Genomic DNA, 43,722 nt, shown 5'->3' with positions numbered 1-43,722 from the left:
AGCCCGCCGTGCGATCTTGAACCATGACAGATAACTCTACTTAGCCGTGAAAACCCGTATTTTTGTAGGGGCTTCCTTTAGGGACGAAAACTAACTTAATTAACAGTATTACAGTTGTTACCCGTAACAGCTAATATTGCTATGTATATCATTGAGGCGGTTCAGGGGCTATGCATGAATTGTATTCATCCTCCTCCACACCAGCAGAACGGTTTCGGCGGCTTCAGAGCCAGTTGCGCGATCGCTGGTCTAGTATTGAGCTATTTGACCAGGATGATCGCGACATCTTGGTGGTGCCCTCTGTATCCGTTGATCAGCGAGAACTAGCCTTGATTCCGGGTTTTCTGCACTATGAGGAACGGCTGTTATTTTCCCTGATTCGCTTACGCAATCCCCGCACCCGCCGGAGTTACATAACGGCGGTACCGCTCTCGCACCCCCTGGTCCCCCCCGTGCAAAAAAAGCTCGCGCACCCCCTGGTCCCCCCCTTTTTACGGGGGACGGAAGGGGGAGCTATTGGGGGGCTAGGGGGGATGGAGAGGGGTTGAGCTTAAGTTGACACCAATGTTCCCAAGTCCCTACAGTGTTAGAGTTCCCGATAAAACCGATAAAATGAATAATCATCTTGAAAGGGATAATCATCAAGAACATGATGAATAATACCGCTATCAATCAGCATTTGTCCAATGCCAATCGCCTCTTGTCGAGACCCCTGAATCCGTTGCGCTAGCCATTCCACGGCTTCTGCACCAATGAAGCATTGCGGATAAAGATTTCCGCGATCGCGGCGGTCTTTTATTTCTACCCCATCTGCACCCCGCATCGCTGCAACTAAAGCCTCAAGTTCTGTCTCGGTTAGGGTTTTGGCTGGAGTAATTGTCTGAGAAACTGCTCCGGATATCTCAGTCGCTACAGTGAGAGAGTCTTGCGGTTGAGAAATGGGAGTATGATTAGATTGATCACCATTAGTTGGCTCAATTGATCGAGGAGAAGATGTCGATGCATCCCGATATAATAACAGATTAAATATTTCTTCAAGTTGAGGCGATCGCAGATGTAAATCCCGCTGCGGAAAGGGAATCTCAATCCTATGATGGCGCAGACATGCCTCAATCCGGTAGTTAAGATCACTTTTGACTTTAAACTGTTTCTTGGGTTCTCCTGTCCACACCAGTAAATCAAAGTCAAGGGAACTCTCACCAAACCCCTGAAACCATACCTGAGGCGGCGGTTGCAGCAGCACTTCGGGATGATTTTTAACGGCTTCGAGTAACGCGGTTTGGACTTTATCGATATCTGAGCCATACGCCACACCCACAGGAATCCGCAGCCGAGAAATCGGGTTCCCATGACTCCAGTTAATCACCTCAGTCTCTAAAAAGCGGGAGTTGGGTACGATAATCGTAACTTGATCTAAGGTACAAATCTCCGTACTACGTGCACCGATGCGTTCTACGGTTCCCAGTAAATCACCCACCTTGACAAAATCACCGATTTGGATGGGGCGTTCAAAGGTAATAATAATACCGCTAATAAAGTTATTGGCAATATTCTGAACGCCAAAACCAATCCCCACACCGAGGACACTGGCAATAATGGTTAAAGACCCAACATCTAAACCCCAAATTTGTAACAGGACAATCAGCCCGAGAAAGGTGAGAACATACTGGGTGAGGATAGTAATCACATCTTGCAATCTGGGTTCAGCCCCGGTGTGGGCTAAGACGTAGGATTTAAACAACTTGGTGAGAAAACTAACCGCAAACCACAATCCAATGGTTAAGCCCAAAAGCAACAGCAATTCTAGGGCAGAATATTTACTACTGCCTAAGCTAATCACTGGCGCATTGAGAATGCCAAAAACCTGACTGAGAAAATTGAATAACTCATAGCGCCAGATCCGACTGGCGGGAAACAAATCAGTCACATAATAAGCGATCGCGAGCCATAAACCGCCCTGTAACCCCAGTCGGGCAAGGCGTACCATGAATTGAGCCGGATCTTCCCAGGCGTGAAAGGAGGATGTAGGTTGTCCCAGCAACAGCCTCAAGGGATGAGACGCCCATTTTCCTAGAAACAGTAAAGCAAGATGAATCGCGATCGCAATCAGTATTGCCCCCAAGACAAAGCCTAACGCCTGACGGACATAGGCGGGCGATCGCTCAAATTGCGCTTGTACTAATGCCCTCTCCAGAATATCCTGCCAAATCTGGGCTTGCCGATAAGCGGTAAGTTCTGGTAGCAAATCTTCCTCTGTCACGGTTAGCAGATGGCGTGAACCGGGCTGGGAACGAATCGTCGTCCGTCCCTCCTCCTGATTCACTTCAATGCTGACAGGGTTAGGCGAAGACACCGCTTGCGCCAACGCTTCGTTGATCTGCCTAGCACGATTTTCTGCTGTATAGTTCTTATTTAAACTTCTCACCTGTAATAAAACGCGACCGTCTAGCACCACAGGCGCTTTGTCATTGCGATTCGTTGAGGAAGTCTGAGCAAAGGTGGGAACTGGGTTGAGTGTCAGCAGCAGCGTCAGTAACGCCAACAGGATAAACCGCCAACGTTTTAGAGGCAGCTGGGGGAGCAATGTAGAGACGTAGCATGCTACGTCTCTTAGCCGGGGGAGCCGGGGGAGCATCTTGCTCACTACATTGAGCATCTTACTCGCTACTAATACCCAATTTAAATGCATGACAGTTTAGCACCGGATAGTAGACATTACTAATTGAATAAATTTAATGCTTCGCCCCTACGAATGGGGATTGGGCGAAGCATTTGCGTTGGGTTCTTGGCATAAAACCGAGACATCTGGGCGCAAATGCTTCGCCCCTACGAATGCCCTGCTAGACGGCGATGTGGGCGAAGGTTGAGGACGCGATCGCTCTAAAATAGTGCTAGCCATCGCCCAAGCCCCAAACGCAGTCAAAAGTAGAACTCCCACCCCAATCGACCAAACCACCACTTTTTGTTGGGGGATAGACTTCATCGACGGCGTAAAGCTGGATACGTTGGGACTCTGGGCGGTGGCGTTCAGGTCATTGGTGTGGAGTAATGTTGCCGTCATCTTATAAGGACCCATCCGTAGGGTATCCTTAAACGAAATGGGTTGATTGGCTTGACGCAGCGGTCGCCCATTCAGAAAGGTACCGTTAGCACTGCGTTGATCGGTAATATAGATCTGGTTATTTTCCACCGTCATCAGGACGTGAAACCGCGAGATCTCTGGGTGGGCAAGTTCCAACCGAGACACCGACTCTCCCCCCCAATACTCTGGCATCTGGTCAAATTCTCGACCGATCGCGATCGGTGCGGTTAGTAGCGATCGCTTGACTTCTCCCATTTCTGGGTCTTCCCAGGTTAATTGAATATACATAGACTTGGTAGACCTCGAACACCTGCTATAGTAATGGTTCCCGTTTTTTTATAGATATTTTGGGCGAAACCGAAACCGCAACGCCTGCTGTCACGTCAAACGCTTTGGGTATTGGATTTAACGATTCGGCAAAAAATCTGGACAAAGGTAACTATGATTGGGTCACTATCCAAATCATATCTTTAAAAATAATTACGATAATAGGTCAAGGATTCATTTTTCCTGTAAAGAGCGGTAGGGCATGATCTTCAATCTTTTCCGTCGATTTCAATCCACGAATACGGATCAACCCCTCGGTGGACGCTATAAAATCGAGAGTCAACTGGGAATAGGCGGATTTGGTCAAACCTTTCTGGCGCAAGACCTACATTTACCCGGTCACCCCCAATGCGTGATTAAACAGCTTAAACCCAAAACCACTGACGCCGCCAGCCTAGAAACCGCTAGACGCTTATTTGACACCGAAGCTCAAGTCCTCTATCAACTGGGTCATCATGACCAAATCCCCCGGCTGCTGGCACATTTTGAAGAAAATCAGGAATTTTATTTAGCACAAGAATTGATTCTTGGCAATCCCCTAACCCAGGAATTCAAAAAAGGTCAGCAATGGTTAGAATCTCAAACGATAGCCCTGTTGCAGGATATTCTCCACGTTTTAGCTTATGTGCATGAGCAAAATGTGATTCATCGCGATATTAAACCCTCTAACCTGATTCGCCGCCAACAGGATGGCAAAATTGTCTTGATTGACTTTGGTGCGGTTAAACAAGTCACCACCCAATTTAGCCATCCCCAATCTGGACAAACTAATTTAACCATTTCCATTGGTACCCAAGGCTATGTTCCCAAAGAACAGTTAGGTGGACAACCCCGGTTTAGTAGTGATGTGTATGCAGTGGGGATATTAGGGATTCAAGCCTTAACCGGAACCCATCCCAGAGTGCTGCGGGAAAATCCGGAGACGGGAGAAATTCAGTGGCGTGATTTAGCTCCTCATGTTAATCTCAACTTGGCAGAGATTCTGGATCAGATGATCCGGTATGACTTCCGCGATCGCTATCAAACCGCCACCGAAGCTCTGTGCGCCCTGCAAAGTCTATCCAGCGATATCTCACCCTCCGATACGACGCAACGATTACCCGATTCCTCAGACACCACAGCATCGGTTCAGGGACAAACCTCAACCCAGATTTGGATACCAACCGATTCTCCAGCCACATCCTCATCAGACACAAGTAGCACCCAGTTACCCGAAACCTGGCGTAATTCCCAACCCTCATCAGGGAGTTCGGTTCCCACAATCGTTACACCGGGTTCAAACCCGAAACGAGGGCTGAATCTTTGGTTGGTTGTGGCAATTTTAGGCGTTATCGGGGGAACTGCTGGAGTTGCGACAACGCTGCTGATTCCCCAGCTTACCAGCCAAACGACGAATCAGACTCAGGAGTTAACCTCCAAGTCGGCGAACCCGGCGACTCAACCATCGCCAGCATCATCCCCTGAACCTTCCCCCACAGATGAGACACCCAGGAATCCTAGTTCAGACTCAGACTCACCCACGTCTAAAAAGACTACCCCGGATACAGCAAAACCAGGTGAACCACCCTCTCCAGCTCGTTCACCGGAAACAACTCCCACCCCTTCTCCTCAAAAGTCACCGATAGTTACTCAAAATTCGGCTACCCCAAAACCACCAACGCCGACGCCAAATCCGGTGGCGCAAAAGCCGACAAAAGTTCAGCCAACACCATCCCCTGTTCCATCGGCTTCTCCTGCGCCAAAACCTCAAGTGGAGACGGTAACTGCACAAACCCATTGGCAACGCTGCTATGATTTAAACACCCAGCAGCGTCCAACCGAAGCGATTCAGGCGTGCGATCGCGCCTTGGCAATTAACCCGGATTATCCAGAAGCCTTGTGGAGTAAAGGCGCAGCGTTGGATCAATTAAGAAAACACCAAGAAGCGCTAAACCTTTACGAAAAAGCCACAACCCTGAAGCCAGATTTTGCCGAAGCCTGGATCAATCAAGGTGTTGCTTTGATTTTATTAGGTCAATCGGAGAAAGCGATTCCGGTTCTTGATCGCGCCATTCAGCTTAAACCTAATTCTGCCAACGCCTGGATCAACAAAGCCGAAGCCTATATGGAATTGGAACGGTTTGATGACGCGATCGCATCTCTGAAAAAAGCGCTAGAAATTCAACCCAATAACGAATATGCTGCAACCATGTTAATCGCAGCCGAGGCGAAAAAATGAAACCTCTATCTCAACGGGGAAGAAGAAGCCCGGAACTAAAGTTCGGGCTAAAAGCTAAAACCCGTTAAAACGGGTTAATATTATGTCCGCTTAAACAGTCATTATTCCCTTGTGCCTTTCAACCTTCCTCTTTTGCTTGGAGCCTTCTGCTTCTCAAGAAAATTGGTCGGGATCAGGGTTTTTAATTGGGGCGAATTTGCTGTTGACGAATCATCATGTTCTCCCCAGTGCTGATTTGTTGCCTCACACGATTTTTCGGTTTAACTATGAGGAAAATTTCCAGGGAGAGGCACAGCAACCGGAAGAATATCGCGCTCAGGTTGATGGGATTTTTCAGACGAACTCGGCTTTAGATTATACCGTGGTTCAATTGGTTGGAGAACCGGGGAACAAGTGGGGATGGTTATCGTTGGTGGAGACAACAATTCGGCAGGGGGAACGGGTTAATATTATTCAGCATCCATCCACTCAAACCGTGAGAGAACGTGAAGCACTCTTGGCTTACTTGGGGTTTGAACGCCTAAGCAGCAAAATTAAGTGGGACAATAGCAATAATGTCTTTTTTGCGGAACTGGTCAAGCTGCTGACTTCGGAAGGAAAGACTGAGTTGCTTTCATTTCTGAATAACTTGGTGGAAAATCCGGTGGACGGTATAAATCCGTGGATTGGTATCGAGGATCAAGAAAAACTTAGGTCTTTAATTGCCAATATTAGCGCTTTGGATGATCAGGGATGGGAGTACGAGTGTGGAGGTGGGAGAAAATCGCTTTGTCTTTCACCCCCTGATTCGCTTATTTGCTCAGGAATTGGCAGAAACGCGGCAGTTGCAAGCGACGGCGGCGGAACGACATACTCAGTTTTTTATCGAGTTGGTGAAGTCCAATGAGGTCACTAATCGGGCGATCGCAAATGAAAAAATTAACTCCAAGTTTAGAGTTTGTAGTCAGCGATGCCAGCGCTGATGGTACTAAAGTACCAACTACGAACCCAGTTTGATAACCTGCTTCTCACCGAGGACTTGGGTTCAGGGCTTCAGTTCATGACGCAAACGAACATAATAGTATAGTTAGCTCTATCACTGTCGCTCATCCCCAGTCACCATCGTGTCCCAGGTTGTTCTCGAAAACGTCTACAAAAGCTTTCCTAGTCGCAAGGAGGGGTCAACTGTCGCGCCTGTGACGACAGAACCCTTGCTCACACCTAGCGATGAAGCGCCACTGGTAGCCGTTGATTCATCCCCTCCCTCATCGGGAACCGCGAATGTTTTACGGCGAATTAATCTGAGAGTCCATGATGGCGAGTTTATGGTATTGGTAGGTCCTTCGGGTTGTGGCAAAAGTACCCTGCTGCGGGTGATTGCGGGATTAGAGGAATTAACCGGGGGGAAAATTTGGGTGGGCGATCGCATGGTGAATGATTTGCCGCCAAAAGCCCGCAATATCGCCATGGTGTTTCAAAATTATGCCCTCTATCCGCACCTGAATGTCTATGATAATATCGCCTTTGGCTTACGGCGGACAACCCTGGGATTAGCCTACGAAAAGCCTACCACCGAGATGCCGCTTTGGGTCGAGAATGCCTTAATCGGGATGACGCGATCGCTCCCTAAAGGATGGCGTTATTTCTGCGATCGCGAACGGGCGATTGATGACCAAGTTCACTATGTCGCCAAACTCCTGCAAATTGAACCCCTGCTGCATCGACTCCCCAAACAGCTATCTGGGGGACAAAAGCAACGAGTCGCCCTAGGGCGTGCGATCGCCCGGAATCCCCAAGTCTTTCTCATGGATGAACCCCTCTCCAATCTAGACGCCAAACTCCGAGCCCAAACCCGCAGTCAAATCGTGCGCTTACAACGCCAATTAGGCACCACCACCCTTTATGTCACCCACGATCAAACCGAAGCCATGACCATGGGCGATCGCATCGCCGTAATGAATCAGGGAGAAATCCAGCAAATTGCCCCTCCCCTAGAACTCTATAACCACCCCGCCAATCAGTTTGTCGCCGAATTTATCGGTTCACCCCCGATGAACTTTATTCCCGTTCAAATTAAAGCCCCCCTCCTAATTCAGCATCGCCAATTTCGGCTCACGCTTCCAGATATTTGGCAACCCTTTCTGCAAGAGTATGATGGACGTTCTTTAATCCTGGGAATTCGTCCCGAACATTTAACCATAAGTGTTCCCGCCCCCAAAAACTTATCGGTAAACGTTGAACAAGTAGAAGCCTTGGGAAATGACACCTATTTATTAGCTAAACTCGATCGAAAAACCAGGTTACAAGCCAGAATTCCCGCCGATCATCTCGTCAAAGTTGGCGATCAACTGTGGTTATCCATTAACGCCGATAAAGTTCATTTCTTTGACGATAGAACAGGTAAAGCCATTCGGTCTAATTAGCTGGCTTTTGACGGTATGTGGCACGTCTGTAGGGGCGGGTTTCACTATTATCTTTTCGGTTGCACCCATAAGTAACTAAACCCGCCCAGACTCAGGTTTATTTCTCCTGGATAAAACTTAACCATTTGATATCTAAAAACTCAGAGCAAAAACCTGATGTGGGGAGAAGTTAAACAGGGGAAAAGTTGGGGAAACAATTTGATTGTTTTCCGTAAATGGAGTCATCAGATATTCTGCCTCAACCAAAGTATTAACAAAAAATGTAGGTTGTTTGGGGGCACCAATAAACTTTCTTGGTCCTAATGCGGCATAATCGACAATCCAATATTCCTCAATACCCATTTCCTCATAATCTCGAAGTTTATTATAGTAATCATCACGCCAATTTGTTGAAACAACCTCGACAATTAATTTAACTGAATCAGGATTTTGAATAATCGATTCACTTTCCCACCGGGGTTCTGCACCAAGAACGTCTTGATTCAAAACGATGATATCGGGTTCATAACCTGATTTTTCCCGTTTAGGTTTAACAATTGATTCTCTAGGAATCGTCCAAATGCTACCTTTCCCCATGTGCCGAATAATTATCAAGAGTTGTTCGATAATAGAACCTGTTAGAGTTGAATGTTTTCCCTTGGGTTTGGGCATTTCGATAATTACTCCATCATGCAGTTCGTACCGAACTTCTGAATTTTCGGGATACCAGTTAATAAATTCATCAAAGCTGTATAGTTGAGGTTGAGTTTGAGATTGAGTCATAGTTGATATCAGGTGTTGGCTGTTATACCAAAGTAGGCTTAGCTGTTACCGTTGTCATCACGTATCCTCTCCCGATCCGTAAGCCCTATTGTAGATAAAGATAGAGTGCGATCGCAGACATTAATACAATCAGAGAAACAATAAATAGCCCCAATCTACTAACCCCCTCTGCTACCTGGAGCGCTTCCCTCTGCGTTCCTCTGCGTTAAATAAACTCCCAAATTTTCTCATCAACCCCTCAATAATCATAAACTCAATTCAAACGCAGCCGAAAATATTGACAATACAAATCGCACCGAGGCGTCACCTCATTCCCTTGCAGATTAACCAATCCCATACTATGCAACTTAAATCCTTGCATCGGTTCTAACTGTATCGGATAATCAGCCGTAACCACCTTCTTCAACGCCGTAGCCAACTCAGGATGTTGGGATAAATTCCACATAAGTCGCCGCAAATGATCACCATACAATCCAGCATCCGTTGGTGCTGTAGCCAACAGTTGAGCTAAAGTAATCTCTTGACGTGCGATCGCGTACAGCGCCAATCTGACTAAATAGGGATGACCCCCAACCATTGCCATTAATTCTTCCACCTGATTCGATTCCCAAGCTAATCCGTGACGGTGGGCTAAATCTTGAACTTGTTCGGCTGCAAATTCCGGTAAATCAATCGGTAATCCTACATTAAACGGAGACTGATTAATATCCATAGGAATATAGGCTTCCGTCGAATGCACCACAACTAATCGCAGTTTACGCCATATTTCCCGATTTTTCGCCTCTTCATGCCACGATCGCAATAAGCCAAAAAAATCAGCCGTGAGTTCAGGATAATGAAACACCCGATCCACTTCATCTAACCCTAACACCAACGGTGTGGCAATCGTTGCTAATAAATACCGCTCAAAATAGGACTTACAACTCACCTTACTCCCAAAGGTTTTACTCCAATACTTATCCAAGCGATCGGGTAATTGCAGTTCTAGAGTAATCACCGCACAAAACCACTGCAAGAAACGATCTAAATCACTAAAAACACTACTATCCGCTAATTGAAAACTTAAAGGAACTGTGGCATAATTAAGCTGAGTTCCCCGATGTAAAATTCGTGCCATCAACGAAGTTTTACCCATTTGTCGCGGCGCTTTAATCCGGATTAAGGAACCCGGTTTAGCCACCGCTTCATAGCAGCGCTTTTCAACACCTGGGCGTTCCACATAAAACGCCGAGGCTAATTCCACTTGTCCCCGTGGTAATTCCGGTTCAGCGACGGGTTGAGGGGGATGATTGGGGGTGAGGGAATAGGGACTGGGAAACGTCGAGGATGTTTGATCGCCCTGTGTCGTGACGGTTGGTTGATCACTACAGAGCCAATCCTGAACTGAGTTTAACACAACAGGCGTATCCTGATGCGATCGCCACTCCACCTGGGACACTCCTTTGAGATAACCGCGTAAGTCATGGTTGAGTAACGTCCAAGGGCAATTAATCCGAATGGCTAAAATAGCAGGCTTCCCCTCCGGATGTTGATCCCGCCGCCGTTTTACCCACTGCACCTCTTCCGTCATCATCTCACTAGACGCGGCTAGAGGGGACAATAAAAACACCACGCGATCGCAACGGTTTAATTCGGCGTAAATTTGCTGCAATCCCTGAGTTGCCATGCGGCGACTAGCATTGGCAATGAAAACTTGACACCCTTGGGCAGTTAACGCCGTTTCTAATTGTATAGCAAGGCTTTTATCGGGGTCATTTCCACAATGATAACTCAGGATAACCTGAGGCTGATTCGTCGCCGCCAGTGTATCCCCTGGGATTAAATTGGGTAAATTGTGAGCAATGGCAGTAATTAACTTAGAACGGTGAGATGATCCTTTATCTTCGTCATTGTTTAGGGCAAATATCTCACAAATATTCTGGATATGTTTCCGCACTGTTCCTTGAGAAATACAGAGTTCCGCCGCAATTTCACCATCATTTTTCCCGGCGACAAATTGCTGTAAAACTTCCTTTTGTCGCGGTGTAAGTTTGGTAAATGCGTTGGTGAACTCTTGCTGATCCATTATCCTGAGAAACAGTCATAAATAAATTGTAACGGCAGAATTATAACTCCTCACCCTTGAGGCTTTTCTTTTGTTGAACGTAGCTCTGAAAATCAGCGAGGGTCAATTCATCCAACCACTGGTGTCGCTCGACCGTGTAATCTCCATAGCCGACTTCCAATTGTTGCAGGAAGCGGAGCATTCCTACCACCCCTAAAGAGTCAACTAAAGCTTGATATCCTTGTTTTCTCAATTCAGCTAATTTCATTACTATCCTCCTGTAAAGTTGCCATCAACCAAATCACGGGATTCTCTACCGTTACGTTGATTGAATCTCTATAGTGTTGAGCTTTTCGCAGCAGCCTGTCATCGGTAGTCAGAAAAACATTAGCGCCCCCCGCTTCAGCAAAAGCCAGATGTAAGGCATCATAGAACTTAAAACCCAGTTCCATCAAGGTGGTGGCTCTCAATTCAATTGCCTCGCTGGAAGGAAGTAGGCGGGTAGCAACGGATAAGATGGAGTCCAGTTGCTCTTTTTTGAAAGGGTCTGGATTCCTACTGATTTCATAAGCAATGGCATCGCTGTTGAGTAACACCCATTTCTCCTCCCGACATTTTTGCAGGAGAGAAATCATCGCTTCCGCTTCTAGGCGAATTCTAGATTGTTGCAGGTCGTCAAGGGGTCGGTTGAGACAACAAACGTCGGCATAAATGACAGGTAGTTGCACCATGAGCAAGTTTTCGGTAACAGCATGGCTCCAAATACTGACCCTCTCAAATCTTCTCACCCGCCCTTATTCATAAGTAGTCAGACAGTAGTCAGACAAAATTAAAGTTAACGGTTGAGATTAGGTAACTTTTAACAGGGAAAAGTAAAGATTTGAGACTCCTTAGCATTTCTTAGTACAGTGTACAGAATTTATGTCCAGTTACTTAATTGTAGTTGTCTTTGTCGGCAGAGGACGGAGGAACAAAAGATTCCTCAAAGTCCCCCTTAAAAAGGGGGAGCTCTTATTTAGTCAGGGTTTTAACCTTAAGTGGAAACTAATGCCCGCCCCATCTTCCAGAGGCGCCATGACTCGTCTGGAACCTTTTAGCATTAAGCAGGCAAATCTGTACTCCCCATCAAATAGCGATCGCACTCACGGGCAGCACCTCGACCTTCGTTGAATGCCCAAACCACTAAACTCTGACCTCGGCGACAGTCTCCGGCGGCAAAGACACCGGGAATACTGGTGGCATACTTCCCATAATCGGCTTTTACATTACTACGAGCATCGCGTTCTAAACCCAAGGCATCCAGCAGAGGTTGTTCGGGTCCGAGGAACCCCATCGCTAAGAGGACAAGCTGGGCGGGAATCACTTTTTCTGTACCTGGAACCGGACTGGGAATAAATCGACCTTGCTCATTTTTCTGCCACTCGATTGTCACTGTATGCACTGCTTTCAGATGTCCTTCCTCATCCCCCTCAAACTTGGTGGCGGTGGTGAGATAGAAACGGGGATCAGCGCCAAACTTCGCCGCCGCTTCTTCTTGCCCGTAATCCAGGCGATAAATCTTGGGCCACTCGGGCCAGGGGTTGTCGGAGGCGCGTTCTAGGGGCGGTTGGGGCATGATTTCCAGTTGCGCCAGACTCTTACACCCATGACGCAGGGAAGTGCCAACGCAGTCGGTACCCGTGTCACCCCCGCCGATAATCACCACATCTTTGCCTTCTGCGGAGATAAAGTTGCCGTTTTTGCTGTTATCTAAAAGCGCTTTGGTATTGGCAGTCAGGAAATCCATGGCGAAGTGGATACCCTTTAACTCCCGTCCTTCGATGGGTAAATCCCGTGGTTTGGTCGCGCCCGTGCAGAGTACCACCGCGTCAAATTCTTTGAGTAGATTCTCGGTGGGGAAGTCTTTACCTACCTCGGTGTTGCAGATAAACTTAACCCCTTCTTGTTCAAGCTGGTCAAGGCGACGCTGGACGACTTGCTTTTTGTCCAGTTTCATGTTAGGGATGCCATACATGAGTAAGCCGCCGGGACGATCTTCCCGTTCAAATACGGTGATCCAATGACCAGCTTTATTAAGCTGAGCAGCCGCACAGAGTCCAGCCGGTCCAGAACCGATGATTGCGACTTTTTTCCCGGTGCGCTTGGTTGGGGGTTCGGGTTCGACCCAACCTTCGTCCCAGCCTTTGTCAATAATCGAACATTCGATATTTTTTATGGTCACGGGGGGGTTATGGATACCCAGGACACAAGACCCCTCACAGGGTGCAGGACAGACACGACCGGTGAATTCTGGGAAGTTGTTGGTTTTGTGCAAGCGATCGAGTGCTTCGCGCCATCGACCTCGATAAATTAGGTCGTTCCACTCTGGGATCAGGTTGTTGATTGGGCAACCGCTTGCCATGCCCTTGATCAGGGTTCCGGTATGGCAAAAGGGTGTGCCGCAGTCCATACACCGCGCCGCTTGAGTTTGGAGTTTTTCCTCCGGCATGGGCAGATGGAACTCGTCCCAGTTGCCAATGCGACTGTCGGGTTGCAGTTCAGAGGGTAATTCGCGCAGATATTCGATAAAGCCGGTTGGTTTTCCCATAGTGATGTCTCAAGTTTAGAGTAGGGTATAGTTGTGGCTAAGGTGTCATTCGGTAAATTGGCGATGGTGATGCAGTCCCTAGACTATTTTGGCGGCAAATCCTCACCAATCAGTTGTTGACGGTGGCTTGTGACCAACTAAGCGGATGGAAGACTGTCTAGAGACGTTAAAAGCAACATCTGTACCAAGTCAAAAGTCAAAATCAGAGATATTTTGTAGTCTTTGTTACGGTTTGTCAATCATTTTGGCGTTTAAATGCCAGGTTGAGTTTAATAAAAGGTTAGATTTGCTGCGGTTCAGTGGCTAGGATTCATTAAGGTTTAGGTTCTCATTGAAGACGGCTAGAGATAGGATACAAAATAATTGCTTCTAGGGTTTCATATTTTCACATTTTTTTATAAAGTAACCCCCGTTTCGTTGGTGTCGTTTGGGTTGGGTTTTCCTTGGTTTAACTGCTGGGCAGTTAATTTTTGTTGTCGGCAAAGTTTCCCTCTGTTCGACTTGAAAACTTTTTAGGGGTTTTGCAGAAATTGTCAGTGTGCTCAGGGAGTCTTCGCGATCGCACTCCCTCCTCAAAAAGCCTGTAACTCTTGCTGGCGGCTGACTCCTCACATTATTCAGGCGGGTTAAGTTGGGGAATTGTCCCTGATGGACGCTTACATAACTAAAACTTTTAAATTTAAGCTTTATGATTTAATTTTCCAAAGATAAGCGGACTTGGGGCTTGATTGATGCAGTCGCTGGCAAAGCCTAATTTGACGTTGGGTTTGGGGTGTAGTATACTTTATGAAGTTTTGTGTTTTAGGATACGTTGGGTTATTGTGAGCATTTTTATGGCAAAAACGCTTTAAAGCCTTAATAAGGCGTTATTTATTCTCTCTCGCGTTGCCAAAACTTAAATAATACAAGCATACCCCAACGACTCAATTTTCAGGACTTGTTCAGGGGCTGATTTGACAAAAAAGCTGGTTTATGTATAGAAGAATTAGCCCTGAATTAAAATTCGGGCTAAGAGCTAAAACCCGTTAAAACGGGTTAATAACTTTATACTAATTAGTCGGACCGGCATAAAACGGCACGCTCCGACAAGTTTTATACCCTTACTGTTCCCTGTGACACAACGAGCGCAGCCGAGGTGTTCGCTGTTAAGAGTTTCCTAATCTCAACAGTTAACTTTAATTGTGTCCACCTACTTATGACAAAGGACAAATGACTTATGCCACAATCAAGGCAGTATTTGAGATAATCGGCAATGGCTTGGTCGGCGGGACAGCAGTTGCAACGTGGCAAATATACGATTGAGAAAGAGTTAGGATCAGGACGGTTTGGGATAACCTATTTAGCACGCGATCGCACGTCCCAACGATGTGTGATTAAAACCTATGGATTTACACCCCTAGAGTTATATCATGTTGATGCCGAACGCGGCGCTTATACGGATGTGTATTCTTTAGCCGCCACATTGTATCAATTATTAACTGGAGAAAAACCGCCCAGTGTCCGCGATCGCAGTTTGGCAAGGGCTAAATTAAAGCCACCTCAAGAAGTGAATCCCCAAATGAGCGATCGCACGAATCAGGCGATTCTCCGAGGGATGGCATTAGCCCCCGAAGAACGCCCCCAAACGATGCAGAAATGGTTGAATTTATTGGGGGTTGCGGCTCAAATTCCCCAACCGTGGCGCAATTGGGATTTGACGATTTGGTTAACGATTATTGGTACAATTGCTGGGGTTTTGAGTATGATTGCTGGGTTTTTAGCGCTTAAGCCGCCCTCAACACCACTGCCAGAACCCACACCGGAAATGACGCCAACGTCACAACAGATTCAACCAGAAACATGTTCCCTTGATCTGACCCCTCCCTAACCCTCCCCTTGCCAAGGGGAAGGAACAAGGAACGCGGTTATGGCATGATCAAACTATACGGTAATCTCAAAACAAAAAACGAATGGAGACACTAGAACTTAAACTCGATAAAAAGACCCTCGAACTGGCGCGATGGTTAGCCGAATCGCGCCGTTGTAATCTATCTGAACTGATTACAGAAGCCATCAACAAGCTGGCTGTTAAAGAATCGGCACAAGACCGGATAATGGGAATGTTTGCTGATGAACCTGACGTTGTTGATGAGATACTAGAAGAGATTATGCGCGATCGCGCTGCACATCCTCTCAATCAGAACTGTGAACAAAGCACTCCTTGACACTGATATTTTTTCCGAAGTGCAAAAAGGCATAAATTCCAATATTGTCACCAGAGCTAGGGCGTATCGCGATACCTTCGGTTCCTACACAATTTCCGTTATTACAGTTCTCGAAATTATCAAAGGCTGGCATAAGCGTCAACGGCAAGACCGCATTCAACAGTTTCTTAATGTTATCACTGATGTTGAAGTGTTAAATCTGGATTTGTCCAGTGCTGAACTAGCAGGGCGAATCTACGCCGACTTAGAACGTACAGGGCAACCCATTGGTCTTGCTGATACGATGATTGCAGCTATAGCGATGCATAAGAATTTGACGTTAGTAACTGGTAATGTATCTCATTATCAACGCATTCAATTATTAGGTTATAAGTTGCATCTAGACAACTGGCGAAGTTAATCATACAACGTGGCACTACAGCTACTAGGAATAATATTAGGAGAGTGGGCTGTTCAACCACAAATGAGGTAAAATTGGACTTTGAGTATCTGACTGACTAATTTCCCAGAAAATAATTCCCCGTGATGGTAAAAGCAACTGGCTATGCAAATTCGAGACTACTTCAACTTTCTTGCTCCTGATGATATCCGCATTCAGGACAGTCGCATCGGGATTGAAAGCGTTCTTTACGAGTATATTTACCGAGCTAAAACCCCTGAAGAAATCGCCAAGCAATTTGAAAGTATTACCCTAGAACAGGTTTATGCTACGATTCTTTACTATCTACACAACACCGAAGAAGTGAGTGCTTACTTGGCAGATTGGTTAGCGTTTTGCCGTCAACAGCGAGACGAGCAAAAACAGAATCCTTCTCCGGCACGACAAAGATTTCGCAAATTGAAAGCAGAGGCAGAAGTTCAGCAAAAATATTCTGAATCTGTGAACCGTTTATAATGATTCAATATTTGTTAGATGAGCATATTGCCTCGTTGTACCGAACTCAACTGATGCGTCAAGCTCCTTATCTTATTGTGAGAAGAATTGGAGATCCAGATGCTCCGGCAAAAGGAACTCTCGATCCTGAAATTTTAATCTTGTGTGAGACGAATAATTTTATCTTAGTGACCAATAATCGGAAATCTATGCCCAAACACTTAGCAGATCATCTGGCAGAAGGACATCATATACCGGGTATCTTTGTTATCGATCTATCTCGGAATATTGGTGAAACCCTTACCGAGCTAATTTTCATTGCTGAAGCTTCCTTTGTTGGGGAATATCAAGACCGAATTGAATACTTGCCGTTGAGTGAATAAAAAGAGCCAATAGGAGGGTATTTGTTCGGGTTGGTGTTTTGGATCGTTTCCAGCCGCGCCAACTACACAGAAGCCGCTTGGGGATAGCGATGAGCCACCAGTGAGAACACATCCAACCCGTTTAGTGCGTCAGTCCAAATCGCTAGAGAATTTCCTGTGGCACAATGAATATAAATGTATCAGATTTATGTGTAAGCAATGGTTTGGGTGTCAGGGCAGGTATTGCAAGGTGGTAAGTACACCATTGAAAAAAAGTTAGGGGATGGCGGATTTGGTATTACCTATCTGGCTAAGGATAAAAAGGGTAATCCAGTTGTTATAAAAACTCTGAAGGCTGTAGATCCACAGAGTCCTGATTTTGATAAATGTCAGCAAGAGTTTATCAATGAAGCACTACGGCTTAAGGGATGTCAGCATTCTCATATAGTCAAAGTATATGAGGTGATTAAAGAGGATTTCCTCTGGGGCATAGTGATGGAATATATAGAAGGGAAAGACTTAGGTAGTCTGGGGAAATTACCGGAGTCTGAAGCGTTACGCTACATTCAGCAAATTAGTGAGGCACTAACAGTTGTTCACAATAATGGCTTGTTGCATCGAGATGTAAAGCCACAAAATATCATAGTGCGAACGAGTCAATCGGAAGCCATTTTGATTGATTTTGGTATTGCCCGTGAATTTACCCCTAATTTGACACAGACTCATACAGCACTTTTTACACCTTTTTATGCACCTCCTGAACAGTACAATCCTCGCGCTAAACGGGGTGCTTATACAGATGTTTACGGTTTAGCAGCAACACTCTATAGAGTGTTAACAGGACAAGAACCGGAATCATCTGTATCTAGGGTAATGGGTTGTCCACTCGCACCACCCAAGCAGCTTAACTCAACTATTAGTGATGTAGTCAATCAAGCTATTCTTAAAGGGTTAGAACTACAGCCAGAGAATCGCCCTCAGTCAGTGCGAGAATGGATACAGTTATTGATTTCCCAGAATTCGGCTGATGATTTGAGTTCAGAATCTGGCATCGATTACCGCCAACTGCGAGATTTATTAGCCGCCGGAGAGTGGAAACAAGCGGATACAGAAACGGCAAACAAAATGCTGGCAGTTATCGGGAAAAAAAGTTGGTATGATGTTATTAGGAGAGATGTTGAAAAATTTCCTTGTACCGACCTGCGAACAATTGACTGTCTCTGGGTAAAATACAGTAATGGACACTTTGGTTTTTCTGTGCAAAAGCGAATCTGGCATCGTGTAGGGGGGCAACCAAGCGTGTATGATCATGACATCTATAAAAAGTTTGGTGATACCGTGGGTTGGCGTGAAAAAGATGATTGGTTAGAGTATGATAACCTTACCTTCAGTCTAAATACTCCCCATGGGCATCTCCCTACAGTATTGAGTGTGGGTTGGTTTATTAGTGGGGCGGTCATCTCTTCTCTCTCGTTGAGACTTGCAGAATGTAACATATAAAAGTTTCAACAGATAGTAACGATTTACGACAGAGGCACCCATCCACGAAGTCTTACGGGTTCTATACTTCCGATACCTGACACCGCTTCCACCCAAAAAAAACAGTAATTCAATCAAATGTATGGCTAGAGATGCCTTTCATAATGCTGTAAAAGTAGCACTACAAAAAGACGGCTGGATAATCACTGCTGATCCGCTACAGATTAAGTTTGGTAAGCTTGACTTGTATATTGATTTAGGTGCAGAACAGGTTATCGGTGCAGAGCAAAATGGACAGAAAATAGCCATTGAAATTAAGAGTTTTCTGGGACAGTCTGCGGTTACTGAATTTCACAGAGCGGTTGGACAATTCATTAGTTACCGAGATGTCCTCAGAGTGGTTGAGCCGGAGAGAGTTCTCTATCTCGCTGTACCACAACTTATCTATGATGACTTCTTTAAAGTGCAAGAGTTGGCTCAGTTAGTCGTACAAACGAATCAAATTAAAATTATTGTATATAACCCAGTTTTGGAGACAATTGTGCAATGGATAAACTAGAACGATATCGTCAAGCTGTCCAGCAAGTCTTAACCAAATATGGCAGCTATAAACCGATGAACGTACAGGTTGAAGTACAGATGATTTTTGACACTGAACGCGACCATTATCAAGTGGTGAGTGTGGGTTGGCACAACGAGAGACGAATCCACAGTTGCTCAATGCATATCGATATTAAGCCGGATGGTAAGGTATGGATACAGCTTAATAATACTGAGGCTCATTTAGCCGATGAGTTGATGGAATTGGGCGTAAATCGGGAGGATATCGTATTAGGATTTCATAGTCCTTATATGCGACAATTTACCGATTTTACCGTTAGTTAGCAGATATTCCGTTAATTTGGATAATTCAATAATAGCGCGATCGCGATTGGGAATCATGACCGCTTTTTCTATGCCTGTACCGATTGATCGGTAGGGGCGACCGCTTGCATAAATGAACAATGGTGTCCATTCAATTGACTCGGGTCGCCCTTTAGCTGAAGCTTAAACCTGTTAAAACGGGTTAAAAGCCTTTAATGTAGTAAGCTTTAGCTTACTTTAGCTTTCAGCCGGAAATTTATTTCCCGGCTGTCCTTGTTCACGTTATGCCCCACAATCCTAGCTACCGCCAATCCGGGCTAAATCGCGGGCGTTTTCTTCAAACGCAGCCGTCAGCGCATCATCGCCACTTAACCCAGCTTCCTCGGCTTTATTCAAGCAAGCCAATACCCGCTTGTAATCCTTCGGGATCACCTTGACAAACTTCGGCACCATTTCTGTCCAATTCGCCAAAATAGTTAACCCCAGTTGACTCTTGGTGTACTCGACGTGTTTGGCAATCATTTGGTGGATGATCTCAATCTCCCCTGCATCTTCCAGTTTTTCCAAGTCGGACATCTGGGTATTGCAACGAGTGGCAAAATCACCCTTCTCATCCAACACATAGGCGACACCACCACTCATTCCAGCGGCAAAATTGCGCCCGGTTGAACCGAGAACCACCACTTTACCCCCCGTCATATATTCGCACCCATGATCACCCACGGCTTCTACCACCGCATTAACCCCTGAGTTACGAACACAGAACCGTTCACCTGCCATTCCCCGAATATAAACCTCACCAGAGGTTGCGCCATAGAGGGCGACATTACCGATAATGATATTCTCACGGGGGACAAAGGTGGAACGGGCGGGAGGATAGAGGATTAATTTACCCCCAGATAACCCTTTGCCAAAGTAATCATTAGCATCCCCTTCTAATTCTAGGGTGACTCCCTTGGGAACAAAGGCACCAAAGCTTTGACCCGCACTCCCTTGGAAATGCAGATGGATGGTATCCTCTGGTAACCCCTGCCAATGACGCTTGGTGATTTCATTGCCTAAAATTGTGCCAACCGCCCGATTGATATTCTGAATCGGTAGGGTAGCCGTTACCTTTTCACCTTTTGCGATCGCGCCTTTACATAAATCTAGCAGAACCCTCATATCCAGGGACTTATCCAACCCATGATCCTGGGGAATCTGACAGTAACGCCCAATTTCGGGTCCCACATCCGGTTGATAGAGAATCTGGGATAAATCCAATCCCTTCGCCTTCCAATGATCCACCGCCTGCTTCGCTTCCAAGACATCCACACGCCCTACCATTTCATTCAGCGTGCGGAATCCCAGTTGCGCCATGATTTCCCGCACTTCTTGGGCGACAAAGGTCATGAAGTTTACCGTATGATCCGGATTGCCAATGAAACTCTGGCGTAGCTGGGGGTCTTGAGTGGCAATTCCCGCCGGACAGGTGTTTTTTTGACAAACCCGCATCATAATGCAGCCCAGGGACACCAGAGGTGCGGTAGAGAAGCCAAATTCCTCTGCCCCTAATAGCGCCGCAATTGCCACATCGCGCCCCGTCTTCATTTGACCATCGGTTTCCACCACAATCCGCGATCGCAGATTATTTAATACCAGAGTTTGATGCGTCTCCGCTACCCCCAATTCCCAAGGTAATCCGGCGTGTTTAATCGAGGTTTGCGGCGATGCACCGGTTCCCCCATCAAATCCGGAAATTAGTACCACATCAGCATGGGCTTTTGCCACCCCCGCCGCGATGGTGCCCACACCCACCTCAGACACCAGTTTCACATTAATCCGGGCGTCGCGGTTGGCATTTTTCAGGTCATGAATTAACTCGGCTAAGTCTTCAATCGAGTAGATATCGTGGTGCGGCGGTGGCGAAATTAACCCCACACCGGGGGTAGAGTTGCGTACCTTAGCAATCCAAGGATAAACCTTACGCCCCGGTAACTGTCCCCCTTCTCCCGGCTTCGCCCCCTGCGCCATCTTAATTTGCAGTTCCTTGGCTTGAGACAGATACAAACTGTTGACGCCAAACCGCCCAGATGCGACTTGTTTAATCCCGCTATTCTTAGAATCGCCATTTTCATTTGTCCAGGTATAGCGTTCGGGATCTTCTCCCCCTTCCCCAGTATTGGATTTACCGCCAATCCGGTTCATGGCTATGGCTAGGGATTCATGTGCTTCTTTGGAAATAGAACCGTAACTCATCGCCCCGGTTTTAAACCGCCGAGTAATCGCCTCAACCGGTTCCACTTCCTCTAAAGGAATCGGGTCGCGTTTCTTGAATTGCAGGAGTCCGCGTAGGGTAAAATGTTTCTGGCTCTGTTCGTTAATTAGGGCAGCGTATTCTTTATACAGGTCATAACTCCCTTGACGCACGGCATTTTGCAGGGCGTGGATAGTTTGGGGACTAAATAGGTGTGCTTCACCGTCTTTACGCCACTGATATTCGCCCCCTGCATCCAGGGTATGTCCATTCACTTCTCGGTCTGGGAAGGCGTGGCGATGACGTATAATTGCTTCTTGGGCAATTACGTCCAAATCCGCCCCTTCAATCCGAGTTGCTGTCCAGGTAAAGTATTGATCAACGAGGGCTTGTTTGAGTCCAATGGTTTCAAAGATTTGGGCACCGCGATAACTTTGGATGGTGGAAATCCCAATCTTGGAGGCGACTTTAATTACACCCTTAGTTGCGGCTTTGATGTAGTTTTTGTACGCCGTCTTGCGATCAATATTTTCCAGCAAGCCTTGGCGAATCATATCGTCAATGGTTTCAAACATCAGATAGGGATTAATCCCGCCGCAACCATAACCGACGAGCAGTGCATGATGATGAACTTCGCGGGGTTCTCCCGATTCTAAGACTAACCCTACTTTGGTGCGAGTTTTTTTGCGGATTAGGTGGTGATGTAAACCTGCAACTGCAAGTAAGGCGGGGATTGGTGCATGGTCTTTGTCAATGCCGCGATCGCTGAGGATAATTATAGTCGTCCCTTGTGCGATCGCACTATCTGCTTTCGCGAAAATCTCCTCCATCGCCGTTTCCAATCCCTTCACCCCGGCTTTGGGGTCAAATAGAATCGGTAGGGTAACGGATTTAAACTCCCCTTCGGACACATATTTGAGTTTCGCCAATTCCTCATTACTCAGAATCGGCGTTTTCAGTTCAATTAAGTGACAACTTTTGGGTTCAGGTTCGAGTAAATTGCGTTCTGAACCAATCGTAGTTTCCGCCGAGGTAATAATTTCTTCCCGAATTGAATCGATGGGGGGATTAGTTACCTGGGCAAAGAGTTGCTGGAAATAATCGTACAGTAATTTCGGTCGGTCAGATAGCACCGCCAAGGGGGTATCCGAACCCATGGAACCCACAGCTTCCACCCCATTCTGTGCCATCGGCGCCATCAGCATCCGCAATTCCTCGAAGGTGTAGCCGAACGCCATTTGCCGCTGAATCAGGGTGTCGGGTTCGGGTTGGGCAACTTCTGGCGCATCTTTTAACTGTGCCAGTTCGAGCATGTATTCGTCAATCCACTCTTGGTAGGGATGTTCGCTGATAATTGCCTGTTTGAGTTCCTCATCCGCAATAATCCGCCCTTGTTCCATATTCACCAAGAACATCCGCCCCGGTTGCAAGCGCCCTTTAAACGCCACGTCTTCGGGTTCTACGGGTAAGACACCGGCTTCGGATGCCATAATCACCCGATCATCCTTGGTCACATAATAGCGCGATGGACGCAATCCGTTGCGATCTAGAACTGCCCCAATCGTCGTACCATCAGTAAAGGCAATAGACGCTGGACCATCCCAGGGTTCCATCATACAGGAGTGATATTTGTAGAATGCCTTTTTCTCCTGACTCATGGATTCATGATTCGTCCAAGGTTCTGGGATCATCATCATTACCGCATGGGGTAATGATCGCCCAGAAAGGACTAACATTTCTAGGGCGTTGTCGAATATCGCCGAGTCACTTCCCTCTAAATCAATAACCGGCTGAACTTTGTCTAAGTCATCGCCAAACAGTTTGGACTTAAACAGCGACTGTCGGGCGTGCATCCAGTTAATATTACCCCGTAAGGTATTAATTTCCCCATTATGGGCGATATAGCGATAGGGATGGGCGCGTTCCCAACTGGGGAAGGTATTGGTACTAAACCGGGAATGCACTAAGGCTAAGGCGCTTTTAAGATCGGGATCATGGAGTTCCGGATAATATTGTCCCACCTGTATGGGTGTGAGCATTCCTTTGTACACTAGGGTACGACAGGAGAGGCTAGCGACATACCAGCAGGGGTCAACCTCTGAGTTACGAATTTCTGTTTCTGTCCGTTTCAGGATCACATAGAGTTTCCGTTCAAAGGATAGATCATCAGCCAGGTTGGGGGAACGCTGGATAAACACCTGTTGCATAAACGGTTCACCCAGTTTGGCGATACTCCCTAGGGGTGAGTCATCGATGGGGACATCCCGCCAACCCAGAACCGTTTGACCTTCTTCAGAGGCGATTTTCTCAAAAATCTGCCGACTCTGCTGGCGAATCATCGGATCAGGGGAAGTAAAAATCGCACCCACCCCATATTGACCCGCTGCTGGTAGGGTAATGTCAAGGGCGGCGGCGACTTTCCGCATAAACTGATCCGGGATTTGGATTAAAATCCCTGCGCCATCTCCGGTGTTGGCTTCACAACCGCACGCGCCGCGATGTTCCAGGTTTGCCAGAATGGTTAGTCCTTGTTCCACGATATCGTGGGACTTATTCCCCTTCATCTGCACGACGAATCCGACACCACAGGCGTCGTGTTCAAACTGTGGATCGTATAAGCCTTGTTTTTTTGGCAGTTGGTTGCTTTTCATCTTAAATGACCCAAAAATGACGAGGGTTGTAGGGGCGCAAGGCTTGCGCCCATTTTTCAGTGTAGAGGCTGGCAAACTGTCTGGTGGTGAAAAAAGGTGCAACAGTTTACTGTACAAGGGTTTCTTTATTCTACCTTCTGCCTTTTACCTTAACGGAGAGTATCCCCGCCGCGACACCACCAGCTTGTTGGATTAAGATAAACCAACTCCACCAGAAGTACAAGCCACACTTTAACAAAACGATAACATTCGGGAAATTTGGCTTTAATTTAGTTGAGGGTTGAGTTTTGTTAGAAAATGCTTCAAAAAAACAGTATCCTTTGATACTGAATACCGTTAAAGGTGGAGAGTGCGATCGCCAATTGATTGTAATCAAGGGCGCAAGCCTTGCGCCCCTACAGACGCACTATTATCCAAAACCGCCGCTAAACGGTTAAATTAACGGCATCAAATGACTGAAATTTACTCATTTTGTGATCGGCGATCGCAGCGAATACTTGACCATTCTACGTTTTTTTTTGGTATCCTAATTTATAATAGAAAACTCTATACAAGAGACGCGCCATGGCGCGTCTCTACATAATGGCGCGTCTCTACAATAGTGTCTGGGCGGGTGCGAGTTCCATCCCTTGTGCAACCAAAAAGTTGTAGAGACGTTACATGCAACGTCGGGGCGGGTTTAGTAAAATCTGGGTGCAACCGAAAAGATAGTGGTGAAAGTGAGCCCCTACAGAGGCGCCACATAACGTGAAAATTAATGGATTAACACCGGAAGGACGGACAACGGTAAAATTGCTGCAATTGAATAGTGATGAGCACTTAGGCGAACGAAAACGATTACGCGATCGCCCAAAATAATTATACCAAATCCGGGTTAACTACCCCCGTTATAACCCTAGTCCGCGCAGGCGGACGAAAGTTTGTGTAGCAGCGATTTCAATCGCCTCCTCTTGCTCATTATTCTCTCTGCAAGTAAGCTAAACCGCTGTTTTTACAGCAATTCAACAACTCCAAAAGCTTTTTTAGCCGATAAGTTCTTGGCTCTAATAGTTTTTGAGAAACTGCTTTTTCTAAGTCAGTTAACATAGCGGCTGTTTCTGTCAAAACCATTTCATTAAAAAGGGCAATCAACATACTTCTTGTGGTGCTGGTTAAGGGGAGCAGTGGGAGTTCTATTTCTTCTCCATCAATACAAATCGTCGTAAGTTGGGAACGCCCGACTTGAGCAAAATCTGAATATGCTAACCACTGATAAAAATCTTCCCCCACCCGAATGCTTTTCGGGGATTCTCCGTTTTCTCCATAGAAATTAATGCTTAACATAAGTTTTCCTCTCTCAGATTAGGAATTGGTAAATACTGATTTGGGTATATTTTCGGCAAAAGCAATACCTGCTTGGTGCAATTTATGCCGACTGGGTTGGGAAATTTTGTTAGCACTGATAACTCCAATTACGGTTCCTTGGTTAATAATTATTTCCACTTCCTTGCCATAAAGATATTGGGTTTTAATTTCTAGATGAGGATTAAGGGTTGAGTTAGCAGTTGCTGTGGGTGAAATAGAGTCATCCTGATTAAATCGTTGATGAATGTCTCTAATGACTTGTTGAACCTTGAATGTATCGGCTGAATTGAAAATCTTGATATCGCCTTTCTCATCGTTACCATAAGTTTCCTGACAGGGGATATTATGAGTAGTTAATTGAGCGATGACCCAACGTTTAAGGTTCCTGTGCTGTTGTAATATGCCGATCAGTTTGTCTTCATCCGATTGTCTTTCCATTGGGGCGGCTTAAAATGAACAAAAAGTCGGTTATACTAACTGGAAATAAGTAGCGCGAACTTTTCGCAACCACTCCACAGTTTAATTATCAGGCTTGGCTCCATTTTAAGGTATTTTCTGCCTGACTATAGGTGGGTTGCGGCGGATAGTTCTATCGTAGGGGCGGGTTTAGGGATTCAATTAGGCGAGTTACCAATAACTGATCAACAAAACCCGCCCTTTATTCAATTCAATGGCGCTTCAATTAAATCCCGCCTAACCCACGATGGCGGCGTGACACACCTTATTGGTAGATTAGATTTGGCTTGTAGTAGGGAACCTTAGCCCTAGATTTCGTTGGGTTTCCTGTCGTCAACCCAACCTACAACCTATTCCACCATTTTAGCTGTGCCACGCCACTACAGATTACGATAAGCGATCGCACTTAATAATTATCCCAGATTTCCCCAATATCCATTCGTAGGGGCGGGTTTAGGGATTCAATTGGGTGGGTTACTGATAACTGATCAACAAAACCCGCCCTTTATTCAATTCAATGGCGCTTCAATTAAATCCCGCCTCACCCACCCTACAATTACGATAGGCGATCGCACTTAATAATTATCCCAGATTCCTCCAATATCCATTCCTAGGGGCGGGTTTAGGGATTCAATTGGGTGGGTTACTGATAACTGATCAACAAAACCCGCCCTTTATTCTTATTGGCTTCGTTGAACATTTTAAAGGCTAAAGCCTTTACTACGAACTACAGACGGATTAAGATGCGCCGCCGATGTGAATATTTCGCACCCGCACGGGGACACAAGCATGAGTCATTTGGGCGATTTGCATGGGTTCACCTTTACCACATAAATTCGTCCCGCATTGTTGCCATTCTGACTTAGATCCGATCGCGTCTACACTATTCCAAAAGTCTGTGGTCATAGAATGATAGGTGACATCCTTTAACATTCCCACTACTTTCCCCTTTTCTACCTTCCAAAAAGCATCGCCACCAAACTGAAAATTACGCCGTTGCTGATCAATGGAAAAACTACCAATGCCATCAATTAAAATACCATCTTCGGTATCGGCAATCATTTCGGCTAATGTCGCCGTATGACTTCCCCCCTCAACTCCCGGTTCTAAGCCTAAATTGGGAATGCGTACCATCGGTACACTTGACCAACTGTCGGCAAAGGCGCTACCATTACTACTGCCTCGCCCTAATCGATAGGCGGTTTCGCGATCGGTAAGATAATCTACTAAAATTCCATCCTTGACAACGTACCACTCTTGTGATGGTACGCCCTCATCATCATACCCCATGGTACTGCGTCCACCGGGTTGGGTGCGATCGGCTTTGAAATTAACCCAGGGTGCGGCATACTGGAGTTTACCGAGTTTATCAGTGGTGGCGAAACTGGTGCCAGCAAAGTTGGCTTCATAGCCGTATACTCGATCTAATTCCGTGGGATGTCCGACGGATTCATGAATCGTTAACCACAGGTTTGTTGGTTTCAGAATCAACGTGGTGCGAATACCAGAGGGACTTTTTGGTGCGTGAACCTTTTCAATCGCTTCTTCGGCTACTCGTTCCACTTGAGAAAGTAAATCCGCTCGGATAACATGCTCATAGCCCTTATTCATCGGTGGGCGTTCATAGCTGCGATTTTGAGCATCTCCATTCGCGATCGCAGTACAGCCAAATCCAGGATAGGTCCGATACAGCGTTTGGTGAATCAGCGAACCTTCCGTCGAAGCAAAGGTCTTATCTTCCTTAGTAAATTGTAAATAAGAATACGCCTTTTTAATCCCCCGTTCGCCATAACTCAGTAGTTGCTCATTAATCTGCAACAGTAAATCGGCTTTCTCAGTAATCGGGATACTAAAGGGGTCAATTTCCATCGGGGTGATGTAGGTATCCTGATAGGCGGCGACAGGAACAAGTTGCACCCGTGTCTGCTGAGACAGGCGACTCCCCTTAGCGATTTCCACCGCTAAAGCCACCAGGCGTTCCACCTCCGCTGGCGTTTTATAGGGACTCGCTGCAAATCCCCACGCCCCATCCAGCAACACCCGCACACCAAAGCCTGCACTAACATTATCACAGAGTTGACTCAGGGAGCGATCGCGGGCATAAAGATTTTGATGGCGGTAGGTGCAAAATCGGACATCGCCGTATTCACAGCCAGCTTGACGAATTAAGTCAATCGCCAGTTGAGCCAGATCAGTTGCTGTAGTGATTGGGGTGAGTGCTTGTACCATAGTCAGTTGGTGATAATTGTGTCAGAACATGTTCCTTCGGGGATAGGTGCAGATTGATGTCAACGAGAGTAGGTTGGGTTGAGGTACGAAACCCAACGCCATCGCTATTCTTGAACATTATGTGCTTTCCCTAACAGGCTCCCGATGCACCATTCCATCGTCTCGCCAAAATAGATAGTGCGTAAATTCCTATTGTAACCGATGGTAAAAATAAGGGAACTAATAGGGCAGCGGAAATATAAACCTGTAATCCAATTAGTCCATAAATAGCAGTTGCACTGGTTAATAGTACCAACCAATGCCATATTTTAATTTGTCGGCGTTCACTAATAATTAATACCATTCCTTTACCCAAAACTGCCGCCATACCAACCATCCACAAATCTGGAATGGGAATTACTAACCTCTGGCTTAATAAATGGTGCATAGTATAGGCATGTGCCTCACCCCCTGTAAATACGGGTGGATAATTGAGTTGAGGATTTTGCGATCGCCAATAGTCTACAGCCAGGGGAATGGGAAAGTTATCACTCCCTCGATCAGTTACCCCCGCTTGGTCATATCCGCCAGCCGCAATCAGGACAACTTGCTGTTTTAATTGTTCCGGTGTTGGTGCGTTATCGGTATTTTCTAGTAACTCCCAAGCGGCGATAGTTTGATAGGCATAATCGGGAGGGATGGAAAAATCAATAATTGGATATAACCAAAGTTGTTGAAAATTTCTTGATAGGTTCGTAATGGAAGGAAGGCGCAACTCATGCAAAAATGCAGTGAGGGGATTGGGTGCAGGATTTTGGTCTAAATAGGAAACCAATCGGGTGCGAAAAATTGCCGATGAATCAGTCTCAGTTAATCGCTGGGGTTGCGGTAAATTCGGATCGATAGGTGTTTGATTGGCGGCGCGGGCGAGGGCTAATAAATAGGCAAAGGAACAACTATCTGCACAACTGGTATTGGCGGGTAGAAGTTTAGCGTACCAAAGGGGCGCATTAATATAAGCCTCTAAAGTCCAATTGGGGTGGGCGAGACTATCAATGATTCCTAGTTCTTCGTTTCCGGTTTTTACCGCCGCAAATACCAACCAGGTTTGTTTTTTGTCAATGGCGTGCTGAATGGATTGGGCGAGAACATCATCTTCATCGGTGGGACTATCCAGGAGATAATCTAACCCAATCACTTTGGCATCTAATCCGGTAAGCTGATCAATTAGGCGAGCTAAATAGGTGCGGTCAATGGGATTAATTCGTCGCGCATCAATATTGGCGTGGATGAGAGAATCGCGATCAATATGAACTAATAGAACCGGTGGGGATTTATCGGTAGGAGTCTGTGCGGTGATGTTTCGATAAACCGACTGCATCCAAACCCGCCGTTCCAGTAGAAAATCTTGCACCCCAGGGCGTAAACTAAGAAACATGAGAACCAAAAGTGCGATCGCTTCGAGTTTAGTGGGCAACCAACCCTTGACCTGTTGCTTCCAGCCCCTGGGTTCTAGCCGAAAGGGTGAGGCGTCAGGATGGCGAAAGAGGGAGGGAACTAAATAGGCGCTAGGATAGGTGAGATGCTTTTCTAATTTGAGATACTGACAAGCTTCCCGCAGGGATTCTTGTACATCATGAAACTGGGCTAACCGTTGCAGAAACTGGACGAGGAATTCTTGGGCGACTTGATTATGAATCGGTTCTCGCATCACCGCCACCTGACTTAAGCCTAAATCAATCAGGGAATTGGCTAAACTAAGTCCATTACAGGAGTTAAACAGGGCAAATTGTAATCCTCGTTCCTTGGCGATTTTCACAGGGGTAGCGATTTCACTGAAATTCAGAGACACTCCCGGCGCGATCGCAAACTCTCCACCGGTTAAACTGGTTTCATTACTATGACCCGTGAAAAATAAGATATCCCAGCCTCGTTCATCGGTAATTTGCTTGACAATTTCCGTTTTTAATGCATTTCCATCCTGTGCGGGTTGCCAACCGACAAAAACAACCTCAGCGATTCCGGCGAGCGATCGCACCGCCTCTTGATCCGCCTGAAAATCTAATCCAGTATCATCTCCCCAAATCACCAAAACCCGCGCCCGTCGCCGCCGCCTGGGTGTCACTGTAGTGCCTTGAATCGTCAGGGGTGTACGCAGGATGCGAATTTGAGATGGTGCGGCAAACTCTGTACCAATTTCCCAGGCTTCCCAGGGTAATCGGGCGAGTTCTAGGGGATTACAGGTGAGAAAGATTTCGATAATCGGGATATCCTTCATCCCCTGATCTCGAACCGCCTGAACGATACGAGAACGAAGTTCAAACAACTCCCCTCGCCGCAACCATTGATGAAACTCGTAGAGTAATTTCGCCTCAGCTTGGACAAGTTTAGCGTGCCAATCGATGGGTGGTGTATTCAAGTTACCCATCTGAGACACCCGCCCTCGCATCGCCTGCTTATAGAAACTCAGATAAACCGTACTCCACTCCTGATACAGCGTGGTTAGGGTTTCTGGATAGGGTACAGTGACACCAATTTGTTGTCCTCGTTCCCAGGACAACTCAAACAGACAAGCCTGTTCCACGCGCTGCACTTTGAGATAGAACACAAAACGGTTGGGAGTCATAGTCGATGGGAATCGCCGATTTGCAATCAAGATGCCTATTGATTCTATCTCTGAGGTCTGAGGGGGATATGCAATTGAACTACCCAAAAAGAGATATCCCTTGCGTCTCAATACTGCTCGGTTAAGAAAAATTGTAGGTTGGGTAGAGCGCCAGCGTTACCCAACAAACCCAGTAAAACGTTGGGTTTCGTTACCAAGGGCCCAACCTACCTCTGACTTTTCACGCCATCTGGAAAAATCAACATCAAACCTAACCCCCCAGCCCTCTTCCCACTAAAGTCCTATAACATCTTCATACAACGCTTCGATAGGACAGTGAAAATCAACACTAGCGAAGTGAATTTCTTCTCCTTGGCTATAGGGATGGAGCACCCAAAGTCCTTCGGAATTACGACGAAAACACTCGACACTCATACGTTCTTGATTAATTAGCACATAGTCTACTAGAGTGTCTATGGTTCTGTAGTCGGCAAATTTATTCCCTCTATCAAAGGCGGCGGTTTTGGGAGATAGGACTTCAACAACTAAACAGGGATAGCGAATAAAGTCTTCATCGGAGGAAGAATTATCGCGTTCATCACAAGTTACAGTTACATCGGGATAGTAATAAATATTAGCCGCTTCAATCTGGACTTTCATATCTGCCATGTAAGGGATACAACCACTCCCCCTTAGATGGCTTCTTAGCATCGCAAATAGGTTGCCTGCAATAGTCACATGGGCTTTACTTGCACCTGCCATGGCATAGACTTCCCCACGAATATATTCGTGCTTAATGGGGGAGATTCTCTCTCCTTCTAAATAGTCTTCTGGAGAAATATAGGCGTACTTTGGGCTAACTGTCATTTGAGGCACACTCCCTGAAGTTGTGTTCTTATTGTCGGTGCGATCGTTGGGGTACAATCAATATATCGTACCCGGCTAACATCAAGTGGGTGTTAATGCCTCTATCTTCTGCCTTCAATCTGCCATACCCACGGAATAATTGCCCCTGCAATCACTCCTATGCCTACACTAAACGCCAAGACAATTCCCACAGGGAGTTTAATGGACTCAATGTTGAGGAATCTTAGGGATACAAGTGTGGCATTTTGTACCGATAGGATAGCAATTGCCGCAATCCACGCGGCGACAATTACAGAGGTGAGCAGATTAGTTAAGGCTTTCATCTAAGTCTTCAGGGCAGTGGATGCAGTATAGTGTATTTGAGCGCAGTTTGACGATATCCCGTAGGGTTGCGATCGCACCTGAGCGAAGTGGCACTGTTTGAGCTCGCCTCCACCCTTGATATATCGTAGGGTGGGCATTGCCCACCAGCATACCAGTCAGTACCATTCCACCTGAGCGAAGTGGTTAATCCAGACCAGGATAACATTCGGTTTGACTGCCTCCGTGGTGTTCTCAACGAAAGGTTAAGCGCATCGGTGGTGAACCCCTTCGGGATGATTGAATTTTTTGGGCTTAAATCCGAGAAGGGGTAGGTGTTTTTTAAGGCTGTAGTAAATTTTCGGCTGTATCCCTTATGGGTTCTGGGTTTGAGGACACCATCCCGAAAATGAGAATCTCGGAAATCTTGAAACGCTTGCTAGTAGAGGGTTTTGGAGTTTTTCTTGAAGATGTCTCTTGTCTGTCGAAGTCTGAAATGGTATATTAGATGCAGTCTCTCGGAACTGAACCTTGAAAGCTAAATACATCAAGCATTTCAGAGGCCTGCAGTCAAAATCCTCTATAATCCCTATCAGGGATTGAAACAGAAGGGTGAGCCAGGACCAGCCGGTAAGCCAGGTCAAAATCCTCTATAATCCCTATCAGGGATTGAAACACAAAACTAGACTTACTGCCACTTATAGATAAGTCAAAATCCTCTATAATCCCTATCAGGGATTGAAACTAACAGAATAAGCTGTATTGAAGATTTACAGCTACGTCAAAATCCTCTATAATCCCTATCAGGGATTGAAACAATTGACCCAGCAAGCTTGCTGTCTTGTGACAGTGTCAAAATCCTCTATAATCCCTATCAGGGATTGAAACACATGATTGATGCTAGCAAAATCGGGCAGAACAAAAGTCAAAATCCTCTATAATCCCTATCAGGGATTGAAACTTAAGTATTCCTATTTCTCCAGGATTAGGTGCTGGTCAAAATCCTCTATAATCCCTATCAGGGATTGAAACAGATTTGATCTTACTTGTAATTTCAGGATCAAACGTCAAAATCCTCTATAATCCCTATCAGGGATTGAAACTTTCGCTCATCTTGGTAGCCAGCACGGGGATTGTAAGTCGGAATCCTCTATAATTCAGTCCGCGCAGGCGGACTTTGTTTGTGTAGCAGCGATTTCAATCGCCCCCTCTTGCTGTGTAGAGACGCGCCATGGCGCGTCTCTACAACCCTGATTCAGCAAGCCCTAGTTATACCGTCGCAGGTTCCATCTGCTGAATCATCTGCTTCATCGCCTCAGCAATTTGGCTTTGCTTTTCGGGAGAATCTGTTTCCATATACACCCGCATCAGGGGTTCTGTACCTGATGGACGCAGTAGCACCCAACTTCCTTCTGATAAATAGAGTTTAATCCCATCTTTGCGCCCAACTTCTTTAACCTTAATCCCAGCCACGTCTTGGGGGGGATTTTTGGCGCAAGTGTTTAAAACAGCAGCTTTGTGATCCTCGTTTAAATGCAAGTCCAGGCGCTGGTTGTAAACCGGACCATCAGCTTCCGCGATCGCTTCTTCGACTAACTGACTTAGGGGTTTGCCTTCGTAAGCAATCGCTTCAGCGACCAGCATATTGGCTAAAATACCATCTTTTTCGGGAATATGCCCAATAATGCTCAATCCCCCGGATTCTTCACCCCCAATCAGCACCTCGGTTTCCCGCATTTTCTGACCGATATATTTGAAGCCGACGGCTGTCTCGTAAGTTTCTAAACCATTTTTTAGGGCAAAGTTATCCAACAGGTGAGTTGTGGCAACAGTACGGACGATCGCACCTTTTTTACCTTTATTCTTAATCAAGTGACGTGCCAGTAATAACAGCACCGTATTGGGCGTTAGCACAGTCCCCTGTTCATCCACTATACCAAAGCGATCGCTATCTCCATCGGTAGCTAGACCTAAATCTGCCTTATCCCGCGTCACAGCTTCTCTTAACCCCACCAGATACTCCCCTTTGGGTTCAGGCATTCCGCCCCCAAATAAGACATCGCGGGTAGTGTTAAATGCCTCAGTCTGACAGCCGCAATGTTCTAAGACATCATCCAGATAACCGCGAGAGGTGGAATAGAGGGCATCATATTTTACATTAAGTTGCGCCCGCCGAATCCGTTCTACATCTAGCAGTGTGTAAATAAAGTCCAAGTAATCCGGTTTCGGGTCAAAGGTAGAAATCTTATCACCATGCTTACCCGTAGGTGGCGCATCATCTGCTCCAGCAATATTGGAAACAATCGTATCCGTGATTTCCGGGGTAGCAGGACCTGCGTAATCCGGGATATATTTAATCCCGCAATAGGCGGCGGGGTTATGGGAGGCAGTAAACATCAGCGCTCCGGCTGAGTTAAGTTGACGCGCTTGATAGGCAATCACAGGTGTGGGACAATCCCGGTTGACAATTTTCACCGTCCAACCCAAGTCTGCCAACACCTCAGCAGCCATGCGGGCAAACTCATCAGCGAGGAATCGGGTATCATAAGCGACTAAAACGGGGCGGTCTTTGCCGTAGGCTGTATCTAAATAACTTGCGATCGCGCGAGTTACCTTACAGACATTGGCAAAGGTAAAATCATCAGCGATGATTCCCCGCCAGCCATCTGTGCCGAATTTTATTTTATTAGCGCTATTTGCTGCACTCATTTGGGCTACTTTGTTCTTGATTTTACTCAATTTTGACATCTCCTCTCCTTAAAAGCGAGAGGATTGGAGAGCGGATGCTACGCGACAGCTTGAAAGACTGTCGCTTCACATTTCTCGCGGTATGATCGTTTCAGATTGGAAAACAGATCGTACCGCTTCGGCAGTGTCAAGCTGCCTCTACCCACCTTGGCTAGGTCTATTCCTAGCTGTGTGGCTACTTTTCTGATTATGTTTGATGCCCCGTTGCAATCAGCATTAATCAACTGACCGCCAGATGCCCTAAAAAGCCCACGTTTCACTCTTGTACCTGATAGTCTCCACCTTTCGGGTTTCTCGCCGTATTTCGGTAGGGAGTCACCATCTAAGAATGATGCTTGACTTGTATACGCCTCCTCTGTCAGGGTCATTACAATCCCGTATTCTGTGCAAAGCTGCCTTAGACGTTCAATTAGCCTGCCCGTGGGGATGGGCATGAAGTTTTGGTTCCCACGCTTACCCATCTTGGGACTGTTTTTGATCCCCTCGTTCCAACCAATAACCAGATTGCCAATTCCGTCAGCCAAGCACCGATTAATGATGAATCTAGCTGCCTTGTTAATAGCATCCCTCATTTGGTTGTTGCGTTTACGCTGCACCCGGTCTAGGTTGGCATCCCAATAGAATTCGGACTTACCCTGCTTGTACTTAGCTACTAAGCGGCAATACCCCTGATTCATTGACTTGAGCTTGCGCCCATCAATGATCAAGCTTTTACCTTGGGTTGATACTCCGGTTAACCAATTAGTGCCGCCGTGGTCAAATCCCCACGCTTGAGAGTAATCCAGGTTGGGGTTGACTGTAATGGGTTCTTTTGAGTCGTCTATTACCCAATCAATCCAGAACTCACCAAGACAAGGACGAATCGTTACTTCCTTAACCCAGTCTGAGTCAATAAACTCTGGCAATGGTAACTCAATCTGAGTGATTAGTTCAGGCTTGGATTCTTTGCTGATGGATGGGCGAAAACACCCGTCTTTGTAGGTTAGAGCTTGCTTAGGAAAAGTTACCGCCGCAAAACCACCTTTTTTCCTGTACTTAGGCAAGGATGGACGATTAGCTTCTCCCTGATAATAGGCGTCAACCAAGCTGTTATAACTCTTAATTGATTCACCTACAGACTTCAGTGTTTGCTGTGCGGATTGAGCGGCTAGTGCCTTATAATGCATGCTCAGTTTAAGCTCTTTGTCTAACTCTGGGTAAGTCGTGCGACACCTGTACAACTTCCAGCCACACCGAAATTCATCGCCCCGCCAATAAAAAGTAAAAGCGTCATCGCGCCTTTCCTTCCACTGATAATAATTTTGCCTGGTGTAATAAATTGCACAATTAATTAGACTATTGGCATTCTGACACTGGTTTATCCAGTAAGCTTTCTCTTCATCTGTAAACTTTGCTATAATTGGAATACTTCGATACAGTTTTATCACCTCCTTTATCTTTTTATATTCTACAATAAAAAGCTAAGTTGATACCACAAAACGCCAGGTTTTAACCTGGTTTAAAGCTTTCATCCCCCGCGTTTTAACCGGGGGATGAAAGCTTTAGTTTTGGATAGGGGGATGAGTATTGTCATTCGTCTTATGTCTTATGTCGGAGTATCCCAATGTGCGCCTGAATACCATTTGCCTTGTCCCCACCAAAAGGGAGTTAACCCAAATGGCACGCTCGCCTTCTGCCGTTTTAGATCACCAAAACCCTTGATATACCGTAGGGTGGGCATTGCCCACCAGCATGCCAGTCAGTACCATTCGAGTTAACCCAGATTTACTCCAGCGTGAGAACCTCTTCTGCGATAGTCGGATGGATACAAATCGTCCCATTTAGCTCTTGCTTGGTGACGCCCTGACGAATCGCCACGGCGAGAGTTTGAATAATATCCGCCGCATGTTCACCCACCATCTGAGCGCCCACGATGCGCTGGTTTTCTCCCTCAACGATTAATTTGATCATCGTTTTTTCCTCCTGTTCACTCAGGCTGTAAAGCATGGGTTTAAATTCAGTGTGGTAGCAGCGCACAGATTCACCAAATTTCTCCCGCGCCTTGCTTTGAGTCATTCCCACAGTCGCCGCTTCTGGGCGGGTAAAAACCGCAGAGGGAACATAGTCATAATTGACAGACTGAGGTTGGTTCCCAATCGCCGTATCCACAACGGCTTGACCTTCAGCAATGGCGACGGGGGTTAAGGGGATACGATTGGTGCAATCGCCAATGGCAAAAATAGTATCCTGACTCGTGCGGCTGTACTCATCAACCTCAATGACACCTTTTTCAGTGACGTTAACCTCAGTGTTTTCCAAACCCAAGTCTTTGGTATTGGGGGCGCGACTGGTGGCAATTAAGACGGTATCAGCATTTAGGGTTTCCTGATAGTCCCCGGATAAGCTGAGTTGGATTCCATCGGTTCCTTGGGTAATTTCTTTAGCAGTCGTTTTGCACAGAATCCGAATTCCCCGTTGACTTAAGCTCTTTTGCACAGCCATGCGGATATCTTGATCAAACCCTGATAAGATTGACTCCTCCACATCCATCAGCGTGACATCACATCCCAAAGCATCCATCATACTGGCAAATTCCACACCAATATAGCCGCCGCCAATAATTGCCAGTCGTTTGGGCAACTCTTGCAGGTGAAACATTTCGCGGGAGGTAATCCCATGCTCTTTACCAGGGATGTTTGGCACGATGGGATGTCCGCCCACTGCAATAATAATTTTATTGGCGGTAATTTGGCGATCGTTTACGGTTATCCTATGAGCATCCACAAATGTGGCTTGACCGCGAATTAGGTCTATTCCTGCCTTCTCCAGGGTTTGCAGATAAGATTGATTCAGTTTATCGATATGGTGGTGGACTTTGCTGAGAAATTGTGACCAATTGATCTGCCGTTGACATTCACTCCAACCATAGCTAATTGCCAGTTTATCTTGTAAAGCAAAATCAGCCGCATAGACCATTAATTTTTTAGGAATGCAGCCGCGATTGACACAAGTACCACCGAGGGATTCTTTTTCAACCACAGCAACGCTGATACCGTAACCAGTGGCTCGTTTCGCCGCCGCCAGACCGCCAGAACCTGCACCAATGACTAAGAGTTCGTAATTATAAGACATACTGTTGTTTAAGTATCTGTACCTGAGTTGAAGGTTGCATAGTTGCGGAAAGTATTGCACCATTCAACAGGCAGATTTTTGATCAATTACAGTCGATTGTTGGGGCGGGCGCGAGCCGCAAAATTAAGATAGCCACCAATAAATGAACAACAAAACCCGCCCTAGTCCAGTCTCGTTCCTAGGCTCTGCCTCCCTTGATAAGGGCTAAAGCCCTTACTACGAACTAACTTCATCAACCTTTAGGTAGAGGATAGGCTAGGTCATAACACCTAAGGTAAAGCTGTAATAAAATTTTATTGGCTTACACATCATCGATTGCCACAATGAGCCCGACTGAATCTCCCGACAAAACTCAAGAGCATTCCCCACCTACCAAGCAAGATGCAATCACCTCTCATATTTCACCGTGGTTAGTGCGCCTAGTTTATCCCCTAGGACGTCACCTGGTTTTGCCCATTTACTTTGGCAAGATTGAGGTCAAAGGACGGGAGAATTTACCCAAAGACAGTCCAGTTATCTTTGCACCCACCCATCGTTCTCGCTGGGATGCGCTGACGTTAGCCTACGCCGCAGGTCGAGATATTATCGGACAGGAGTTGCAGTTTATGGTGTCGGTTGATGAAATGAACGGGGTGCAAGGCTGGTTTATTCGTCGTTTAGGCGGTTTTCCAGTTGATCCCAAGCGTCCGGGAGTTTCCAGTTTGCGTCACGGGATTGAGTTATTAGAACAGGGAAAAGTTTTGGTGATTTTCCCGGAAGGCGATATTTTTCGCACAGAAGAAATTCAACCCCTAGAACCGGGATTTGCTCGAATAGCGCTCCATGCAGAAAAGGAGCAACCGGGTTTAGGGGTTAAAGTTGTACCGATTCGGATTCATTACAGTCAACCTGTACCCCACTGGGGGTGCGATGTTGATATTCATATTGGTTCGCCATTAGCGGTGGCGGATTACTGTCATAAACCGGTTAAAGGATGTGCTGAAGAAATTGGGGATGATTTGCGACAGGCGCTTGAGGATATTGGGGATTGGTGATTAGGTAACGGCTTCCAGCGCCACCTCTAGCGCCCGTTCTTTTTGGGGATCAGCGCCTTGGGCGTATTCTGGAGAGAAGGGAACCAAGATATCCGGTGTTACGCCTTTCCCTTCGAGTCGTTCGTCTCCATTCACGTAGACATCAGCGACGGCGACGTAAAGCAAGCTACCATCTGACATGAGAAATGCACGCCCCGCCACTACAGCGCCAGGGGTTGGCGTACCGACAACGGGTCCGATATCGAATTTCTGGAAACCATAAGCCAGAATTTCTTTAGCGCTGCGGCTTCCTTCGTTGACAATCATGACGACGGGTTTATTCCAGCCGGCGTAGTGAGTATATGGCGTGCCATCGCGGGAAATAGCGGTTAAGCTGAGATTTGGAGCGGTGTAGATGTTCAGGGCGGTGAGTGGTGAACCTCCCCATCCGTCTCTTAAGTCTACGACTAGAGTGTCTGCTTGTTTGAGACGACCATAGATGAGTTGTTCCTCAAGCTGTTGTTGATATTCATCACTGGCATACGACCAGATATGAATATAACCGATTTTTTTACCTTGTTGTTCAATTATCTCTGTGCTGGCGTCCATGGCGTCGAGATACATGGTGGTTGTATCCAGCAGTTTAGGGGTGACGGTGATTTTTTGCTGGCTGTTGGAATTTTGCGATCGCTGAATTAGGATTGGTACAGGAGTACCAGCTTGATCGGCAAAGGATTCAATGGGTTGGAATGGGCGATTATCTACACTCAGGATGCGATCGCCTACCTTTAATCCGGCTTTAGCGGCTGGACTTCCTTCTAGAATGGCGCTGATAAAGGTTTGGTTGTCGATAGTTTTGGTGACGATACCAATGCCAGTATATTCTATTTTGCTATTGGGAAAGAAGGGTTTGAGTTGTTGGCGTAAGTCGCGGTTTCTGGGTGCAAAGATTCCTAAGACTTGGTAGTAGGCGGGTTGGTTGGGGATGTAGAGGTGGGTGTGAGAGGTGTTGAGTTCAGAAAGCATTTGATTGATTAGGGTGGCGGCGGCTTCCCTGGATTGGGTTTGGCGGATTTGGGGTTCATATTCGTCTTTGATGGTTTGCCAGTTGACGCCGTTATAGTTGGGGTCATAAAAGTTATCGTTGACGGTTTGCCAGACTTGGTTAAAGAGTTCAGTTTGGGGGTTGGTTGCTGTGGAATGGAGAGGAGAATTGAGCCAGCTAAATAGGATTAGGCAAAGGCTGATTAGGGTGGTGATAATTAGGCGGTGATTTCGAGAAAGGCGAAATATTTTCATAGTTGAGAGTGGGAGATATAAGCCATGAAGTCAACACAAATCAAGCTCGGTTCGTGCTATTTAGATTAATTATACAATTTTCGATAAAACCCGCCCATCAATTTTTAAAACATAAGTTATGGCGGAAAAATTGGGGTAAGAAGTTCTCGCGATTGAATAGTTAGCAATAGATTGTCGGGGTTTGATGGGCGCAAGCCTTGCGCCCCTACAAAGTTAATGCGATTAAACCCTTAGGATAAAATATTATGGTAAAGCTTGGTTAGTGCTGTTTAGATTGATTATATAATTTGCTTGCGATCGCGCCTTGTTTCTAGGGTTGAGAGGTGGGAGGGTTGGCTTTTTTAACGCAGAGGTTCGCAGAGGTTCGCGCAGAGGAACGCAGAGGAGTTAGCGGTGAGGAAAGTTTCTGATATCAATGTAGGGGCGGGTTTTATGGTTATCGTCTTTTTTTACCCAGATGTTAGTAAACCCGCCCTTTGCCAAGGTTTTATTGAGCAAATGTATTAGTTGAGCGGAGGGGTTACAGTATCAGATTTGGGAATCGTTCAGGGCTAAGATTTATCGCTGTCTTCATTTGCGCTTTAAGTGAAGCTTCTTATATCCTTACCCTCAAGAATTGTTCCTTTAAGATTAGCCCCTTCAAGATTAGCCCCTTCAAGATTAGCCCCTTCAAGATTAGCCTCTTCAAGATTAGCCCCTTCAAGATTAGCCTCTTCAAGATTAGCCTCTTCAAGATATACCCCGCGAAGATCTGCCTCTGTAAGATTTACTTTTTGGAGATTGGCTTTGTAAAGATTTGCAAATATAAGATGTACCTTTTGAAAATTTGCCTCTGTTAAATTTGCCTCTGTTAAATTCGCTTCTGTAAGATTCGCCCCCTGAAGATTTGCCTCTGTTAAATTTGCTTCCGTAAGATTCGCCCCCTGAAGATTTGCCTCTGTTAAATTTGCTTCCGTAAGATTCGCCTCCTGAAGATTCGCTTTATGAAAGTTAGTTTTGTAAAGATTAGCTCCTATAAGATTCGCTCCTATAAGGTTCGCAAAATGAAGGAATACTTCCTCAAGGTTAGCAAAAGCAAGATTTGCACCAAAAAAATCTCTGATATATAGAATGCAGCCTTTCAAATCAAGAAAACTAAGACAATCCAGAGCAAGTACATTTTCTAATCCTACTCTCTGCCCTTGCAACCTTGAAATCCAATTACCAAAAGCCTGAGGATAAGGCCACTTAATCTTTGAAGTTTTCTCTGTTACTCTTGCACAAGCGTTTAAAACTGCTAACAAGGCTTCTTCTGCATTCTGTGCCTGCAACCTTTCTATATAAAAATTATTTATTCTAGGGTTCAAACATTCCATTGGCATTCCATTATCCAGCATAAATTCAATCATACTGCACAGTGTATTCTGCCAATTGCGAACATCTGATAAATCCTGTAAACGTATTTCATCATATATAAATCGGAATAAATATTCATCCATTCTTGAAATACCACATAGACTCGCCCATTTTACAAGAGCGTCCCGTTCATTACATCCCTTACGAAAGTTTTTCTTGCGCTCCTCTAATTCTTCATGAATAAATCTGACTTCTTCTACAAAGCGTTTTGCCGTTAGATATTCACCAAAGCTCTTATGAGTAAATTCAAATGTTTTATCCCCTGCTAGTATACTGCCACTTTCCCGAAAGTAAAATGCCGTTAGTAGACGAGTAATGCTGGCTTCTGAATCTTCTTTAAAGATTTCTTGAAAGCGGTTCAATACATCTTTTAAGCCACTGTTGTAACATTGCGTTTCAATTTTTTGTACAGTTGTTGTTCTATTAATACTATGCCAACAAGCTAAGGCAATTTCCTCTAAAATGCCGATAAACTCTTCTTTTGTTATCTCTTCGATCGCACGATGTTTTCTATTCCTGCCTTCATATCCTCGCTCGTAAACAGCATCTAGTAAATTAGCATATATTTCATTCAAATTGGTATCTTCTGAGAATCGCAGCTTATCCCGTTCAAAGCTTAATGTAACTAAATAATTTAATAAAGGTTGCGCTGTAATCTCAACCAAATTATCCTGATCTAATTCAGGTGGTAAGCCCTTATAATGCTTGCCTTTTGCCTGACCATAAGATTTCCACCAAAGCTGGCGTTGATCCTCCTCAAGCAAATTTTGATCATCAATATATTTTTGGCGATCTCTTTCTTTTTTCGGCACAAAATAGGGCAGAATATACAGCAGTTGACGCTGTTGGCGAAACTTGCTGCGGTTCGCCTGTACCACAACTTCTCGTCCTGTAATCATAACCTGTAAGCGAAGATGCTGATTATTAAAGCGGGCAACTTCTAGCCGGACTTCTTCGACAAACTCTTTAGCCGTTTGTTCGGCAATTTTGCCCTGCATCGATAGCTCATCTAAGCCATCAAAAATAATCAGTAATCGCGATTCCCCATTTTCTCTGTCCAAGGGATTGTGAGACAAGAATCCTTCAACCTGGACAAACTCCCCTACCGCTTTTACCAAATCATCCGATAGTCTAAATAAGTGGAGGGGAATAAACAGAACTGGAATTTCTCCCTTTTCCGCCTGTTGTGCGGCAAAGATTTTAGCAAAGGATGACTTACCACTTCCGGGTCCTCCACTGATTAAGCGAATCGCATCATCTGCTTCAGCATTCTGTAACCAGGTTTCCAGTTCACTATTGAGATCTACGATAACTCGCTCATAGTCTTTACTTTCTATAATCCCTCGTTCTAATTTCTTCTCCGATTGTCCCGCAACCTCTCGCTCATAGTAAGCGCGTAATGGCACATAAACCTGTTTGAGGCTGAACGCTTCCCAAAATATCGGTTCATCCACCCGCTTTTGCAGCAATGCACGATACCGTAACCATCCTTGTTCTCGTTTTGTCGCTTGAGTAAAGGGTGTATCCAGTTCTTCTTTTAAGGCAATATAATCTTGGGAACGCTCAACCCATTGGTCATTTAGGGCGAAGACAAAGTAAGCGGGGAGGCGACTACTGATCATTTCCGCTTCAACCTTTTTCTCCACATACGCCTCTAACCACTGAGCAAACCCCGTCTTCGCTTCTTGCACAATTGGCATGTTTTGGGGACGCTGGAAAAAGTCGGGGTCAAGAATTAACTCGTTACTGGTTAACGATGCATTGAGGTGGTTGTACAATTCTGTCAGATTATCGGGTTTTTGGATGAGAAGTCCCCTATTTTCGTGTAACAAGTCTTGCATCGCTTGCATCAGGGAACGCACAATCAGCAATCCGGCGATTTCTCCTGGTTTTGCTTCTAATCCCAAGTTTTCTAGAACCTCAACGCCACTCTCGGCGAAGTCATCCCATTTAAGAAACGCGCCGTTAATGGCGGCTTTACCCAGTGACGCGAATAAACCCTTGGGATTGGCTTTTATCTCTTTTTTCCAGACTGAAACAGGCTGTTCGACTTTAATTCCTGGTTCCCTTGCCATAAAATTAATGGATGAAAGACTGTGCTGTTTCTAGCCTAATACCAAGTTGCGTTCTATCATGTCATTCTGAGCGAAGCGTGACGCTTGCGCGATAGCGAAAGCGTTGCGGTAGCGAAAGCGTTGCGGTAGCGAGGAACGAGCGTCGGAACGAGCGTCGGAACGAGCGTCAGAATCTGGGCAGATGCTTCGCGTCACTCCGTTTCACTGCG

33 protein-coding genes, 1 pseudogene and 1 CRISPR repeat array are annotated in these 43,722 nt (G+C 46.0%); of the genes and pseudogenes, 13 read left to right on the top strand and 21 right to left on the bottom strand.

Annotation, left to right across the window (positions count from 1 at the left end; all coding sequences use genetic code 11):
• Positions 1 to 170: 170 nt before the first annotated feature.
• Positions 171 to 446 (top strand): annotated as a pseudogene (locus tag RIM23_RS27400) (peptide ligase PGM1-related protein); the annotation flags it as partial.
• A 140-nt stretch (positions 447 to 586) separates the two neighbouring features.
• On the opposite strand, the gene RIM23_RS27395 reads toward RIM23_RS27400, so the two are convergent.
• From RIM23_RS27395 to RIM23_RS27385, 3 genes are all read right to left on the bottom strand, one after another.
• On the bottom strand, positions 587 to 2,455 hold the full coding sequence (locus RIM23_RS27395; protein WP_446371190.1) for a mechanosensitive ion channel domain-containing protein: 1,869 nt from the start codon (positions 2,453 to 2,455) through the stop codon (positions 587 to 589).
• 10 nt (positions 2,456 to 2,465) lie between these two features.
• Complete coding sequence (locus RIM23_RS27390) at positions 2,466 to 2,600, bottom strand: hypothetical protein (RefSeq protein ID WP_446371188.1); 135 nt, start codon at positions 2,598 to 2,600, stop codon at positions 2,466 to 2,468.
• Positions 2,601 to 2,746: 146 nt separating this feature from the next.
• Positions 2,747 to 3,370 (bottom strand): FHA domain-containing protein, encoded by a 624-nt coding sequence (locus tag RIM23_RS27385; RefSeq protein ID WP_446371186.1) that lies wholly within the window; start codon positions 3,368 to 3,370, stop codon positions 2,747 to 2,749.
• Between the two features lie 241 nt (positions 3,371 to 3,611).
• Between RIM23_RS27385 and RIM23_RS27380 the strand changes: the two genes are divergently transcribed.
• From RIM23_RS27380 to RIM23_RS27370, 3 genes are all read left to right on the top strand, one after another.
• A complete protein-coding gene (locus tag RIM23_RS27380) occupies positions 3,612 to 5,627 on the top strand; it encodes a protein kinase domain-containing protein (RefSeq protein ID WP_446371184.1) in 2,016 nt (671 codons plus the stop codon).
• Positions 5,628 to 5,763: 136 nt separating this feature from the next.
• Positions 5,764 to 6,513 (top strand): trypsin-like peptidase domain-containing protein, encoded by a 750-nt coding sequence (locus tag RIM23_RS27375; RefSeq protein ID WP_446371182.1) that lies wholly within the window; start codon positions 5,764 to 5,766, stop codon positions 6,511 to 6,513.
• Between the two features lie 217 nt (positions 6,514 to 6,730).
• Positions 6,731 to 8,029: an ABC transporter ATP-binding protein gene (locus RIM23_RS27370; protein ID WP_446371180.1), complete on the top strand. Its 1,299-nt coding sequence runs from the start codon at positions 6,731 to 6,733 to the stop codon at positions 8,027 to 8,029.
• A 132-nt stretch (positions 8,030 to 8,161) separates the two neighbouring features.
• Here RIM23_RS27370 and RIM23_RS27365 read toward each other — a convergent pair whose 3' ends face one another.
• From RIM23_RS27365 to gltD, 5 genes are all read right to left on the bottom strand, one after another.
• Positions 8,162 to 8,791 carry a Uma2 family endonuclease gene (locus RIM23_RS27365; protein ID WP_446371178.1) on the bottom strand — a complete coding sequence of 210 codons (630 nt, stop codon included), beginning with the start codon at positions 8,789 to 8,791 and terminating at the stop codon, positions 8,162 to 8,164.
• Positions 8,792 to 9,044: 253 nt separating this feature from the next.
• Complete coding sequence (locus RIM23_RS27360) at positions 9,045 to 10,856, bottom strand: AAA-like domain-containing protein (RefSeq protein WP_446371176.1); 1,812 nt, start codon at positions 10,854 to 10,856, stop codon at positions 9,045 to 9,047.
• 40 nt (positions 10,857 to 10,896) lie between these two features.
• A complete protein-coding gene (locus RIM23_RS27355; protein ID WP_446371174.1) occupies positions 10,897 to 11,103 on the bottom strand; it encodes a hypothetical protein in 207 nt (68 codons plus the stop codon).
• Complete coding sequence (locus tag RIM23_RS27350) at positions 11,090 to 11,566, bottom strand: PIN domain-containing protein (RefSeq protein WP_446371172.1); 477 nt, start codon at positions 11,564 to 11,566, stop codon at positions 11,090 to 11,092. Before RIM23_RS27350 ends, RIM23_RS27355 begins: the two co-directional genes overlap by 14 nt.
• Positions 11,567 to 11,934: 368 nt before the next feature.
• Complete coding sequence (gene gltD, locus RIM23_RS27345) at positions 11,935 to 13,422, bottom strand: glutamate synthase small subunit (protein ID WP_446371170.1); 1,488 nt, start codon at positions 13,420 to 13,422, stop codon at positions 11,935 to 11,937.
• A 1,252-nt stretch (positions 13,423 to 14,674) separates the two neighbouring features.
• Between gltD and RIM23_RS27340 the strand changes: the two genes are divergently transcribed.
• The 8 genes from RIM23_RS27340 (at position 14,675) to RIM23_RS27305 (ending at position 19,226) form a co-directional block, all read left to right on the top strand.
• Positions 14,675 to 15,289 carry a hypothetical protein gene (locus tag RIM23_RS27340; protein WP_446371168.1) on the top strand — a complete coding sequence of 205 codons (615 nt, stop codon included), beginning with the start codon at positions 14,675 to 14,677 and terminating at the stop codon, positions 15,287 to 15,289.
• A gap of 82 nt (positions 15,290 to 15,371) precedes the next feature.
• Positions 15,372 to 15,626 (top strand): hypothetical protein, encoded by a 255-nt coding sequence (locus RIM23_RS27335; protein ID WP_446371166.1) that lies wholly within the window; start codon positions 15,372 to 15,374, stop codon positions 15,624 to 15,626.
• Entirely contained in the window at positions 15,607 to 16,026 is a 420-nt protein-coding gene (locus tag RIM23_RS27330) for a PIN domain-containing protein (protein WP_446371164.1), read from the top strand. The genes RIM23_RS27335 and RIM23_RS27330 overlap by 20 nt, the downstream gene beginning before the upstream one ends.
• 144 nt (positions 16,027 to 16,170) lie before the next feature.
• Positions 16,171 to 16,521: a DUF433 domain-containing protein gene (locus RIM23_RS27325; protein ID WP_446371162.1), complete on the top strand. Its 351-nt coding sequence runs from the start codon at positions 16,171 to 16,173 to the stop codon at positions 16,519 to 16,521.
• Complete coding sequence (locus RIM23_RS27320) at positions 16,518 to 16,883, top strand: DUF5615 family PIN-like protein (protein WP_446371194.1); 366 nt, start codon at positions 16,518 to 16,520, stop codon at positions 16,881 to 16,883. Before RIM23_RS27325 ends, RIM23_RS27320 begins: the two co-directional genes overlap by 4 nt.
• A gap of 198 nt (positions 16,884 to 17,081) precedes the next feature.
• On the top strand, positions 17,082 to 18,362 hold the full coding sequence (locus RIM23_RS27315; RefSeq protein ID WP_446371160.1) for a GUN4 domain-containing protein: 1,281 nt from the start codon (positions 17,082 to 17,084) through the stop codon (positions 18,360 to 18,362).
• Between the two features lie 121 nt (positions 18,363 to 18,483).
• Complete coding sequence (locus RIM23_RS27310; protein ID WP_446371158.1) at positions 18,484 to 18,900, top strand: XisH family protein; 417 nt, start codon at positions 18,484 to 18,486, stop codon at positions 18,898 to 18,900.
• Positions 18,888 to 19,226: an element excision factor XisI family protein gene (locus tag RIM23_RS27305; protein WP_446371156.1), complete on the top strand. Its 339-nt coding sequence runs from the start codon at positions 18,888 to 18,890 to the stop codon at positions 19,224 to 19,226. Before RIM23_RS27310 ends, RIM23_RS27305 begins: the two co-directional genes overlap by 13 nt.
• Positions 19,227 to 19,502: 276 nt before the next feature.
• On the opposite strand, the gene gltB is transcribed toward RIM23_RS27305, so the two are convergent.
• The 11 genes from gltB to gorA form a co-directional block, all read right to left on the bottom strand.
• Positions 19,503 to 24,092 carry a glutamate synthase large subunit gene (gene gltB, locus RIM23_RS27300; RefSeq protein ID WP_446371154.1) on the bottom strand — a complete coding sequence of 1,530 codons (4,590 nt, stop codon included), beginning with the start codon at positions 24,090 to 24,092 and terminating at the stop codon, positions 19,503 to 19,505.
• Positions 24,093 to 24,222: 130 nt separating this feature from the next.
• A complete protein-coding gene (locus tag RIM23_RS27295; RefSeq protein ID WP_446371152.1) occupies positions 24,223 to 24,468 on the bottom strand; it encodes a hypothetical protein in 246 nt (81 codons plus the stop codon).
• 581 nt (positions 24,469 to 25,049) lie between these two features.
• Positions 25,050 to 25,415 carry a hypothetical protein gene (locus RIM23_RS27290; RefSeq protein ID WP_446371151.1) on the bottom strand — a complete coding sequence of 122 codons (366 nt, stop codon included), beginning with the start codon at positions 25,413 to 25,415 and terminating at the stop codon, positions 25,050 to 25,052.
• Positions 25,416 to 25,433: 18 nt separating this feature from the next.
• A complete protein-coding gene (locus RIM23_RS27285; protein ID WP_446371149.1) occupies positions 25,434 to 25,874 on the bottom strand; it encodes a hypothetical protein in 441 nt (146 codons plus the stop codon).
• Positions 25,875 to 26,630: 756 nt separating this feature from the next.
• Positions 26,631 to 28,121, bottom strand: a complete 1,491-nt coding sequence (locus RIM23_RS27280; RefSeq protein ID WP_446371147.1) for a TldD/PmbA family protein — start codon at positions 28,119 to 28,121, stop codon at positions 26,631 to 26,633.
• Positions 28,122 to 28,251: 130 nt separating this feature from the next.
• Positions 28,252 to 30,726 (bottom strand): CHASE2 domain-containing protein, encoded by a 2,475-nt coding sequence (locus RIM23_RS27275; RefSeq protein ID WP_446371145.1) that lies wholly within the window; start codon positions 30,724 to 30,726, stop codon positions 28,252 to 28,254.
• A gap of 273 nt (positions 30,727 to 30,999) precedes the next feature.
• Positions 31,000 to 31,572: a Uma2 family endonuclease gene (locus RIM23_RS27270; RefSeq protein ID WP_446371143.1), complete on the bottom strand. Its 573-nt coding sequence runs from the start codon at positions 31,570 to 31,572 to the stop codon at positions 31,000 to 31,002.
• Between the two features lie 101 nt (positions 31,573 to 31,673).
• Entirely contained in the window at positions 31,674 to 31,895 is a 222-nt protein-coding gene (locus tag RIM23_RS27265; RefSeq protein ID WP_446371141.1) for a LapA family protein, read from the bottom strand.
• 546 nt (positions 31,896 to 32,441) lie between these two features.
• A CRISPR array of direct repeats spans positions 32,442 to 32,975; the repeat unit is 37 nt; unit sequence GTCAAAATCCTCTATAATCCCTATCAGGGATTGAAAC.
• A gap of 166 nt (positions 32,976 to 33,141) precedes the next feature.
• The gene (locus RIM23_RS27260; RefSeq protein ID WP_446371139.1) at positions 33,142 to 34,581 is read right to left on the bottom strand and encodes a phosphoglucomutase/phosphomannomutase family protein; all 1,440 of its coding nucleotides are present in this window, start codon (positions 34,579 to 34,581) and stop codon (positions 33,142 to 33,144) included.
• Positions 34,582 to 34,658: 77 nt separating this feature from the next.
• The gene (locus RIM23_RS27255; protein WP_446371192.1) at positions 34,659 to 36,038 is read right to left on the bottom strand and encodes an RNA-guided endonuclease InsQ/TnpB family protein; all 1,380 of its coding nucleotides are present in this window, start codon (positions 36,036 to 36,038) and stop codon (positions 34,659 to 34,661) included.
• A gap of 346 nt (positions 36,039 to 36,384) precedes the next feature.
• The gene (gene gorA / locus RIM23_RS27250) at positions 36,385 to 37,731 is read right to left on the bottom strand and encodes a glutathione-disulfide reductase (protein ID WP_446371137.1); all 1,347 of its coding nucleotides are present in this window, start codon (positions 37,729 to 37,731) and stop codon (positions 36,385 to 36,387) included.
• A gap of 323 nt (positions 37,732 to 38,054) precedes the next feature.
• On the opposite strand from gorA, the gene RIM23_RS27245 reads away from it, so the two are divergent.
• A complete protein-coding gene (locus RIM23_RS27245; RefSeq protein ID WP_446371135.1) occupies positions 38,055 to 38,765 on the top strand; it encodes a lysophospholipid acyltransferase family protein in 711 nt (236 codons plus the stop codon).
• Here the strand turns inward: RIM23_RS27245 and RIM23_RS27240 are convergent, their stop codons facing one another.
• Positions 38,766 to 40,043, bottom strand: a complete 1,278-nt coding sequence (locus RIM23_RS27240; protein WP_446371133.1) for a S41 family peptidase — start codon at positions 40,041 to 40,043, stop codon at positions 38,766 to 38,768. It abuts the gene before it with no gap.
• 581 nt (positions 40,044 to 40,624) lie between these two features.
• Complete coding sequence (locus RIM23_RS27235) at positions 40,625 to 43,513, bottom strand: pentapeptide repeat-containing protein (RefSeq protein WP_446371131.1); 2,889 nt, start codon at positions 43,511 to 43,513, stop codon at positions 40,625 to 40,627.
• Positions 43,514 to 43,722: the final 209 nt, after the last annotated feature.

The sequence above is a fragment of the Coleofasciculus sp. G3-WIS-01 genome (assembly GCF_040223135.1).
Classification (GTDB): domain Bacteria; phylum Cyanobacteriota; class Cyanobacteriia; order Cyanobacteriales; family Coleofasciculaceae; genus Coleofasciculus.
The sequence above is the reverse complement of the archived record's forward strand: the minus strand, read 5'-3'. Positions and strand labels throughout refer to the sequence as shown.

Coding starts and splice junctions, on each gene's coding strand:
- RIM23_RS27260 (WP_446371139.1), bottom strand. CDS start 34,581: ATGAGTGCAGCAAATAGCGCTAATAAAATAAAATTCGGCACAGATGGC.
- gltD (WP_446371170.1), bottom strand. CDS start 13,422: ATGGGAAAACCAACCGGCTTTATCGAATATCTGCGCGAATTACCCTCT.
- RIM23_RS27240 (WP_446371133.1), bottom strand. CDS start 40,043: ATGAAAATATTTCGCCTTTCTCGAAATCACCGCCTAATTATCACCACC.
- RIM23_RS27380 (WP_446371184.1), top strand. CDS start 3,612: ATGATCTTCAATCTTTTCCGTCGATTTCAATCCACGAATACGGATCAA.
- RIM23_RS27340 (WP_446371168.1), top strand. CDS start 14,675: ATGGCTTGGTCGGCGGGACAGCAGTTGCAACGTGGCAAATATACGATT.
- gorA (WP_446371137.1), bottom strand. CDS start 37,731: ATGTCTTATAATTACGAACTCTTAGTCATTGGTGCAGGTTCTGGCGGT.
- RIM23_RS27290 (WP_446371151.1), bottom strand. CDS start 25,415: ATGTTAAGCATTAATTTCTATGGAGAAAACGGAGAATCCCCGAAAAGC.
- RIM23_RS27335 (WP_446371166.1), top strand. CDS start 15,372: ATGGAGACACTAGAACTTAAACTCGATAAAAAGACCCTCGAACTGGCG.
- RIM23_RS27270 (WP_446371143.1), bottom strand. CDS start 31,572: ATGACAGTTAGCCCAAAGTACGCCTATATTTCTCCAGAAGACTATTTA.
- RIM23_RS27350 (WP_446371172.1), bottom strand. CDS start 11,566: ATGGTGCAACTACCTGTCATTTATGCCGACGTTTGTTGTCTCAACCGA.
- RIM23_RS27390 (WP_446371188.1), bottom strand. CDS start 2,600: ATGCTACGTCTCTACATTGCTCCCCCAGCTGCCTCTAAAACGTTGGCG.
- RIM23_RS27315 (WP_446371160.1), top strand. CDS start 17,082: ATGGTTTGGGTGTCAGGGCAGGTATTGCAAGGTGGTAAGTACACCATT.
- RIM23_RS27385 (WP_446371186.1), bottom strand. CDS start 3,370: ATGTATATTCAATTAACCTGGGAAGACCCAGAAATGGGAGAAGTCAAG.
- RIM23_RS27245 (WP_446371135.1), top strand. CDS start 38,055: ATGAGCCCGACTGAATCTCCCGACAAAACTCAAGAGCATTCCCCACCT.
- RIM23_RS27305 (WP_446371156.1), top strand. CDS start 18,888: ATGGATAAACTAGAACGATATCGTCAAGCTGTCCAGCAAGTCTTAACC.
- RIM23_RS27265 (WP_446371141.1), bottom strand. CDS start 31,895: ATGAAAGCCTTAACTAATCTGCTCACCTCTGTAATTGTCGCCGCGTGG.
- RIM23_RS27325 (WP_446371162.1), top strand. CDS start 16,171: ATGCAAATTCGAGACTACTTCAACTTTCTTGCTCCTGATGATATCCGC.
- RIM23_RS27365 (WP_446371178.1), bottom strand. CDS start 8,791: ATGACTCAATCTCAAACTCAACCTCAACTATACAGCTTTGATGAATTT.
- RIM23_RS27275 (WP_446371145.1), bottom strand. CDS start 30,726: ATGACTCCCAACCGTTTTGTGTTCTATCTCAAAGTGCAGCGCGTGGAA.
- RIM23_RS27310 (WP_446371158.1), top strand. CDS start 18,484: ATGGCTAGAGATGCCTTTCATAATGCTGTAAAAGTAGCACTACAAAAA.
- RIM23_RS27360 (WP_446371176.1), bottom strand. CDS start 10,856: ATGGATCAGCAAGAGTTCACCAACGCATTTACCAAACTTACACCGCGA.
- gltB (WP_446371154.1), bottom strand. CDS start 24,092: ATGAAAAGCAACCAACTGCCAAAAAAACAAGGCTTATACGATCCACAG.
- RIM23_RS27355 (WP_446371174.1), bottom strand. CDS start 11,103: ATGAAATTAGCTGAATTGAGAAAACAAGGATATCAAGCTTTAGTTGAC.
- RIM23_RS27285 (WP_446371149.1), bottom strand. CDS start 25,874: ATGGAAAGACAATCGGATGAAGACAAACTGATCGGCATATTACAACAG.
- RIM23_RS27235 (WP_446371131.1), bottom strand. CDS start 43,513: ATGGCAAGGGAACCAGGAATTAAAGTCGAACAGCCTGTTTCAGTCTGG.
- RIM23_RS27280 (WP_446371147.1), bottom strand. CDS start 28,121: ATGGTACAAGCACTCACCCCAATCACTACAGCAACTGATCTGGCTCAA.